39 protein-coding genes and 1 other annotated feature (1 of these 40 running past the window's edge) are annotated in these 45,408 nt (G+C 38.1%); of the genes, 21 read left to right on the forward strand and 18 right to left on the reverse strand.

Translation table 11 applies throughout. From position 1 onward, the window contains the following. A protein-coding gene (lolC, locus tag J3U37_RS08195) for a lipoprotein-releasing ABC transporter permease subunit LolC (RefSeq protein WP_416380000.1) crosses the window boundary here: on the reverse strand, positions 1–938 show its 5' portion. Its footprint begins 265 nt before the window's first position; the window shows 938 of its 1,203 coding nt (coding positions 1–938); its start codon is at positions 936–938; the stop codon falls past the left edge of the window. Positions 939–1,098: 160 nt separating this feature from the next. Between lolC and mfd the strand changes: the two genes are divergently transcribed. From mfd to mmuM, 5 genes are all read left to right on the forward strand, one after another. Next, positions 1,099–4,563, forward strand: coding sequence for a transcription-repair coupling factor (gene mfd, locus J3U37_RS08200; protein ID WP_267374266.1), 3,465 nt, complete (start codon positions 1,099–1,101; stop codon positions 4,561–4,563). 32 nt (positions 4,564–4,595) lie between these two features. Then, a complete protein-coding gene (locus J3U37_RS08205) occupies positions 4,596–6,152 on the forward strand; it encodes a DUF945 family protein (RefSeq protein WP_267374268.1) in 1,557 nt (518 codons plus the stop codon). Between the two features lie 345 nt (positions 6,153–6,497). Next, positions 6,498–7,970, forward strand: coding sequence for a YdgA family protein (locus tag J3U37_RS08210; RefSeq protein ID WP_267374270.1), 1,473 nt, complete (start codon positions 6,498–6,500; stop codon positions 7,968–7,970). A 97-nt stretch (positions 7,971–8,067) separates the two neighbouring features. Beyond that, positions 8,068–9,468: an S-methylmethionine permease gene (gene mmuP, locus J3U37_RS08215; RefSeq protein ID WP_220219521.1), complete on the forward strand. Its 1,401-nt coding sequence runs from the start codon at positions 8,068–8,070 to the stop codon at positions 9,466–9,468. Continuing rightward, positions 9,458–10,402 (forward strand): homocysteine S-methyltransferase, encoded by a 945-nt coding sequence (mmuM, locus tag J3U37_RS08220; RefSeq protein WP_267374272.1) that lies wholly within the window; start codon positions 9,458–9,460, stop codon positions 10,400–10,402. The genes mmuP and mmuM overlap by 11 nt, the downstream gene beginning before the upstream one ends. Before the next feature lie 416 nt (positions 10,403–10,818). On the opposite strand, the gene hxlB is transcribed toward mmuM, so the two are convergent. The 8 genes from hxlB to J3U37_RS08260 form a co-directional block, all read right to left on the reverse strand. Then, a complete protein-coding gene (hxlB, locus tag J3U37_RS08225; RefSeq protein ID WP_267374274.1) occupies positions 10,819–11,355 on the reverse strand; it encodes a 6-phospho-3-hexuloisomerase in 537 nt (178 codons plus the stop codon). A gap of 3 nt (positions 11,356–11,358) precedes the next feature. Beyond that, entirely contained in the window at positions 11,359–12,015 is a 657-nt protein-coding gene (locus tag J3U37_RS08230) for a ribulose-phosphate 3-epimerase (RefSeq protein ID WP_267329379.1), read from the reverse strand. Positions 12,016–12,028: 13 nt separating this feature from the next. Further along, entirely contained in the window at positions 12,029–12,544 is a 516-nt protein-coding gene (locus tag J3U37_RS08235) for a YjbQ family protein (protein ID WP_267374276.1), read from the reverse strand. Between the two features lie 114 nt (positions 12,545–12,658). Then, on the reverse strand, positions 12,659–12,943 hold the full coding sequence (locus J3U37_RS08240; protein ID WP_220219516.1) for a PTS sugar transporter subunit IIB: 285 nt from the start codon (positions 12,941–12,943) through the stop codon (positions 12,659–12,661). A gap of 14 nt (positions 12,944–12,957) precedes the next feature. Beyond that, the gene (locus J3U37_RS08245; protein WP_220219515.1) at positions 12,958–14,295 is read right to left on the reverse strand and encodes a PTS galactitol transporter subunit IIC; all 1,338 of its coding nucleotides are present in this window, start codon (positions 14,293–14,295) and stop codon (positions 12,958–12,960) included. 31 nt (positions 14,296–14,326) lie between these two features. Further along, entirely contained in the window at positions 14,327–14,782 is a 456-nt protein-coding gene (locus J3U37_RS08250) for a PTS sugar transporter subunit IIA (RefSeq protein ID WP_220219514.1), read from the reverse strand. Continuing rightward, entirely contained in the window at positions 14,772–16,748 is a 1,977-nt protein-coding gene (locus J3U37_RS08255; protein ID WP_267374279.1) for a BglG family transcription antiterminator, read from the reverse strand. The genes J3U37_RS08250 and J3U37_RS08255 overlap by 11 nt, the downstream gene beginning before the upstream one ends. Positions 16,749–17,147: 399 nt before the next feature. After that, complete coding sequence (locus tag J3U37_RS08260; RefSeq protein ID WP_267374282.1) at positions 17,148–17,756, reverse strand: riboflavin synthase subunit alpha; 609 nt, start codon at positions 17,754–17,756, stop codon at positions 17,148–17,150. Positions 17,757–18,050: 294 nt separating this feature from the next. On the opposite strand from J3U37_RS08260, the gene crcB reads away from it, so the two are divergent. Both crcB and J3U37_RS08270 read left to right on the forward strand, forming a co-directional pair. Continuing rightward, the gene (gene crcB / locus J3U37_RS08265; RefSeq protein ID WP_267374284.1) at positions 18,051–18,431 is read left to right on the forward strand and encodes a fluoride efflux transporter CrcB; all 381 of its coding nucleotides are present in this window, start codon (positions 18,051–18,053) and stop codon (positions 18,429–18,431) included. Between the two features lie 103 nt (positions 18,432–18,534). Beyond that, entirely contained in the window at positions 18,535–18,933 is a 399-nt protein-coding gene (locus J3U37_RS08270; RefSeq protein WP_220219510.1) for a cell division inhibitor SulA, read from the forward strand. A gap of 432 nt (positions 18,934–19,365) precedes the next feature. On the opposite strand, the gene J3U37_RS08275 is transcribed toward J3U37_RS08270, so the two are convergent. Then, a complete protein-coding gene (locus J3U37_RS08275; RefSeq protein WP_220219509.1) occupies positions 19,366–19,983 on the reverse strand; it encodes a TetR/AcrR family transcriptional regulator in 618 nt (205 codons plus the stop codon). A 199-nt stretch (positions 19,984–20,182) separates the two neighbouring features. On the opposite strand from J3U37_RS08275, the gene J3U37_RS08280 reads away from it, so the two are divergent. From J3U37_RS08280 to hisIE, 11 genes are all read left to right on the forward strand, one after another. Continuing rightward, complete coding sequence (locus tag J3U37_RS08280) at positions 20,183–21,391, forward strand: Tm-1-like ATP-binding domain-containing protein (RefSeq protein WP_220219508.1); 1,209 nt, start codon at positions 20,183–20,185, stop codon at positions 21,389–21,391. Between the two features lie 14 nt (positions 21,392–21,405). Then, positions 21,406–22,233, forward strand: coding sequence for a phosphoenolpyruvate hydrolase family protein (locus J3U37_RS08285; protein ID WP_220219507.1), 828 nt, complete (start codon positions 21,406–21,408; stop codon positions 22,231–22,233). 414 nt (positions 22,234–22,647) lie between these two features. After that, on the forward strand, positions 22,648–23,058 hold the full coding sequence (locus tag J3U37_RS08290) for a DoxX family protein (RefSeq protein WP_220219506.1): 411 nt from the start codon (positions 22,648–22,650) through the stop codon (positions 23,056–23,058). A gap of 550 nt (positions 23,059–23,608) precedes the next feature. Further along, positions 23,609–23,734 (forward strand) — a sequence feature (His leader region). Between the two features lie 38 nt (positions 23,735–23,772). Continuing rightward, positions 23,773–24,672 (forward strand): ATP phosphoribosyltransferase, encoded by a 900-nt coding sequence (hisG, locus tag J3U37_RS08295; protein WP_267329386.1) that lies wholly within the window; start codon positions 23,773–23,775, stop codon positions 24,670–24,672. Between the two features lie 7 nt (positions 24,673–24,679). Beyond that, a complete protein-coding gene (gene hisD / locus J3U37_RS08300; protein WP_267374286.1) occupies positions 24,680–25,981 on the forward strand; it encodes a histidinol dehydrogenase in 1,302 nt (433 codons plus the stop codon). 9 nt (positions 25,982–25,990) lie between these two features. Next, entirely contained in the window at positions 25,991–27,049 is a 1,059-nt protein-coding gene (gene hisC / locus J3U37_RS08305; protein WP_267374288.1) for a histidinol-phosphate transaminase, read from the forward strand. A gap of 8 nt (positions 27,050–27,057) precedes the next feature. Next, positions 27,058–28,125, forward strand: a complete 1,068-nt coding sequence (hisB, locus tag J3U37_RS08310; protein WP_220219502.1) for a bifunctional histidinol-phosphatase/imidazoleglycerol-phosphate dehydratase HisB — start codon at positions 27,058–27,060, stop codon at positions 28,123–28,125. Further along, the gene (gene hisH / locus J3U37_RS08315; RefSeq protein WP_220219501.1) at positions 28,125–28,712 is read left to right on the forward strand and encodes an imidazole glycerol phosphate synthase subunit HisH; all 588 of its coding nucleotides are present in this window, start codon (positions 28,125–28,127) and stop codon (positions 28,710–28,712) included. The genes hisB and hisH overlap by 1 nt, the downstream gene beginning before the upstream one ends. A 17-nt stretch (positions 28,713–28,729) precedes the next feature. Further along, the gene (hisA, locus tag J3U37_RS08320; RefSeq protein ID WP_366518662.1) at positions 28,730–29,467 is read left to right on the forward strand and encodes a 1-(5-phosphoribosyl)-5-[(5-phosphoribosylamino)methylideneamino]imidazole-4-carboxamide isomerase; all 738 of its coding nucleotides are present in this window, start codon (positions 28,730–28,732) and stop codon (positions 29,465–29,467) included. Beyond that, a complete protein-coding gene (gene hisF / locus J3U37_RS08325) occupies positions 29,449–30,225 on the forward strand; it encodes an imidazole glycerol phosphate synthase subunit HisF (RefSeq protein ID WP_220219499.1) in 777 nt (258 codons plus the stop codon). Before hisA ends, hisF begins: the two co-directional genes overlap by 19 nt. Beyond that, a complete protein-coding gene (gene hisIE / locus J3U37_RS08330; RefSeq protein WP_220219498.1) occupies positions 30,219–30,845 on the forward strand; it encodes a bifunctional phosphoribosyl-AMP cyclohydrolase/phosphoribosyl-ATP diphosphatase HisIE in 627 nt (208 codons plus the stop codon). Before hisF ends, hisIE begins: the two co-directional genes overlap by 7 nt. Before the next feature lie 67 nt (positions 30,846–30,912). Here the strand turns inward: hisIE and cysB are convergent, their stop codons facing one another. The 3 genes from cysB to matP all read right to left on the reverse strand — a co-directional run bounded on the left by cysB (position 30,913) and on the right by matP (position 35,150). Then, entirely contained in the window at positions 30,913–31,884 is a 972-nt protein-coding gene (gene cysB, locus J3U37_RS08335; RefSeq protein ID WP_267374291.1) for an HTH-type transcriptional regulator CysB, read from the reverse strand. A gap of 170 nt (positions 31,885–32,054) precedes the next feature. Then, the gene (gene topA / locus J3U37_RS08340) at positions 32,055–34,655 is read right to left on the reverse strand and encodes a type I DNA topoisomerase (RefSeq protein WP_220219496.1); all 2,601 of its coding nucleotides are present in this window, start codon (positions 34,653–34,655) and stop codon (positions 32,055–32,057) included. A 30-nt stretch (positions 34,656–34,685) separates the two neighbouring features. Further along, a complete protein-coding gene (gene matP / locus J3U37_RS08345) occupies positions 34,686–35,150 on the reverse strand; it encodes a macrodomain Ter protein MatP (RefSeq protein ID WP_220219495.1) in 465 nt (154 codons plus the stop codon). Between the two features lie 148 nt (positions 35,151–35,298). Here matP and J3U37_RS08350 point away from each other — a divergent pair, with 148 nt between their 5' ends. Beyond that, positions 35,299–36,981, forward strand: coding sequence for an amidohydrolase (locus J3U37_RS08350; protein ID WP_220219494.1), 1,683 nt, complete (start codon positions 35,299–35,301; stop codon positions 36,979–36,981). A gap of 139 nt (positions 36,982–37,120) precedes the next feature. Here the strand turns inward: J3U37_RS08350 and J3U37_RS08355 are convergent, their stop codons facing one another. Both J3U37_RS08355 and J3U37_RS08360 read right to left on the reverse strand, forming a co-directional pair. Continuing rightward, the gene (locus tag J3U37_RS08355; protein ID WP_267374294.1) at positions 37,121–38,524 is read right to left on the reverse strand and encodes a PTS fructose transporter subunit IIC; all 1,404 of its coding nucleotides are present in this window, start codon (positions 38,522–38,524) and stop codon (positions 37,121–37,123) included. Further along, on the reverse strand, positions 38,517–38,951 hold the full coding sequence (locus J3U37_RS08360; protein ID WP_267374297.1) for a PTS sugar transporter subunit IIA: 435 nt from the start codon (positions 38,949–38,951) through the stop codon (positions 38,517–38,519). Before J3U37_RS08360 ends, J3U37_RS08355 begins: the two co-directional genes overlap by 8 nt. A gap of 553 nt (positions 38,952–39,504) precedes the next feature. Here J3U37_RS08360 and J3U37_RS08365 point away from each other — a divergent pair. Beyond that, the gene (locus tag J3U37_RS08365; protein ID WP_267374299.1) at positions 39,505–40,344 is read left to right on the forward strand and encodes an SDR family NAD(P)-dependent oxidoreductase; all 840 of its coding nucleotides are present in this window, start codon (positions 39,505–39,507) and stop codon (positions 40,342–40,344) included. Then, positions 40,341–41,870, forward strand: a complete 1,530-nt coding sequence (locus tag J3U37_RS08370) for an AMP-binding protein (RefSeq protein ID WP_267374301.1) — start codon at positions 40,341–40,343, stop codon at positions 41,868–41,870. Before J3U37_RS08365 ends, J3U37_RS08370 begins: the two co-directional genes overlap by 4 nt. Positions 41,871–42,049: 179 nt before the next feature. Here the strand turns inward: J3U37_RS08370 and J3U37_RS08375 are convergent, their stop codons facing one another. The 3 genes from J3U37_RS08375 to J3U37_RS08385 all read right to left on the reverse strand — a co-directional run. Continuing rightward, positions 42,050–42,493 carry a hypothetical protein gene (locus J3U37_RS08375; RefSeq protein ID WP_267374303.1) on the reverse strand — a complete coding sequence of 148 codons (444 nt, stop codon included), beginning with the start codon at positions 42,491–42,493 and terminating at the stop codon, positions 42,050–42,052. Positions 42,494–42,710: 217 nt separating this feature from the next. Beyond that, complete coding sequence (locus J3U37_RS08380; RefSeq protein WP_267329394.1) at positions 42,711–42,857, reverse strand: hypothetical protein; 147 nt, start codon at positions 42,855–42,857, stop codon at positions 42,711–42,713. A 416-nt stretch (positions 42,858–43,273) separates the two neighbouring features. Continuing rightward, on the reverse strand, positions 43,274–45,408 hold a 2,135-nt coding region (locus tag J3U37_RS08385), incomplete at its 5' end, for an SEL1-like repeat protein (RefSeq protein WP_267374305.1).

The raw sequence follows: 45,408 nt of genomic DNA on the forward strand, positions 1-45,408 counted from the left end.
AGCATGATTTTTAATCGTGACAGCCCTTGCGTTTTCAAAATGGCAACTTCGCCTTGTTTTTCCATAACTAATAAACTCAGCGAGGTGATAATATTAAATGCCGCCACAATAACAATTAAGCTAATGAGTAACCCCATAACATTTTTTTCCATTTTAACCGCTTGAAATAGCTCGCCTCGCTTAGCTCGCCAATCATTAAAGACTAATCCGTCCGGTAATGGTGCGCTGACTACTGAAGCAATATCTAATGGTTTATCTAAAAACAGCCGCCAACTGGTAATGTCGTTGCCACGATAACGTAATAAATTTTTGGCATCGGTTTGATTAACATAAATTAATGCTTGATTGATATCATGATTGACGGCAAACAGCCCAACAACATTAAATAACCGCTGTGAAGGAATACGACCGATTGGCGTAATTTGGCTGGCGTCAGTCACCATTAAGCGAATTTTATCACCCAATCCCACGCCTAGTTGATTAGCTAAGCTCTGTCCTAAAATCACATTATATTGTCCGGCTTTAAGTGCGGAAATCTCGCCCATGTAGATATAGTGCGTAATCGGATCGTTATCTTCAGCATTAATCCCCATTAAGGTACTAACCGTGATGCTATGCTCACTTTGTAAAATCACATCACCGGTGACTAAGGGCGTAATGCGGTTAACGCCGGGAATTTTTCCAAATTGTGATGAAGGAAAGGCAACCGGATCGAGTCGACCTTGTTGTGTGGTAATTTGCGCTTGCGGAAAAAACTTTAAAATACTGTTTTGCATCTGTTCTTCAAGTCCATTCATAACCGATAACACAACAATCAGACCGATAGAACCTAGCATAATGCCGATCATCGACAGCCATGATACAAACCTGCCAAAGCCGTCGGTCTTTTGACCGTAGACATAGCGCAAGCCAATAAAAAACACTAATGGGCGAAATATTTTTGACATAAACGTATACAATACCTGAAACTTTGTGATAAAGCTTAACGAGTTGAATGTAAAGTGCTTATCATACAGGATTAAACAGATATAGAAAACAACCACGTAATTACGTTATAATCCTGCGATAACTATCGCAACGATATCAATTAACCTTATCATGCCTAATATAATGAATATTTCGACAATCATTCCTAAAAAATCCGGTGATATCAAGCAAGTGGGTGAACTTGTTGGCTCATCATTATCTCAACTGTGTGCGCAAGTGATTGAAGCGCATAATGGCTTAGTTGTGATTATTACCGATGATATGCAACAAACTACCCGAATTAATGAGGAGCTAAAACAATTTTCTCGCTTTCCGTCGATATTCTTTCCCGATTGGGAAACCTTACCTTATGACAGTTTTTCACCACATCAAGATATTGTATCGGAACGTTTATCGTGTCTTTATCATTTAGGACATTTGACTAAAGGTGCACTCATCTTACCGATTAATACCTTAATGCAAAAAGTCTGCCCACAAAGCTATTTAGGCGGGCATGTCTTTATGATGAAAAAAGGCTTAAGTATTAGCCGTGAAAATCTACGTTTACAGCTGGAAAATGCCGGTTATCGATCTGTCAGCCAGGTTATGGAACACGGCGAATATGCAACCCGTGGCGCCCTGTTTGATATTTTCCCTATGGGGAGTGATAATCCGTATCGGATTGACTTTTTTGATGATGAAATTGATAGCATTCGAACCTTTGATGTCGAAACACAGCGCACGCAAGATGAAATAACCGAAATACAATTACTTCCGGCTCACGAGTTTCCTTTTGATAAATCGGCTATTGAGCTATTTCGCAGCCAGTGGCGTGAACAATTTGAAGTCAGACTTGAGCCAGAAAGCATCTACCAGCAAGTGAGTAAAAATATTTTGCCCACCGGCATTGAGTATTGGCAAGCACTGTTTTTTAGTGAGCCGTTAACGCCACTATTTTCCTATTTTTTAGATAATACGTTGATTATCAATACGGCAAACATTGAACAATTCGCCAATAAGTATTGGCAAGATATTTTGCAACGATATGAAAGCCGCCGTGTCGATCCTATGCGACCATTATTAGCGCCAACGACGATTTGGTCTAAAACCGACGAAATATTTGCTTATTTAAAAAATTATCCCCGCATTGTGGTTTCTAATACCGCCTTTAAACAATCGGCGAAAAGTATCAATCTGCCTTATCGCACTTTGCCCGATATTGCCATTGCGATGCAACAGAAAGATCCTTATTTACACTTTCAACAATTTATTGACGATTTTAACGGTAAAATTGTCTTTTCGGTCGAGTCGCAAGGCCGCAAAGAGGCGTTGCAAGAAGTGCTTGGTCGTATTCGGATTCACCCAACAACAATCGATCAACTCACTGAATTAAACCAGACTGAAAACCGATTCTGTTTGATGATTGGCGCCAGCGAGCAAGGCTTTATTGATGAACAACAAAACTATGCCTTTATTACCGAAAACGAGTTATTAGGTCGGCGGATTATCCGTCGTAAAAAAGAGCATAAACAAGCGATTAATACTGATAGCTTGATTCGAAGTTTAGCCGAATTAACGCCCGGTAAACCGGTTGTGCATATTGAGCATGGGGTTGGACGATATGCCGGACTCACCACGTTAGAAACCGGTGGCATTAGTGCCGAATACCTTATCTTGCTTTATGCAAATGACACTAAGCTTTATGTTCCGGTATCTTCATTAAATTTAATTAGCCGCTACTCAGGCGGTGATGAAGAAAATGCCCCACTAAACAAACTGGGCACCGATGCATGGAGTAAAGCCAGACAAAAAGCCGCCGAAAAAGTTCGGGATGTTGCCGCCGAATTGCTGGATATTTATGCTGAGCGGGAGAGCAAACCCGGATTTGAATTTAAACAAGACCGTGAACAGTATGAACTATTTTGCAGTGCATTTCCCTATCAAGAAACGGAAGATCAGCAAAATGCCATTGGTGCCGTTATTGGCGATATGTGTTCACCATATGCCATGGATCGCTTAGTGTGTGGCGATGTTGGCTTTGGTAAAACCGAAGTGGCTATTCGAGCCGCATTTTTAGCGGTGATAAACCAAAAACAAGCAGCAGTATTAGTCCCAACTACCCTGCTTGCTGAGCAACATTATGAGAGTTTTTGTGACCGTTTTGCTAATTGGCCAATTCGAATTGAAAGCTTATCTCGCTTCAAAACCGCCAAACAACAACAAGCAATTATTAAAGCGTTGGGCGAAGGTAAAGTCGATATTGTTATTGGCACCCATAAATTACTGCAAGAAGATGTGAAATGGAAAGATCTTGGATTACTTATTGTCGATGAAGAGCACCGTTTTGGTGTTCGGCAAAAAGAACGAATTAAAGCCATGCGTGCCAATATCGATATTTTAACGCTAACGGCCACCCCTATTCCACGTACACTTAATATGGCAATGAGTGGTATGCGTGATTTGTCAATCATCGCAACGCCACCAGCACGTCGACTCGCTGTGAAAACATTTGTTCGGGAATACGATGATTTAGTGATTCGTGAAGCGATATTACGTGAAATTTTACGTGGTGGTCAGATCTACTATTTACATAATGATATATCAGACATTGAAAGCGTAAGTGAAAAACTGGCGCAACTGGTACCGGAAGCTCGAATTACCATTGGTCATGGTCAAATGCATGAACGGGATTTAGAGCGGGTGATGAATGATTTTCATCATCAACGTTTTAACATACTGGTTTGTACAACCATTGTCGAAACCGGTATTGATATTCCCAATGCCAATACAATAATTATTGACCGTGCCGATAAATTTGGTTTAGCACAATTGCATCAATTACGAGGTCGTGTTGGGCGCTCTTATCATCAAGCTTACGCTTATTTATTAACGCCTCACCCTAAATTACTGAGTAAAGATGCGAAAAAACGCCTTGATGCCATTGCCACTTTAGAAGATTTAGGCGCCGGTTTTGCACTTGCCACCCATGATCTTGAAATTCGTGGCGCTGGTGAACTACTGGGTAGCGATCAAAGCGGGCAAATCGAAACGATTGGTTTTAACCTTTACATTGAATTGCTTGAAGATGCGGTCAAATCCCTAAAAGAAGGCAAAGAGCCGACGCTTGAATCCTTGCTTAATAGCCAACAGACTGAAGTAGAGTTAAGATTGCCAACCTTAATTCCCGATGATTTCATCCCCGATGTCAATACCCGTTTGTCACTCTACAAGCGAATTGCGAGTATTGAAAATCTTGATGAGTTAACCGACATTCAAGTTGAAATGCGTGATCGCTTTGGTCAATTACCCGATGCAACAGTGTTTTTATTAGCCACAACCAAAATCCGTTATTATGCTAACCAATTAGGTATCACAAAAATTGAATTTAGCGATAAAGGTGGTTATATAGAATTTGGTAATAATAACCAAGTTTCGGTCGATTATTTAATTGAACTAATTCAAAAAGAGCCTAAAAACTATCGTCTCGAAGGAACAAACCGTTTAAAATTACAACAAAAAGAGTTACAACAAAATCAACGTATTGATTATATTAATAATTTACTAAGTGATTTTGCAAAGCACCGTGAAAATCCATAATGAAATTTAACAACAAATAAGGAATTATGATAATGAAGAAGGCATCAGTCGCGATTGGGATAGTTGCTGTATTAGGCATAGCTTATGTTGGCTCAACTTGGTACTCGGGAAACCTTATTGAAGATAATATCGATGAGCAGATAACCGCTATTACAAAGCATCTTAACAGCAATAAACGTTCGGTTAGATTTAACCTGATTAAGAGTGATTACGAAAAAAATCTGTTTTCGAGCAAATTTCACTTAAAAGTGACGCTATCTCAAAAACCTAAATACCAATCGGAGGCTAGCGATGATGATCAACTTACCCTATTTGAAGATGATATAACTATTCACCACGGACCTTTTCCACTTGCCGCCTTAGCTAAAGGTAATTTTACCCCTCAACTCGCTTTGATTGAATATCAAATGTCCGAAAAAAAGAACCCTGATCTTTGGAAGAAAGCGGGTAATCAGCCTCCACTTACTGGTTATATAACTATCGACTATAACAGCAATAACCAAATTAATTTAATCACCAAAGGGGGAGAACTAACACATAATGAAATCCCGTCACTTAGCCCTGATGTAACAATAGAATATGGTGAAAGTAGCATCAATTTATTTAGCAAAAATCATGGTCATGATATGGGTGGTAACATAAAAAGTGATAATTTCAGCATTAATGCCAACAATGAAAACAAACTATCAATTTCTCAGTTTGAAGCTTCTCTCTCCTCGCCTAATGGTCTGGGTTTACAGGATTTTGAGATAAATATTGGCAAGCTATTTCAACGTGATCTTACTGAATTTCCTCTAGATGCATTATCCGTAGATGTTGAGCTTTATGATATTTTGAAATTAGAAAATTTTAAAGCCAAAGGCCGTGTTAATGGCATAACTAAGGATATAGAGATACATAACACTTTGGATAAATTAGTCTCGTTATCTGAGGAGGAGCCGGATTTAGTGTTATCTAATATCGACCTGAAGCAAATTTACCGCGCAGCTAACGATAATCAACTGCCAAATGGTTCCCTGCAAATGAAAATTGAGTCAATCAATTATGGACAACAACACCTCGGTAAATTGATATTCGATATCGATTTTTCAGATTCGAATGATTTGTTTGTCAGGAAACTTGTTTCATTAGGACTTGGAGCGATTGAATCTAATCATGCTAGTGTCCCTAACAATCCGAACATTGCATTGAATATATTCAATTTTCATTCCGATGCAGGGGATTTAAATTTTTCTTTCAAAATTAAACAATTAAGTCTGGGGAGCATCAAGACGTTTTTAAACGATACTGTTCTAACAAAAATCAAACTTGAAGCACCATTTGCCGTTTTAGATCGCTTTGTTGCTCAAGTGTCAAATCCTGATTCGAGTGATGTCACTGATGAACAATTATTTGAGACAAACAAAATAATAGACTCACTGTTACATGAGCTTGAAGATAGTCCGATTGTCGATATCAAACAAGGAAGTAACCCGGGCATTTATAGCGATATTGAAATTCATGGCAATAAAGATAAAATAAGGCTAAATAATCATTTCATATCAAAAGAAGAGTTTTTACAATTTTTCGAATCAAATGTGTATGATTAAAAAAACAGTCATCCTTAACCTATTGCGCCAATATTATTGGCGTAATATCGCTGAAAATCAGCAAAAATGGTAAAAAATACCCCTATACAGCCAATAATCTCCCCCCTACTCAATTATTTTCCGATCGCACTATTCACCTCTCTATAACGATAAAAATGTAAAAGTAATAGGGCTTACCCATTGTCAAAGGTTTAAAAAGTTATCGCTTCATAGGCTTAAATCGTTTAGAATTGCCAACGATCAGCTTTAACAAATTGAATGCGTTATAAATTTGTTCGTTGATTTTGGATTTTGCTAAGAAACAAGAACAATAATTTACAATTTTATAAATGAAAGAGATTTGACATGAAAAAAAGTACACTAGCTATTGGTATTATTGCAGTATTAGGCATTGGATATGTCGGCACATCATGGTATACAGGAAATGTAATTGAAAATAATTTCGACAACAAAATTGCTGAAATTACGAAAAATTTCAACAACTCTCAAGAAATGTTCAATGTCGTTATCACCCATAATCAACCGGAAAAAGGCCTCTTTTCAACTAAGATGCATATGAATGTAATGCTAACGTCATTAGATGATGGCAGTAGCGTTAAATTATATGATGATAATATCACGATTCATCATGGACCTTTCCCTGTTGCTGCGTTAAGCAAAGGTACTTTTTTGCCACAAATGGCTTGGGTAGAATTTGAACCTACTGAACAAACATCGCCAGAAGTTTGGAAGATTGCTGGTAATAAGCCTTTTTACAAAGGTCATTTGGGTATTACTTATGGCGAATTTTTAACATTACAATTGGTCTCTAGCGCAATCAATCTATCTTCAGATGTCATTCCAGCAATCCCTAGTGGAAACTCACTGGCATTTAGTAGCGGTGAAATAACGGTTAAAGGCAATTCTGATTTATCTGATTTGCAAGTCAATACAAAGTTAGATGACCTGGATGTCACCATTAGTGACAGTAATGGTAAAAATAACATTAAAGTCGACGGTTGGAGTTTATCTATTCAGCCAGAAAACCATCAAAATTTTCTATTTGAATTTAAAGTTGATGAGGTAAAAGTCACTGCATTTAATAGCATCCCTTTACTGAAAATACATAATTTTACTCAAAAAGGTACGTTTAACTTACTTGAAAAGCACCAAGATGTAACAGCAAGTATTGATAAAATTGAAGTCGATCCGCGTCCATTAACGATGGGACAAATCGCAAACTTTTCTATCAGTGATTTACAATTAAAGCAAAAAACACAAATTGATGATAAGGAAAGAGTCAATGGCTCATTGTTATTGAAAGTAGGTTCTTCAACATATGGAAAACAAAACTTAGGTGATCTTACTTTTGACTTCAGTGTTAAAAATCTATCTAAAGAATTTGATAGAAATCGTTATTCTACTGCCATTGGTTCAGAAATTACTGTCAATGAGATTAGTTTGCACAATGAAGCAGGTGTTGCAAAAATAAGTGGCTTATTTAAAGCAGCTGATGAAGTGGATGAAGAAGATCTAGATATTAATAACATACTAAATTGGGATACAGTTAAAGGACAACTTGAAATCCCTTTCAGTGTAATAGCATTAGTGAAAACACAAATAGAATCGCCTAATGATGAGAAAATATCACAAAATAAAGTTGATATGAACCGAATGCAGGTAGCAACTATGGCTAAAATGGCTTTCGCTGATAATCCTATGTTTAAAGTTGATGACAATGGTATTTCAAGTAATATATCAATTATAAAAGATCAAGAGTATAAGTTGAATGGTAAAACATTTACTAAAGAAGAATTAGAAGCATTAACGAGTCAATGACTCCATTAAACGCCGTACCTCAATTTATTCACTCGTCAATTCCACTAGCTTAGCTAGTGGAATATTATTTTTAATTTATCAACATTGAAACATCCCTATGAATACTCAACCTTCGTCGTTAGATCAAAATCAATTTAAACGGACCATGAAGACAAGGCATCTGATAATGCTGTCACTAGGTGGGGTCATTGGTACAGGACTCTTTTTTAATACGGGTTATATCATTGCCACTGCCGGCGCAATAGGGGCAATTATTGCTTATTTAATTGGCGCTTTAGTGGTCTATTTAGTCATGTTATGTTTAGGTGAACTTGCCGTTGCCATGCCTGAAACGGGTGCTTTTCATACTTACGCTTCACGCTTTATCAGTCCCGCTACGGGATATACGGTTGCTTGGCTTTATTGGCTCACTTGGACAGTTGCGCTAGGCTCGAGTCTGACTGCTGCCGGCTTATGTATGCAATATTGGTTCCCGCAGGTTTCGGTATGGATCTGGTGCTTAATTTTTTGTATCGTTATATTTACGTTAAATATTATTAGCTCACAATTTTTTGCCGAAAGTGAATTTTGGTTTTCAATCATTAAAGTTATCACCATTATTGTTTTTATTATCGCAGGTAGCGCTGCAATCTTTGGTTTTATTCCAATGAAGAACAACATGCCAGCCCCATTTTTACATCATATTACTGAAAATGGTTGGTTCCCTAACGGTATCACCCCAATTATTATGACAATGGTCACCGTTAACTTTGCTTTTTCTGGAACAGAACTTATTGGCATTGCCGCCGGTGAGACACATCATCCGGAAAAAACGATTCCATTAGCGATAAAAACAACGATTTTACGACTGATAATTTTCTTTGTTGGCACCATTTTTGTGCTGGCCGCTTTACTCCCGATGAATCAAGCAGGAGTAATAAAAAGCCCTTTTGTTGAGGTATTTGAAAATATTGGTTTACCTTATGCCGCAGATATCTATAACTTTGTTATTATCACCGCTATTTTATCCGCCGCTAATTCGGGACTTTATGCCTCTGGTCGAATGTTATGGTCTCTGTCAAATCAAGGGACTTTACCTAAGTGTTTTAGCCGGCTCACTGGCAACGGTATTCCAACTATGGCAATTATAGTCAGTATGTTAGGGGGATTATTAGCACTCTTTTCCAGTGTGATTGCGCCCGACACGGTATTTGTTGCGCTAACGGCGATCTCTGGATTTGCGGTCGTTGCTGTTTGGCTGAGTATCTGCGCTTCTCATTACTTTTTTAGGAAGCAACTCACTGATGCTCAAGTTAAATCGTTAAAATATAAAGCACCATTTTATCCATTCGTTCCCATTTTGGGCTTTATACTTTGTTTAGTTGCTTGTGTCGGATTAGCGTTCGATCCGAATCAGCGCATCGCGTTATATTGTGGTATTCCTTTTGTCATTTTCTGCTTTATTGCGCACCATTTTACTCAAGTCTATCAAAAACGAGCAGTTAAAAATGAAATGTAATAACCTAATTGACCAACTATTAAAACAGAAAAAATATATTATCATCGACGGCGCTTTAGCAAGTGAGCTACAACGCCGAGGATGCGATCTTAATGATAGCCTTTGGTCAGCCAAAGTGCTCATTGAACAACCGGAACTTATCAGCCAAGTCCATTATGATTACTTTAAAGCCGGCGCCGATTGTGCCATTACAGCCAGCTATCAAGCTTCACCGCAAGGCTTTGCACAAAAAGGTATTGATTTAACAACATCCACTGCCTTAATTAAAAAAAGCGTTGAGCTTGCTAAACAAGCAAAACAACGCTATTTAAATGAAACGGGGCTCAATAAACCACTCATTATCGCCGGCTCTGTCGGCCCTTATGGTGCCTATTTGGCAAATGGTTCCGAATATACTGGCGATTATCAACTTAGCGAAGCGGCTTTTATTGATTTTCATATTGAGCGAATAACCGCCTTAATTGAAGCGCAGGTTGATATGTTGGCATGTGAAACACTGCCTTCATTTGCTGAAATTAAAGCTTTAGCCAAACTTATCACTAATTTTCCGGCGATTAGCTGTTGGTTTTCTCTAACGTTAAAAGATGAACATCATCTCAGTGACGGCACCCCATTAACTGAGGTTATCGAATTTTTAAATGGTTGTGATCAAATTGTCAGTATTGGTATTAACTGTATTGCGCTGGAAAAAGTCACCCCTGCCCTTGAAGTATTAAGCACACTGACTCAAAAACCATTAATTATCTACCCTAATTCGGGTGAACAGTATGATCCAACAACTAAACAATGGCATGCAAACCATAGCCATAATTGCACTTTTAGCAATCAATTACCCCGCTGGATAGAATTGGGTGCCAAATTGATCGGTGGCTGCTGTCAAACAACGCCGGATGATATTGCCCAAATAGCCCGATTATTAAAAGATAAAATGTAACCGCTTTTTGACAAGAAGTTTCAGAAAATGTATATGTTTAAGTATAAAGCTTTTTTATATAATAGACCTATTAAGAATCTATCCCAGTACCATACATAAACATTAATACCTTCTTGTCAAAAAGTTTCAGAAAATGTATATGTTTGAGTATAAAGCTTTTTTATATAGTAAACTGATTAAGAATCTATTCTAGTACCAGACATAAACACTCATAGCTTCTTGTCAAAAACTTTCAGAAAATGTATATGTTTAAGTATAAAGCTTTTTATATAGTAGACCTATTAAGAATCTATCCCCTTACCTTGCATAAACACCAATATTTCTCGTCAAGAACTTTCAGAAAATGTATATGTTTAAGTATAAAACATATCAAATACTGACTAATACACTATTTGATATGTTTTTATTATGTGACGTTATTCAATATTGGCATGCCTTGACTTCATCAGTTCAGGCGATTGATGTAACAGCCCCATTAATCGATAAATCACGCTATCATAAATCAGTAATGCTAGTTGTTCAAAAGTACTGCCCATGGGTTGGGTAAAATGGGATAATTCAATCTTGACAGTCACACAGCTATCGGCCAGCTTCGCCAATGTTGAGTTGGCATTACCGGTTAGAATAATGACTTTCACTCCCAGCTTTTGCGCCTGTTTGGCATAAGCAATTAAACTTGCGGTTTCACCGGAATGGGAACCCAGTATCAGCACATCATCCCCATTGGCTTTGGGCTTACTGATTTCGTTAATCACACTTACTGACAATCCTAAATGCATTAAGCGATTGGCAAAAGCACTAATCATTAGACCCGATCGCCCCGTTCCGGCTAAAAAAATGTGATTGGCAGCAATAATAGCATCACAAAATTGATTTAACTGATTTTGCTCAATATGATCAATCTGTGCAGTAATTTCATCTAATATATTGTTAAGTATGGTTTTAATTTGCATATTTTATCCTTGTGCCATGATTGCGGTTAACTTAGCAATATTGTTTTGGATATCATTGTTTTTGAAAATAAAGCCACCGGATACAATGTTTGTCGCACCGGCTTGTAAACAGTCTGATAAATTTGCATCGGTAATATTACCGTCGACTTGAATATCGTAATGGTAATTATGCTTAATCTTTTCCGATTGCAATTGAGCCATTTTCGCCAGCGTGAAGGGTAAAAAACGCTCTCCCTTTTGTCCCGGATTAACGCTCATCACTAATACACGATCAACAATCGGCAATAACAGTTTTAGTGCGGCGACCGGTGTTGACGGATTGATCGCAATGCCAACTTTAATCCCATAACTGATAATTTTGTCGATTACAAAAGCGTGGTGAACAGTTGATTCAAAATGAAAGGTCAAAATATCAGGTTTAACGGCAATAAAATCCATAATCGATAGTTCCGGTTTTTCAATCATCAAATGACAATCGACCTTAAAGTGAGTATGTTTTTTTAAACTTGCTATAAATTCGCTATTAAAACCTAAGTTTGGCACATAGTGATTATCCATAATATCTATATGCACATCACTTATCCCACAGCTTTGTAAGGTGGATAAGGTGTCTTTAATCAGATAGAGATCGGAATTAAATAATGAGGGTGACAACAACATAATGACTCCTTATTTAAAGCCCCATAAGCATCAAATTTACTGTACGTTGCCTTGCTCGCAACGTATCCCAATCGACAAAGTAAATTCGTCCAAGTGAGCCAAGTAACGGCTTGCCATTTTTGACGATAATAACCAATGAACAGCTACCAAATAATGAGGATTTAATATGGGCATCGGTATTTAGCATTACCCATTTTTCGGCAGGATAATGGGGGTTATTTAAACTTAAACCAAAGGCAATATGTTTTGGTCCCGGGCTGTTATACTGGTTTTCACTGGTCATTTTGGGCACTATTTTTTCTAAAATATTATTAATGTCCACATGTAAAAGCTCGTCCCCATAAAAGTTGGTGTCATGCATTGACTCTTCAAAAAATAAAGAACAAGTGGTGTGCGTTGTGGCAATGGTTAATTGCCCGTTTTGGATATTAGCGTGTTGCATAAACTGATCGAGTGCATTACTAATATCATGATAAGAGTGCCGACCAGCTACTGTACTGATCGTTAAAGTATGATGATAGATTTTCATTTTTGACGCTCTGCTCTCTCCTCCCCCGTTTTTAATCACTCTGCGTTATATGCCGCAAGTTGAGTTAACCAAAACAGAGTAATATTAACGAGGGAATTAATCTGATAAATAGTGCTAAACCGCTAAACGTTTGCTTAACTCTGCAAAAAACTCATCTAGCCCGACACCAGTTAATAGAGGTAACCCATTTAGCACTTTATCTTTTATCGACTCAGGAACAATGGTTGTGCTGACAACGACATCATAAGCGTCAATTTTGTTAAGTTCATCGGCAATTTTGGATTGATAAATAGTGACATCATTTAAGCGGTTTTCATCCGCCAACCACTTGTTTACCTTACTGACTGCTATCGTTGATGTGGCATGCCCTGCTCCGCACATTATTAATAGTTTTTTCATCGTTTGTTTTCCTTTTAATACATTTCAATTTTTTTGATTTTGTTGATATAGATAAGTAGACATAAGATCACAAGCGCTAAGCCTATTAATCCTAAATAACCCAAATAATTTAGTAACAGTACAAATAAGGTAACTGGCCATAATCCACATAAGATAACGCTAACGGTGCCAGCCATACCCACATCGTAATTAGCTAAATGAAAAACGTCGGTAATAATCGGCGCTAACCAAGTTGACATATACAGGCATATCACTAAATAGATTGTTCCGCCCAAAATTGAACGGACAATATTGCCTTTGAAAAAAGGGACCATTAGGCAGATGCCAAAAGCGTAAAAAGCTAAATCACCAAAGGGTAATACTTTGTTGCCTGGTAAAATTAACGCCAGCAGTAATGAGACCGGCACCATAATTAAAGCGGTTGCCATAACGGCAGGATGACCGACTGTTAATGCGGCGTCCATACCGATGTTAACCTGTTTTCCATTGAGTTTTTTTCGGGTAAATTCACGAGCGGCATCGGCAACCGGTAGTAAGCCTTCCATAAACATGGCAACCATTTTGGGCATGATTTTCATAATGGCTGCCGTTGAGATCCCTAATTGACCAATTTTAGGGACATCATAGCCTGCCAATATACCGACGACTAAGCCGATGATTAATCCAATTACAACCGTATCACCAAAAATACCAAATTTTTTGGTTAATGTTTCTGAATCGGCATTGAGCTGATTTAATCCAGGGATGCGGTCAAATAACCAATTGAGTGGAATGGCGACAATTGCGCCGGATAATGCCATTAAATGGGTGATTGCAATGCCGGGATAACCAAAAAACGAGCTAATCGGTTTTTGCAGTAAATCAGCTAACAACCATTGCAACATCACCGCAGTAACAGCGCCGATTATCCCGATCCAATATTCACCTGTGACCGCATAAGCAACCAACCCTAAGAAAATAGCAAACCAGAAGTTCCAGATATCAACATTTAATGTCCGTGTCCAGCCTAAGGATATAAATAAGAAATTGATCACAAGTGAGGCCGGTATAAGTAATAATCCCAGTGTCGTTGAAAACGCCAATGGTCCGCCAACACCACAGCCAATATCCATTATGCTTAATGATGTGCCATATTGTTCACCCATTTTTTGAATGGCGATCCCTAAGGTATCTGACAATAATGAAATCACTAAACCTAATCCAACAATACCAATACCGACCGTGATGCCCGACATTAACGCTTTGGAAAAACTGACCCGAAAAAAAAGACCAATGACAAAAATAATGATAGGTAAAAAAACTACCCCACCAAGATTAATTAACCATTGAAAAATGCTAGTTACACTCTCCATTTGTACCTCCTTGAATAAAAGAAAAGGCGCATTAGTTCACGCCTGCTTGATCTAAAATAGCGATAAATTCGTTAACGCAATGACATGTTGTTAAGCGGGCTATTTGTTGTTCATTTTGGAATAAAGCGATTAAGTTCTGTAAGTTTTCAACTTGTTCATGGGGTTGTTTCATTGCCAGCATAAAAATAAATTTGACGGCAACTTTCTCCTGCTCATTTGTCATGGCTGAAAACATAATCGGGTGTTTTAATGATGCAAAACAGATTTGCGATTGATTAACTTTTGATGAATCGGTATGCGGCAGAGCAAAACCAGTTGAGTTAACCAATAATCCGGTAGGGTATTGTTGTTCTCTTTGTAAAATTCCGGCTAAAAAATCCTGTTTTACCATGCCGTGCACGTATAACATTTGTGCCATGGTAGTTAAGATCTCTTGCTGATTTGTTGCCTCAATATCAAATAGGCATAACTGTTTATCAAAGTACATCTTTCATTCCTCTTTGATTATCCAAAAATTGTTTTAGTTGTTTAAAATTCGTGATATTTTTTAGCCTCGATATCGCCGCTTTATTTGACACAATCTGATAAATCTCAGTAAAAACATCATTGATATTACTAATATTTTGCTCGCAAAGGCTGACCATAATAATGACGCTTATATCGATCATTCCCCACTTAATTGGTTTACTTAAGGTCATAATTGCGATGCTCGAACGGCAAACAAACATCGGGGAGCCATGGGGTAAAGCAATATCCTTTTCAATAGAGGTATCGCCAATCTGTTCACGCTGGAGTACTGATTGCCGATAACGATCTGTGACATAGCCGTTATCTTCAAGCAGGGTGATTAATTGATTAAGGCAATCGCTTTTGTGATGAATATCAACTTGAAGTTGTATTAAATCCGGCATGATAAATTTTGCTATTGCGGGATAGTGACCTATCTGATCGGCAAAATTGTTGGGGCGATTAAGCACATAATCCGCATAAGCTTGCATTATCTTTTGATAATCATGAGTATTTAATAGTGATGATATTTTCACTATCGGTTTATTAACATTATGAATATCGAGCGTAGTAATAATTAAATCGACATTGGTTAAATCGGTCGAGGCTAATTTTGACACGGAAAAAACTTCGATATTATCCTTTGACGGTAATAATTTACGCACTTTGCTCAGCACTAAATTAGACGAAGCGCAACCATATTGGCAGATAATCACAATATTGTTAGCGTCAGCGGCTTTGTCTAAGGCAATTTGAAAATGGATCAATAAAAAAGATATTTCATGATCATTAAGGCGAATATCAAATTTGCGCTCTAAGTCCGATAACGCATACCAAAGCACACTAAATAGCGTTGAGTACTCTTGTTTTATCTCATTTAGCAATGGATTATTTACTCTGATCTGTCTTTGCATACGAGTGATCATGGGTGGAAAGTGAGATAACAATGAGTGAAATAATTTGCTATCCTTGCTCAGATCAACCCCCTCAATATCGCTAATTTTTTTGATAATTTGCCTAACGGTTTGTTCATAAAAGCTGTTATCAACTTTGAGTGATTCATCAAAAATACGGTGCGCAAAAAAGAGTTTACTTAGATATTTGATATCATTGGTTGCAAAGTTAACGACAAAAGTCGTTTCGAACTGTTTAGTCAGATCAACTGCAATCAAATAAGATTGCATATAGCGGATGTGGTTAAATAAGAAATCTTCTTGCTCATCAATGGTAAAACCTAATTTGAGCCTTTTTAATAAAATGGTTATCGCAATAAGCAAAGAGGATAGATAGTATTCTGATGTTTGTTGAACTAACGATTCATCGTGGTTAAGTAGTATCTGGCTAATTTGCTCAAAGGACTTATCGCCAAATAGTGACATCATCAACTGATTGATATAAACACTGTCTTGTTTATTAACATAGCCGGAGAGAAAATATTTGATAGCTCGCTGTATTTGGCTCTCTTTACCTTGAACAATAATGCGCTTGTGGGTCACTTTAATGGTTACCCCTTCTTGTTCTAGTAAGCGATTAATAGACTCGATATCTTTATGTAACGAAGTTTTACTGACGATATAATCATTCGATAACTGCTCAAGCGAGAGGGTTTCATGATTTAAACAGCAACGTTTTACAATATCCAACCGTCGATACTCAGGCGTTAACCGGCGAGCTTTTTTATTAAAATACCCATGGGTATTGTGTTGCTCAAGGTAACAAATTATTGGTTCAATTGGCTGTTTTTTACCGACTAAAATAAGCCCTTTGCGTGGTGATTTTTCAATAAAAATTTCAGTATTAAAGGCTTTTGCTAACTGCTGATTTAGCTTTTCAACATCTGCATAAATGGTTTTGGTTGAAATTGATAATTTTGCGCTAAAATAGATTGCGGGTTTAAATGCCGATTCATTAAAAAGTAGCTTAAGTAAATCGATTTGCCTGTCCATTCCCCCACTCCCTTTTATCTCTGTTGTTGCAATATTTTTTCTGACTGATTAGTAAAAAGTATAATGAGTTGAATAAATAAGGCGATGACATTTTTTTCCGCATTAATATGGAAGCAAATGTCATAATTAGAAGGCGGGAGCAGCTTTATGATGAGATGCGTCATCATAGATTGGCTATAATGAAATGGGTTTAAAATGGGCAGGAAATGTGTGCAAGCTTGCTTTGTTTGATCGAATAAAAAACCGCCGTAAAGCGGTTAATCATAGTATTACAGCGCAGTCGATGTTTGTTATCATCAAACAAAATAGATAAAAACCGTTAAGCTTCGCGCTAGTATTGGCTGATCATAATAGTGTATTACCCGCAAAGCGCCATTAGCTTTAAGTTTTTAAATTTGTCTATTTTTTGGTTGCCAGCACTCTTTCAACAGTATCGACTATGGCTTGTGTTTGCGAATCAATTTCGATATTGACCTTATCATCAACTTGTTTATTGCCTAGCGTTGTTATTGCTAAAGTTTCTGGAATAAGATGAATATCAAACCCATTTTGCGTCACTTCGCCAATGGTTAAACTGGCTCCGTCGATGCCGATAAAGCCTTTGTATAACACATATTTCATAAACTGTTCTGGCAAGGTTAAATGCATGGTGCAGTTGGTCGGTGTTTTTTCAATCCGTTCAATTGTTGCAGTGCAAGAGATATGCCCGGACATTATATGCCCCCCCACTTCATCACCAAATTTGGCACTACGTTCAATATTAACGTAATCATTAATCTGTTTCCTGCCTAACGTAGTTAAGGCGAGCGTTTCTTGCATGATATCAAACCAAACCGTATCATTTTCAAATTTGGTTACCGTTAAACAACAACCGTCATTAGCAATTGAAGCGCCAATTTCAATCTTAGCGGTTAACGATTTAGGTAACTTGACTTTATAAGTTCTTAATTTATCACGATCAACAATATCAATAATTTGTCCAACGCCTTGTACAATACCGGTAAACATATCTTTTATATCCTGTTTATATTGACTCTTGGCGGTTATTCTAGCCTAATGTCATGTCGATTTCCTGTTAATTCATCGGATATTTGCGATAACCAATTTAACTTGTTAATTCTTAATCAAAAATAATTCAATCGATTGAAAAGCGTGGCGACCTTGGATTAAAAGATATTCATTTTATGATGCAACTGTTATGATCATCATCCTACAATTATCTATTGAAATCAGGCTGGTTAATGATTGCCATTTAGATGCTATTGCCAATATCATTACGCCTTAAATGATTAGGAATTAATTATGCTAAAACTTATTTTAGCCATTTCAGTCGGGTCGGTCGCTGGTGGTTTGTTGCGTTGGTTTTTATCACTTAAATTTAATCTTATTGCCTTTGCGATACCTTTAGGCACGCTACTGTCAAACCTGATCGCCGGTTATATTATTGGCTTTGCCATTGCCTTTTTTAATCACGCCAATCTTTCCGCCGAATGGCGATTATTGGTCATAACCGGTTTTTGTGGCGGTTTATCCACCTTTTCTACTTTTTCTGCCGAAATTGTTAACTTTTTGCAAGAAGGCCGTTATACCTTAGGGCTGACAATGATTGCCGTTCATGTGATTGGGTCAGTTTTGATGACGTTTTTAGGAATATTGTCCTATCAAATTTTACGAACATGCTAATGACTTAATCAAAAATATTTCAAAAAATCGACATCAAGAGAGTTTACAACCTTAAAATACTGTATTAATATACACTGTATACAAATACAGTATCGAGGTTATTATGCTTATTGAACATTCAACGCCCCAATTAACGGCGATAGATTTTGAATCTCCTTTTCAACAAATTTTACAACAACAACGCCCGTTATTACGATCGTTCAATAAAGCCAAAAAATGGCAATTATGGTTATCTGATCGCCCAATGTTAAAACGGTCATGGATTAATACTGCCGGCCTTGATAAGCAAAAAGTGGTGCATTTAAGCAATTTAAAAGACGAAAGTTTAGTTGCCACTATCGAAAAAGCACTGCAAAGCAAAACTTGCAGTTATGTGGTTGCTTGCATCAACCAACTCAACGATCAAGATAAACAGCGTCTTGAGCAAGCGGTACTGTCGAGCGATACATGCTTACTTTTAGTTCACGATCAGTTGAGTGAACAACCTGTCGCCTACCATTAATTTGATCATGATAAGACAATACGCCTACTTTCATGCAGGCGTATTTGAGTCCACGGCTGAATTAATCATGCTAAGACAGTACGTCAGTAGAATAATAAATAACGTTATTACTCTACTGATCGCTTAACCTTAATTCGACCAATCAAGCCTAAAATAGATAATGCCTCTACAGCATTATCATTATTTCAAATATAACATTAGCCACCGCACGCTTTTTTTGTTTGACGTTCAATCTGTAAACACGATGAAACGATCACACTTATCGAAAAAGTGCAGTTAACAACAGCAAAACTTCGCTTGCAATTGTATGGCTAATGAACGATCGACTATCAATTGTTTTGTATTTTAAACTTTACTAATGATTGACTAAAATAACGGTTATCGTTTTGTTAAGTCATTTAAAGTAGATAAAAAATGTATGCAATAAGGTGTTTATTGCTTATTTAATGCATCTTGTCGGGCTTGATTTATGATTGCTTTAGACATCCATTGGGCAATAGATATCAGTTGTTGATTATTTAAGTTCCAAATATCTTTTAATACCATAAAGATTTCTGAACCGTAGACTACCGAAATAGCATAAACGACCTTTTGGTATAACTCTTCAGGTAATTCAAACTTTAACGGTTGCAATATAGACGGTAGTATCTCTTTACGATTACCCCGTACAAACTTTTTCTTTTGAGGTTCAACATTGCGCCGTTGATTTGCCCACTGTTGTAAAGATATTCTCAAAGCAGCACGCAAAGCGCCTTCATGTTTTAACATCTGCGGAAAGGCAAAAGCCAGAAAATCATTGACTCTTTCCTGACAATCGGATTTATCCGACTTCCAATAAAAGATAGGACCTAATGAGCATTCAACCACCGCCGCAATCAAATCACTTTGCGTCGGAAAATAACGGTAAGCTGTCGCTCTTGATATACCTGATTTATCGGCAAGTTCGGTAATGGTTAATTCACCGCCCTCCTCTAGTGCTTCCAATGCTGTGTTAATTAAACGATGAAAAGTTCGCTTTTTTGCTCCAGTATATTGTTGAAACAAAGCCATAAGATATATTCGCCTAAGAATTTTTTTTGAAGGTTTAATGTAGGTGGCGCCTATAATACTGCATTTTTTTTAAATTTTTAAAGCATATTTTTTGAAAAAAAATGAGACTTTAGTCTCATTTTATATATAATGTACCACTAACCTGGATTCGTTTGGTTAATGTTTTGAGTTCGACTTTATATCCAACAAGGAGAAATAAATGGCATTACAGGACACGATTTATTTGGTAACAACCCTTGACACCAAAGGTGAAGAGGCCGTTTTTATAAAGAATTTACTTGTACAAAAGAATCTCGTTTGTAAGTTAGTCGATATTTCAACTCTTTCACATCAATACAATCACTTCGCAGATATTTCATCCGAAACCGTCGCAAATTTTCATCCCAATGGAAAAGAAGCAATCTTTAATGCCGATAGAGGCAATGCCATTGTAGCTATGGCAAGTGCATTTAAATCATTTTTAATGGCGCAAAAGGATGTTGCTGCAATTTTAGGTCTGGGTGGTTCAGGTGGAACAGCATTAATTACCCCAGCAATGCAATCACTACCGGTCGGTGTACCAAAATTAATGGTATCAACCATGGCATCGGGTGATATTTCCGGTTACATTGGCGCCAGTGATATTGCCATGATGTACTCCGTCACCGATATTGCCGGCATAAATGTTATTTCACGTAAAGTTTTAACAAACGCCGCTAATTTTATTGCCGGCGCAGTATTATTTAAATCTCAAGAAGCCGTTGAGGATAAACCGGCTATTGGTTTGACCATGTTTGGGGTTACCACCACTTGCGTACAGTCTGTCACAGCAAAACTTCATGACAACTATGACTGTCTGGTTTTTCATGCAACCGGCAGTGGCGGTAAAGCAATGGAAAAATTGGCTGATAGCCATTTACTGCAAGGTGTGCTTGATATCACCACAACTGAAGTATGCGACCATTTATTCGACGGCGTACTCGCTTGTGATGAAGATCGCTTTGGTGCGATTGAAAGAAGCCAAGTTCCTTATATCGGATCGACCGGTGCGCTTGATATGGTCAATTTTTCAAGCCCGGATACGATACCGCAAAAATATCAAGATCGCTTATTTTATCCGCATAACCCACAAGTAACCTTGATGAGAACAACGCCGGAAGAAAACCGAAAAATGGCGAATTGGATAGCAACCAAACTCAACAAATGTCAAGGCAAAGTAACATTTATTATTCCTGAAGGTGGATTTTCAGCTTTAGATATTCAAGGTGGTGCTTTTTGGTCACCGGAAGCAAATAAGGCATTTATTGATGAATTTGAGAAGGTTTTTAATCAAACCGAAAATAGAAAATTAATTAAAGTGCCTTATCACATCAACTCACCAGAGTTTTGTGATCTTGTTATCAATGAATTTACCAATATTATGAAATAACATTTGGAGAATATATGAGTAGTAAACGTGCACAATTGCTTAAAAAATTCCATGACATGATTTCAAAAGGTCAACCTATTATTGGTGGTGGAGCAGGTACAGGATTATCAGCTAAATGTGAAGAAGCAGGTGGCATAGATCTCATCGTTATTTATAACTCCGGTCGTTATCGTATGGCTGGACGTGGTTCGTTAGCAGGGCTTTTAGCTTATGGTAATGCTAACGAAATTGTCATGGATATGGCAAAAGAAGTTTTACCCGTAGTAAAAAACACACCAGTGCTTGCTGGTGTTAATGGTACTGATCCATTTTGTATGTTTGATCAGTTTTTAGATAAATTAAAAGAAACAGGTTTTGCCGGTGTGCAAAATTTCCCAACCGTTGGACTTATCGACGGTAATTTTAGAGCTAACTTAGAAGAAACCGGCATGGGTTACGCGTTAGAAGTTGAAATGATTCGTAAAGCCCACGAAAAAGATCTTCTCACAACACCTTATGTCTTTAGTGAGCAAAATGCCATTGATATGGCAAAAGCCGGCGCTGATATTTTAGTACCTCATATGGGATTAACCACCGGTGGTAGTATTGGTGCTGAAACAGCACTTAAGCTTGCTGATTGTGTACCATTAATTAATCAATGGGCAAAAGCAGCTAAAGCGATTCGCCCGGATATTATTATCCTTTGTCATGGTGGTCCAATTGCTACCCCTGAAGATGCTCAGTATATTTTACAAAACTGTCCGGACTGTAACGGCTTTTATGGTGCTAGTTCCATGGAACGATTACCTACAGAAGTTGCTTTAAAGCAAACTACAGAACAATTTAAACTTATTCGTCGCTAACAATAATGAAGAAAGCAATAACGGCTACAGCAATGTAGCCCGTTATTTATTCCAACCCTCCCCTACTAATCTAACGCTTATCACCTTCAATTATCCTCGGTTTGCCAAAACGATTAATCTTCATTTTATTGATCGAATAAATTTAATGATTACTGACGAGAGAGTGTTTAAATAATGCGTGCTGAATTTTTTTGCTTGGTTGCCGTTTTAAGTTTATCTAGCATCGGTATGATTTTCTATGACTTATCACAATGATTATGGCGATTAAATTCACGTATAACTTTACAAGTTGTCATAATTTATGAAACAATCACTTCGTATTATCCTATTTTGACCGAGTAATAGCCATTAGTATCATTTTATACCATTATCAATTGATGTTATTTTGCTAACTTAAATATAGGAAAAATAAAGATGAAACAATATCAAACTGATCTAGCAGCACTTTTTTTACGAATTGCTTTAGGTGTTATGTTTTTGGTTCATGGTTTCACAAAATTACTGGTTTTTACCCCGTCCGGTACTTCACAATATTTTGAATCTCTTGGCTTCCCTGGCTTTACAGCCTACATTGCAATCGTGTTTGAAATTGGTGGCGGTGCGTTGTTACTGCTAGGTATTTTTACCCGTGTTATCGCTATTATCGCTGTGATTGAAATGTTGGTTATTACCTTTATCCATTATGGCAATGGTTGGCAATTTTCCAATACTGGCGGCGGCTGGGAATATCCGGCATTTATGACTATTACCGCCCTCAGTCTTGCGCTATTAGGCAATGGGCGTTATAGCGTATTAAGACATAAATATCCGCAATTGGCAGAGTAAAATCTGGTAACCAATTTTATTGATACCCTCAAATTCAATCGATAATGCTACTTAGAAGGTATATGTTTTAGGTCAAAACATATACCTTCCGCATTTTATAAATCCTGTTGTTATAATCTAAATAATTTTCAGTCAGTTTTGTTATATTTATTTCAATAATCTATCTCAATGAGTTTGCTCAGTTTTCGCAATCTCATTCAAGTATCGACCATAAGCTAGTCATACCTCAAATAAGATTACCGTGCTTTGAATAATCATGAATCTTATCAGCATCAAACTCACCCAATATCACCTCATTAACAATCGCTTTAGGCTGACTATACGACTATTACGGCAATTTGTGCAGGTATTAATAAATCCGCTGTTTAGCTATCCAACGCCATGCTCTCTTACTGAACAAGGTAGTATGGTAGGTAACTATTTTTTATTAAATTAAAAAAAATAGTTGCGAGTAAATAATTTCTGTTATATTTTGTTCACTAATTGACACAGTAAATCAAATTAATGGTTTTAATTTTATGAATTGTTTTTGCGTTTTAGTTATTAAACATCATCATCACCATCATTCCTGAATAGTCTTCGGGCGATTGGTGCTGGAAGACATTTGGTCTTCCGGTGATATCGCGAAAGCAAATAGAAAACCCTCGGAAGATCAAACTTCCGAGGGTTTTTTGTTTGTGGTTTAAAATTTTTTTGGATAAGTTGGAGAATAATATGTTGGATAATTCACGTTTACGTATAGCAATGCAAAAATCTGGGCGCTTAAGTGACGAATCGAAAAAGTTACTGGCACAATGTGGCATTAAGATTAATCTACAAGAGCAACGCTTGATTGCCTTTGCCGAAAATATGCCAATTGATATCTTGCGTGTTCGCGATGATGATATCCCCGGTTTAGTCATTGACGGCGTGGTTGATATCGGTATTGTCGGAGAAAATGTGCTTGAAGAAGAAGTACTTGATAGACAAGCTGAAGGCGAAGATCCTAAATATAAAAAATTACGTCGGTTAGATTTTGGTGGATGCCGACTATCGATTGCAGCGCCAAGAGATTTTAACTATACCGGTCCTGAATGTTTAAATAACCTACGAATCGCCACCACTTATCCTCACCTACTCCGTCGTTACCTCGCTCAATATAATGTTACCTTCAAAACCTGTTTGCTTAATGGATCGGTTGAAGTCGCACCTCGTGCCGGACTGGCGGATGTGATTTGTGATTTAGTCTCAAGTGGTGCAACGCTTGAAGCAAATGGTCTACAAGAGATCGAAATAATCTATAAATCCAAAGCATGCTTAATTCAACGTGACGGCGAGATGTCAGCGACTAAACAGGCATTAATCGACAAAGTAATGACCCGTATGCAAGGGGTGATACAAGCTCGTGAATCTAAATATATTATGCTACATGCCCCAACCGAAGTATTAGATGAGGTGGTTGCATTATTGCCGGGTGCTGAAAATCCAACAATATTGCCATTAACCGGTGAACAAAATCGAGTTGCCCTCCATATGGTAAGCTCCGAATCGCTTTTCTGGGAAACCATGGAAAAGTTAAAAGCATTAGGCGCAAGCTCAATCCTTGTGTTACCAATTGAAAAAATGATGGAGTAAAACAACTATGAAACTCTCTTACTGGCAACAATGTACTGAGCAACAACAAGCGCAGCTATTAACTCGCCCCGCTATGGCGGCTTCTGATAGCATTAGTCAAGCGGTTAGCTCCATTTTAGATCAGGTAAAACAAACTGGCGATGTCGCTTTAAAAGCGTTAAGTCAGCAGTTTGATAAAGTTGAAATCAATCAGCTAAAGCTATCTCAAGATGAGATTAAAACCGCAACCGCTCAAGTTGATCCGGCACTAAAACAGGCGATGCAATTAGCGGTGAGCAATATTAAAAAATTTCACCAAGCACAAGTTAAACCGTCGATAACGGTTGAAACGATGCCCGGCATCACCTGTCAATTAGTCACAAGACCTATCGACTCGGTGGGGCTTTACATTCCCGGTGGCTCAGCCCCACTACTCTCTACAGTATTAATGCTGGCAACCCCGGCAAGCATAGCTGGTTGCCGCAAAGTGATACTCTGCTCACCGCCACCAATTGCTAACGAAATTCTTTATGCGGCTGAGCTGTGTGGTGTGACAGAAATCTATCAATTAGGTGGCGCGCAAGCGATTGCAGCAATGGCATTTGGTACTGAAACCGTTCCGAAAGTGGACAAAATATTTGGGCCAGGCAATGCCTACGTTACCGAAGCAAAACGCCAAATTAGCCAGCGGCTTGACGGTGCGGCAATCGACATGCCGGCAGGTCCTTCAGAAGTTCTGGTTATCGCTGATAGCTCAGCTAACCCAGCATTTATTGCCGCTGACTTATTATCTCAAGCAGAACATGGCCCCGATTCGCAAGTGGTACTGCTGACGCCGGATGAAAAAATCGCACAAGCGGTATCAATCGAAGTCGACAAACAGCTAGCACAATTATCACGCCAGGCGATTGCCGAAAAAGCGTTACAAGAAAGCCGACTTATTGTCACTAAAGATTTACAGCAATGTGTTGCAATCAGTAACCGTTATGGACCTGAACATTTAATCATTCAAACCCAAAATGCCGACGAGCTTGTCGAGCAGATAACCAGTGCCGGATCGATTTTTCTAGGTGACTGGTCGCCTGAATCAGCCGGCGATTATGCATCGGGCACCAACCATGTATTACCGACTTATGGTTACACTGCTACCTACTCAAGTTTAGGATTAGCTGACTTCCAAAAACGCATGACCGTTCAAAAATTAACGCCGGAAGGCTTGCAAGCAATTGGTAATGCGGTTGAACTTATGGCGCAAGCTGAACAACTCACCGCGCATAAACAAGCGGTCACCCTTCGTTTAGCGGCATTAAATGCAACCAATCAAAAGTAGGTAAATAACATGGATATTAATCAATTAGTCAGAAAAAATGTACAAAAATTGACGCCGTATCAATCTGCTCGCCGCATTGGTGGTCAAGGCGATGTATGGCTTAATGCCAACGAATACCCTGTTGCACCTCACTTTGAATTAACCGAGCAAACATTAAACCGCTACCCGGAACCGCAACCGGAGCAAGTGATAAAGCGTTATGCGCAATATGCCGGCGTACAGTGTGAACAATTAATTGTTAGCCGTGGTGCCGATGAGGCAATAGAGTTACTGATGCGAGCGTTTTGCGAACCGGAGCAAGACAGTATTTTATACTGCCCGCCAACTTACGGTATGTATCAAGTCAGTGCTGAAACGCTAGGCATTAAAATTAAAACGGTACCGACAACATCAGACTGGCAGCTTGATTTACAAGCCATTGCGCAAAATCTTGATACCGTTAAATTAATTTACGTTTGTTCGCCAAATAATCCAACCGGTAACTTGATAAAACCGGAAGATATTAAAAGCTTGCTCAAGCTGGCAAATGATCGTGCTTTAGTGGTGATTGATGAAGCCTATATTGAGTTTACTCCTCAATCATCTGTGGTGAGTTGGCTCAACGAGTACCCAAACCTCGTGATTTTACGAACATTATCCAAAGCCTTTGCTTTAGCGGGATTGCGCTGTGGCTTTGCCATTGCTAACAAACCGGTGATCGACGCCTTACAAAAGGTGATTGCGCCTTATCCATTAGCCACGCCGGTCGCTGATATTGCCAGTCAAGCACTGAGTAAAGAAGGGATTGAGACGATGAGACAAAATGTCGAAAAGCTTAATAACCAAAAACAGACATTTATCGTGGCACTCAATAAATTATCAATAGTTGAAAAAGTTTACCCTAGCTGGTCTAACTATTTATGTGTTAAATTTCAAGAAGGTAAAGACGTATTTAAAACCTTATGGGATCAAGGCATTATTCTGCGTGATCAAAGTAAATCCACCGGACAAAATAATATGATTCGCATCTCTATTGGTACTCAAAGCGAATGTGAAGCGGTGATCACTGCACTTAAAGCGATAAACTAGGAGCAATCATGTTACAAAAATATTTATTTATCGATCGTGACGGAACCTTAATTACTGAACCGCCAATTGATTTTCAAGTTGATAGTTTCGAAAAACTAGCATTTGAACCGAATGTCATTCCGGCACTACTTAAATTACAAGCAGCGGGTTATAAGTTGGTCATGGTGACCAACCAAGACGGTCTGGGTACTGACAGTTACCCGCAAGCGAGTTTTGACGGTCCACACAATTTGATGATGCAAATTTTTGCATCTCAAGGGGTGAATTTTGAAGAAGTGTTAATCTGCCCACACTTTCCGCAAGATAATTGTCAATGTCGAAAACCTAAGATTGAATTAGTCTTACCTTACTTAACCAGTGGAAAGCTCGACAAAGCAAAAAGTTATGTAATTGGTGACAGGGTCACGGATATTCAACTTGCTGAAAATATGCAGATCAACGGATTACGTTATGACCCAATTACCCTTAACTGGAATGAAATAGCCCAACGATTAACCACCGCTGATCGCTATGCAAAAGTGCAACGTAATACTAAAGAGACCAAAATACTTGTTGAAGTTTGGCTAGACCGGCAAGGTGGTAGCCAAATCAATACCGGTATCGGCTTTTTTGACCATATGCTTGACCAAATTGCGACACACGGTGGTATTAAACTCAATATTCAAGTTGAAGGTGATTTACATGTTGATGATCATCACACGATTGAAGATACCGGTTTAGCTTTAGGTGAAGCCTTAAAATTGGCGCTAGGTGATAAACGAGGCATTACACGTTATGCTTCTGTCATCCCTATGGATGAGTGTTTAGCTACATGTGCAATGGATATATCTGGTCGTCCTTATCTGGTCTTTAAAGCGCAGTTTACCCATCAAAAAGTGGGCGATATGAGTACCCAAATGGTGGAACACTTTTTTTACTCAATCAGTTATGCAATGGGTATTACGCTCCATATTGAAACGCAAGGCGATAATGATCATCACAAAATTGAAAGCTTATTTAAAGCCTTTGCCAGAACGCTTAAGCAAGCAATTAAAATCGAAGGTGATAGACTACCTAGTTCAAAAGGAGTTTTGTAATGAATATCGTCATTTTAGATACGGGTTGTGCCAATCTGGCCTCAGTAAAATATGCGATTGAAAGGCTTGGCTATCAACCCATTATTAGCCTTGACCCCGATGTCGTTATCAACGCTGATAAGCTGTTTTTACCGGGCGTTGGCTCAGCTTCGGCGGCAATGGAAAAATTAAAACAACGCAATTTAATCGACCTTATTAAAGTCTGTACTCAGCCAGTGCTTGGTATCTGTCTTGGCATGCAACTGTTAGCTGAGTATAGTAGTGAAGGACATGTTCACACGTTAGGTATTATTGATGAAAAAGTAGCGAAAATTCCGGATACCGGATTACCGTTACCTCATATGGGGTGGAATCAAGTATACCCTAAAGCCGGTCATCATCTATTTAGAGATATTCCTGATGGTGCTTATTTTTACTTCGTACATGGATACGCCTTACCATTATGCTCATCAACTATCGCAGAAACCAATTACGGCGAAAGCTTTACAGCTGCCGTACAAAAAGACAACTTTTACGGTGTTCAGTTTCATCCCGAGCGTTCTGGCTCGGCCGGTGCAAAATTGCTGAAAAACTTTTTGGAGATGTAACAATGACGGCTAACCCAATTATCATTCCTGCGCTCGATTTAATTGACGGCTCAGTTGTTCGCTTGCATCAAGGCGACTATGAAAAAAAACGCGATTATGGTAACGATCCATTAACTCGCTTGCAAGCCTATGCCAATGAAGGCGCAAAGCTATTGCATCTGGTTGATTTAACCGGTGCCAAAGATCCTAAAGCCCGCCAAATATCACTAATAAAAACGCTGATTAATGGTGTACAAGTACCGGTACAAATTGGTGGCGGCATTCGTCATGAAGACGATGTTAAAGCCCTACTTGCCGCCGGTGCTAGTCGGGTTGTCATTGGCTCAACGGCAATTAAAGAGCCTTCATTGGTTAAGCAGTGGTTTAAAACTTATGGCGCCGATGCGTTAGTTTTGGCATTAGATGTCCGCATTGACCAACAAGGCAATAAATATGTTGCTATTCACGGCTGGCAAGAGGATTCTAAAAAGACGCTTGAGCAAGTGATTGAAGATTATCTCCCTTTTGGTCTTAAACATGTACTATGTACCGATATCTCTAAAGACGGTACACTCAGCGGGAGCAATATTGAATTATATCAACAAATCAGCCAACAATACCCTCAAATTGCTTTTCAAGCTTCCGGAGGCATCGGTCAATTAGCCGATGTGCAAGCTTTAAAAGACAGTGGCGTGGCCGGGGTCATTGTGGGACGAGCATTGCTCGAAGGTAAATTTACAGTTCAGGAGGCAATTTCATGCTGGCAAAAAGGATAATCCCTTGTTTAGATGTGCGTAACGGGCAAGTGGTTAAAGGCGTACAGTTTCGCAATCATGAGATTATAGGTGATATCGTACCACTGGCAAAAAGATATGCTCAAGAAGGTGCTGACGAACTGGTTTTTTATGATATTACTGCGTCATCAGACGGCCGGGTAGTAGATAAAAGCTGGGTTGCCAAAGTTGCCGAAGTGATTGATATCCCCTTTTGTGTCGCCGGCGGCATAAAAACAGTTGAAGATGCCGGGCAGATTTTGGCTTATGGCGCAGATAAAATTTCAATCAACTCGCCGGCATTAGCAAACCCAAAATTGATCACACAGTTGGCAGATTGTTATGGTGTGCAATGTATTGTTGTCGGCATCGATACTTGGTATGACAAACAGACAAATAACTATCACGTTTATCAATTTACCGGCGATGAAAAACGCACTGTGGCAACTAAGTGGAATACTATTGACTGGCTGCAAGAGGTACAACAGCGCGGCGCCGGTGAAATTGTTCTTAATATGATGAATCAAGACGGCGTTCGTCATGGTTATGATCTTGAGCAATTAAAAACCATGCGTGAAGTGTGCCACGTGCCGCTGATTGCCTCTGGCGGTGCAGGTGAGATGAAACATTTTTTAGAAGCATTTAAAGACGCTCATGTCGACGGTGCATTAGCCGCTTCAGTCTTTCATAAACAAATTATTAATATTGGCGAACTTAAACAATATTTAGCTAACCACGGAGTAGAGATACGATTATGCTAGTTTCAAATTCTAATGACCCATTTGATCCAAATCAGCTTGATTGGCAAAAAGTTGACAATTTAATGCCGGTTATTATTCAACACTATGTTTCAGGCGATGTATTGATGCTTGGTTACATGAATCAATCAGCACTTAGCCAAACGCTCGCTAGTGGTAAAGTCACCTTTTATTCACGCACTAAAGCCCGTTTATGGACAAAAGGCGAAACATCAGGGAATTTTTTAAATGTGGTCAGCATTTCAACCGATTGTGATAACGACACTTTGCTTATTTTAGTCGATCCGGTTGGCGCAACTTGCCATACCGGCTCAAATAGTTGCTTTGCCAACGCACAAACACAGTGGGGATTTTTATATCAGCTCGAACAGCTGATTGCTTCGCGCAAAAATGCCGATCCTAAGTCATCTTACACCGCTAAACTCTATCATGACGGTACGAAGCGTATTGCGCAGAAAGTGGGCGAAGAAGGAGTTGAAACAGCTCTTGCCGCCACGGTACGTGATACTTTTGAACTTAAAAATGAATCTGCCGATCTGATTTATCATCTGTTGGTGTTACTGCAAGATCAGAATCTATCTTTACAAGATGTGATTGAGATATTAAAAGCAAGACACAAATAGTTTTACTTAATCAAAGTGTGATCCGTTTCGCACTTTGATTTTTTACAAACCTCACTGGGCAAATCATTTAACGGATCGGCAGTTTTACCCCATTAAACATTGCCTGAACTTGAACATTATTTTCACACAAAATCAACTTATCAACCATCTGTTTATTTAAATGCGGCGAAAATTGACTGATAAACTCATACATATAATTACGTAAAAATAGTGAACGTGCAAAAGCGATATAAGTTGTGCTATAAGGAAAGATATGCCCGGCATTGAGCACAACAAAATCACTATCGGCTGATTCATTAACAGCCATTTTCGCCACTATCCCTACCCCAACCCCTAACTTAACATAGGTTTTAATCAAGTCAGCATCGGTAGTACTAAAGACAATATTGGGCAACTGATTGGCTTTGATAAAGGCTTGATTTAAGTCTGAACCGTCGTTAGAAAAATCGTAACTGACTAGCGGGTATTTCGATAACTCTTCAATGCTGATCAAACTGCTTTTTGCCAGCGGATGATCTTTCATCACAATTACCGCTTGATTCCAATGATAGCAAGGTAAGGCTATCATATCATCGTTAAGCTGTGCCAGATCGGTAATAATGGCAAAATCGGCTTGTCCACTTTGCGCCTGCAATAAGCATTGTGAAGATGAGCCCTGCTCCATGTGTAAAGTAATGCTTGGGTATTGTTTCATAAACTGTTGAATGACAACGGGCAAGGTATAACGGGCTTGAGTATAGGTGGTTGTGATTGTTAGCGTCCCTTGGTTTGGTTGGCTAAACTCTTTAGCGATAATTTTTATATCGTGTGATTTGTTTAAGATTTCCCGGGCTAAACTAACAATTTTTTCGCCGACCGGAGTGACTTCTGAAAGGTGTTTTCCCACTCGGGTAAAGATTTGAACACCTAATTCATCTTCAAGTAATTTAATCTGCTTGCTAATGCCAGGCTGTGAGGTATAAAGCTTTTCCGATGTTAACGATACATTGAGATCATTATTGACGACTTCAACAATATATCGTAGTTGTTGCAATTTCATGATAAAGGCTCCTTTAACTTTACCGGCTTTACTCTTTTTCGAAACAAGCAAAAAAGAGAACAACCATAAAGTTATTCCTTTTACACTTTAGCACAAACCTAAACTGCATTTTTATACTAAAACGTAGACAAAACCCGAAACAGTGTAATGACTGTTTCGGGCACTCTTAGCTATTTTTTACCGCTAATCCATTTGCCATCAACATATTGCATTACCCAGCCCGTCGATTTTCCGTTAACTTCAGAAGTCACATATTGTTGTTTGCTTTTTCGGCTAAAACGAACGATAGCAGGGTTACCGTCAGGATCTTTACTTGGTGCTTTAGTAAGATAGAGAAACTTTTCCGGTAAACGATCTTTAAATCGTTGCAATTCCTCGATCAATGGCGCACGTGTTTCTCTGGATTTAGGGAAATTATGGGCAGCTAAAAAGATCCCCGATGCACCGTCACGTAACACAAAATGCGCATCTGACTTAACGCATTTTAATTCAGGCAAATCAACAGGATCTTCTTTCGGTGGTGCCACATCACCATTTTTTAATATTTTACGGGTATTTTTACAATCCGGGTTAGTACATCCCATATATAACCCAAAACGACCCGATTTTAAGTGCATTTCAGAACCACATTTTTCACACTCAATAATCGGACCTTCGTAGCTTTTTACTTTAAAGTTACCTTTTTCAACAATAGAGCCATCACAAATTGGGTTGTTACCACAAATATGTAATTTACGCTCATTATCCAATAAGTAGCTATCCATTGCAGTGTGACATTTTGGGCATCGTTTACGTGCACGTAAAGCATCGGTTTCAGCCGTGTCGGCCTCTTCTAAGATGTTTAGCGTTTCGTGTTCAGGTATCAGGTTTATCGTTTGTTTGCAGCGCTCTTTAGGCGGTAAAGCATAACCCGAACAGGCTAAAAATACGCCCGTTCCCGCAGTTTTAATTCCCATTTCACGCCCACAATTTGGACATTTAATTTCAGGTGTTAAAACTAAAGGATTAAGTTGCATACCACCTTTATCTGGCGCTTGCTCTGCAACTTCTAAATGCTGACTAAAATCACTAAAGAACTGATCGAGCACTTCCCGCCACTCTTGTTTTTTGTGAGCAATCTCATCGAGCGCATGCTCCATACGGGCAGTAAAATCATAGCTCATTAAATCATTGAAGTTTTCATTCAATCGGTCAGTAACAATCTCACCAATCTTTTCAGCATAAAAACGGCGATTATCTAAACGAACATAACCCCTATCTTGAATAGTTGAAATGATCGTTGCATAAGTCGACGGCCGGCCAATCTCACGTTTTTCAAGCTCTTTAACCAATGACGCCTCGTTATAGCGTGCTGGCGGTTTAGTAAAGTGCTGATTTGGGTTTAGGCTGATTAAATCCAACTTATCATTAACCGCAACGGTCGGTAAGATTTTATCTTCACTGTTTTTGGTCAACTGTGGTTGTACTTTTGTCCAACCGTCAAACCGTAAAGTACGCCCTTTGGCTTTTAAAATAAAATCGCCAGATTTGACCGTAATAGTTGTCGAATTATATTCGGCTGATGTCATTTGACACGCCACAAATTGGCGCCAAATTAATTGATATAACTTACACGCATCTGCTTCAACATCACTGATATTGTCGGCCAAAATGGTGACATCAGAAGGACGAATAGCTTCATGGGCTTCTTGCGAGTTCTTTTTACTGGTGTAAACATTAGCCGTTTTAGGTAAGTACTTATCACCAAAATGCTGTCCAATATAATCTCGCACCATGGTTAACGCATCTTGACTTAGATTGGTCGAATCGGTACGCATATAGGTAATATAACCGGCTTCGTAAAGGCGCTGTGCCAACATCATCGTCTTTTTAACGCCAAAACCTAAACGGGTGCTAGCAGCTTGCTGCAATGTCGAGGTTATAAAAGGGGCTGTTGGATTACTTTTGGTCGGCTTTTGCTCAATATTTGTTACATGATACTGACTATTATTAAGCTCAGCTAATGCCATATCAATGGCAACTTTATCTTTAGGCTCAAATGCTTCATCTTTGTAATGCGTCACTTGTAGCGTTAATGGCTCTTGTTTGGCAGTACTTAAGTCGGCATAGAGATCCCAATACTCTTCAGGAATAAATGCATGAATTTCACGCTCACGCTCAACCACAAGGCGAACAGCAACAGACTGAACACGACCAGCCGATAGCCCCCTTGCGACTTTTTTCCAAAGTAGTGGTGATAACATAAAGCCCACCACACGGTCCATAAATCGGCGTGCTTGTTGAGCATTGACCCGATCCATATCAATCATCGCTGGATGATTAAAGGCATTTTTTATAGCGGTTTTGGTGATCTCATTAAATACCACCCGACGATATTTGCTATCATCGCCACCTATCACATCTTTAAGATGCCAAGCAATGGCTTCCCCTTCTCTATCCAAGTCGGTTGCCAGATAGATCATATCGGCATCTTTGGCTAATTTTTTAAGTTCGGCAACCACACGTTCTTTGCCGGGTAAGATCTCATAGTGTGCTTTCCAACCGTTATAAGGATCAACACTCATGCGATCTACTAGCGCCTGTTTTTCAGAACGCTTAACTTTTTTCTCTGTTTTATCTTTGGCGGTTTTTTCTGTGCGCTGGCTACTGCCACTTACCGGAAGATCTCGAATGTGCCCCACGCTTGATTTAACCACGAAATCTTTGCCAAGATATTTATTTATCGTTTTTGCTTTGGCTGGTGATTCCACAATAACAAGGGATTTTCCCATAATTAAACCTATATTATCCTGTTGTTTACGTTATTTACTCTCAACTTCGTTAAGAAGAAGCGAAAGTAAATCATCTTTAATTGTCGATACTTTATTGACGTATTGCTCTTTTTGCTCAGCATCTTCAATCAGTTGTGTAATTGTTTGTGACAACGTGCAACCTCGGCGCTTAGCTAAACTTGCCAATCGTTGCCAGACTAGAAACTCTAAATCAATTGATTTTTTTCGGGTGTTTTGTTGTTCAGCATTAAAATGTCGTTTACGTCTTGCCCGAATGGTTTGCTTCATGCGATTGTCTAAATCGGGATTTAAATGCGCTTTTATCCAATCAACGACACGTGTTGGATTATGCTCTAATAACAGTAATTCATTGACGGCATGATTTGCAGCGCTTTTTTCTAAATAACGCGTAATAGCTTCGCCTTCTAAATGCCTTTTTACTAGATAGTGCCACTTCCAACCACATTCAAGGTTTTCTAATTGCTGATATTTCATAGGTTCACCTTGTGACGCTGTAACTATTTCGCCTATTTGTAGCATAAACTTAAAACACAATAAAGAAAATTATTGCATTTGACAAATTTTTTATAAATCTGCTATCGTTCACCTTTCACTTTGTTCTTCATTTAAGGAATCGCAAATAATGGCTAAAGCCGATGTTATTTATATTAATGGTTACATTTATACCGCAGATAGACAAGATACTGTCTGTGAAGCTATAGCAATTAAAAATGGTTATATCATTGCCACTGGTAGCACGCAAGAGATAAATAACAGTCATTATGTAGATAATCATACTACAGTTTACGATCTGCACGGCAAAACAATGATGCCAGGCATTATTGATTCACATTTGCACACCTTCTGGGGTGGTATGCAACTGTCATCTTGCAATCTCAACTATCAAAGTTTAACGGTCGAACAAACGCTAGCCATTATTCAAGATTATTTAGATAAAGATAAAACTAATCATGATTCACACTGGCTACAAGTTCGTGGTTGGTTAAGACAAGAAGTCCTGCCGATTGGTACTGACATCACTCGTTTTGACCTTGATAAGCTAAATACCAAGCGCCCGGTTATTTTGTTTTCTAATGACTGTCATACTTTGGTTGCTAACACAACGGCTTTGGAGAAATTCGGCATCGATAAAAATACCCCGGAACCGACTGACGGTAAAATCGGTCGCACCGATGACGGTGAACCGAATGGCATTTTAGAAGATGCGCCGGCCATGCGTGCTTTTGATAGTATTTCGAAACTGACCGAAGAACAAGCCGCACATATTGCTAAATTAGCACAAGCGGAATTAAACAAACAAGGGGTAACAGCGGTTATGGATGCTCGGATAACCGAAACCCAAGCCGATGCCTTTTTAAAGCTACAACAGCAAGATCAACTTACTATACGCTTATTTGGCGCACGTGAGTTACCGCCGGATGATGTCACCTCAATCGAAGCTATACCGGCTTTACTGGAAAAAGTTAAACAGTTTGCCAGCCGTTACGACGATAAAAACTGGCAACCTAAGCCCGGTATTAAAATTTCACATACTAAACTGTTTGTTGACGGGGTAATGCAAGCGCCATTAATGACAGCAAGACTGTTGCAACCTTATCAACTTGAGCATGAAAAAGATCGTTATGGTGATTTATACTACTCAACTGAGATGCTAAATGCTTTAATTTTAGAGTCATCTCGTGCCGGTTTTCATCCACATATGCATACAGTTGGCGAAGGTGCCATTGAAGTGGTGCTTGATGCCATCGAAAAAATGCGCCAAGCATTACCCGATGCCGATATCCGCCCTAGCACGGCACATAATGAACTCAGTGCAGCACATCAATATGCTAGATATAAGCAATTAAATGCTTGTGTCGTGTTTTCATTCCAATGGGCTGGCTGTAGCGATGCCATGGTTGAACAATATCAAACACTATTTGGCGAAAAGCGCTATAACGGTTTAGAATCCCACGGGCAATATATTGATGCAGGCGTCAACTGCGCCTTTGGTAGCGATTGGCCAATCGATCCATTAAATGAGTGGTATGATTTTCAAGTAGCCATGACCCGACAAATTGATGCACAGCATCCACGATTAAACAGTGACCGTAATTTAACCGCTACCGAAGTTTTACGCTGTGCAACCATTGGTGCCGCTTATGTGCTCAAACAAGACGAGTATATTGGCTCAATTGAAAAAGGTAAATTTGCTGATTTGATTATTTTAGATCGCAATCCATTTACCATTCCGGCAACCGATATGCAAAATGTCAAAGTGTTAACCACAATTATCGGTGGTAAAACAGTTTATCAGCAAGATTAAAGTAAAAAAGCGTTTTTATTACTATAAAAATTTAAGTTGACTATCTCCAATCGTGTGGCGAGATAGTCAATTTGAGCTGATAATGCAGCCTCAACTAGATAGTATTACACCGTCAGCATTGACGGTGTAATATCATTGATTACTGATCTTCAATGACCTCTTCAGTCTGATCGGCATTTTTTCGGGTAAAGTGTAAAATGGCAGCAATAATAAAAGCGCCAATAAACATATCGATCACATACCAAACTGCACCTTTCGTTACGCCTCCTAAAGCAACTAGTCCACCAAATGCTACCAGCGAATCGATACCATTAATCATACCTAACATACCGGCAATGGCTGTACCAACCACAATAGCAATAATCACTCGTTTAGGATCTTTGGCGGCAAAAGGGATTGCACCTTCGGTAATGCCAGCCAGTGACAGAAAGAAAGCTGTGATACCAAACTCTTTTTCTTCTTTGGTATATTTAGCTCGAGACACAATTAACGAAGACAACGCTAACCCTAATGGCGGAATGGCACAGCACATACGAAATACGCCATTAGGACCATATACCCCTTCTGCCATTGCGGCTAACGTAAAGGCCGTGGCGGCTTTACTACAAGGTCCACCCATATCTAATGCCGCTAATATGCCAATACCGATACCTAAAAATGCCGCGTTGACTTCTGACATACCTTTTAGTGTTTCCACCATGGCTTTGACAAACCAATCAAGTGGATAAGATAAGCCATAGATATAGATCGGAGCCATAACCAATAATGTCACCGTTGGAATAATCATAACAGGCATTACTGAGGCAATAACCGGATGAACTTTAACCGTTTTAAACCACTTAACAAAATAGCCGATTAAAATACCAAAAATCATTGCACCAATAAAACCAGTGCTGACTTGATTAACACCAATAGGATTATTAACCACATACCCCATAATAAACGCCGGTGCGAGCGCAGCATTACCGCCAATAGAATAAGCCATATAAGCGGCCAAAACCGGCACCATCATCGCAAAGCCATAAAAAGCGACTTGCTGAAGATCGGCAAAGAATTGATTACGAGGCAATATGGTATCGTTAGTCACCTCACCTGTCATTAACACTATGGAAAAGAGTATGCCTGAGGCAATAATAACCGGCAGAAATTTACTGATACCGGTATTAAGTGCTCTTAAAATCTCTTTGCCAATGCTGTCTTTAACCACGTGAGTTGCAATCTTATCGGCATTATCAAAAATGTTAACGGTGTTTTTCACCGCTTCGCCGGTGCTCACTTTAATGATATTGTTAAATGGCTCTAATCTATCTGCATTTTCAATTGAAATATCCGTTGCTAATAAAATCACATCAGCACTTTTTAAATCTTGTTCCGTCAAAGCATTATCAATGCCTGCTGCACCTTGCGTTTCTACTTTACAATCCCAGCCACGTTTTTTGGCTTCATTTTCAATCTTCCCTTTAGCAATATAAGTATGTGCCATACCGGCTGTACAAGCACAAATTGCGACGATCTTTTTGCTTTTCACTGACGCTTTATTCATACAAACCTCGAATCTTATCGGCAAGTAGTTGGGTATTACAATTGAGTAAATCTTGGACAAATTCATCATTTGCCAAATTGGAGGCTAATTTGGCAATAATGGTGAGATGTTCTTGATTAGCGTGTTGCGGAGCACCAATCATAATAACTAATTTGACTTTGTTATCATTATTCCAAACTACCCCTTTAAGATATCGACCAATGACAATAAACGGTGTTTTGACCGCTCCACTTTTAGCATGAGGCAAGGCAATATCTGTCAGTACATCTGTTTCCATTTCTTGCTCATGAGTGATGACATCCTGAAAAAACTGCGTGATATCCGTTAAATACGCTTTACTACTTTCTGCCATTAATTGGATCACTAATGATTTATCTTGAGCAATATCATCAGTTAATTCGACAGGAATAACAGGAATTGAAGCCATAAATAAATCCTCTTAATTATTATTCTGTATAAAATTTCAATAAAATAAACATATACAAAACAAATATATAACGATTCTTTTTTATTGACACTCAATTTTTGGCTTAAATAATTAGACTTTGATCACAAATCTGAAAGATTTAAAATTTATCAATTTGAAAATAAGCATTGCGTTTATTAGCAAATTCTCACACCGAATAAAACTCGTCGCTAAGCATTATCAGCTGAGGAGCAACCCAATCCGCTTGCTTCAATTTGTTATCAGCATAATAACGATTCTTAAACGTTTAACAGAAAAAACTTCAGGTATATTAAGCTTTGTATCTTAACGCTGATGAAGCAAAAATTTTAATAGGTGAGAAGCAAGCTAGTAAGAAACAAGCTTGAAATACTGACAGTTAGAGATCAATACAATAATTTCAAGTTTCTTAAGGAAGGTCTGTTTTTTATTTAGATATAAACTTTAAAATCAACTTATTTTAAAAAACATTAACTTGTTGACTGATTGAATGTTTACCTTATACTAGGCGCAATTGTTTACCGGCAGTACAAAAATGTTCAACTCCTCAAATCTTCTCAATTGTGTACTCTTTCCAATCGTTAAGCCTAATTATTCAAAATTAAATCGCCAATTAGAAAATAAAGTGATTGTCATTACCGGCGCTAGCTATGGAATTGGTGAAAGTCTGGTTAATCTTTTAGCTACTATTCAATGTCATCTTATTTTAGTTGCTAGAACACATGATAAATTGATAAATATACAGCAGTCATTAGCTCACAAAAAAGCTAAGATTGATATATTTTCGGTTGATTTGCGCGAATCGGAACAATTGGATAATTTAATGACTAATTTACAGCGATACTCTGTTGATATCTTAATCAATAATGCTGGCAAATCAATTTGTCGGCCAATACTGCAATCATTATCACGTATGCATGATTTTGATAGAACGATGAAGTTAAATTATTATGCACCGGTCAAACTCTGCTTGACGTTAATTCCCCATTTACAGCGTAATCAAGGGCAAATTATTAATGTTTCCGCCATAAACGTACTTTTAGCCCCAACGGCTAATTGGGCTGCTTATCAAGCCTCAAAAACGGCCTTTGACCAATGGTTAAACTGTGCAAGGCCAGAATTGGAAAATCAGAAAATCAAGGTTTCAACAGCTTATTTACCTCTTGTTAAAACACGAATGCTTGAACCTACTAAGATTTATAAGAGATTTCCTGCCTTACAAGCTGATGAAGCTGCAACCATAATTTGCCGTTTATTACAAACAAAAAAACATCAATATAAACCATGGTGGGCCATTATTGTTCAACTTGCCTCATTATTTTTTAATAATATTTGGGTTAAATTGAACCGTTATTTTTTGAAGAAAAAGCTATGATAAAACTTATTAAAGCGCTATATAAAAAGAAATTATTAACTTTATTAGGCATTTGGCACTTATTAAATAGCATTCATATTGTTGGTATCAATTTAATGGCGTTGCTTTATGTTCGTCAAAAACTTTCTCCTAACCAAATTGCTATCGATGAGAACGGCACTGGCACCGATTATCGTACCCTTTTTAACCAATCTCAGCACCTTGCCAAACAATTAGCAATTAATTTTAAAATAAAGCGTCATCAAAAAGTCGCTATTATAGCGCACAACCACCTACTCTTAGTTCACACTTTATATGCTATGACAAGATTAGGCGTTGATGTTTATCTTATCAATACTGAACTGTCGACAAATCAACTTAAGTCCATTCACGAAAATGTCGGTTTTGACTGGATAATTCACGACCCAGAAATAGCGTGTTTATCAAATGTAAAAAGCTTACCCATTTATCATGAAAGCCTTATGTCAATTCACTCTCTATTAGTTTCAACCTCGACAATTGATGTAAAAATTAAAACGACCCACTTCTCAAAAATTACTGTTTTAACGAGTGGCACAACAGGCCGTTTTAAATTAGCAGCACGCGATAGTAAGGCACAAAATTTTATTAGTCCATTTTGTCAACTACTGGTGAAACTAAATCTTTTCCGTTATCAAAAAATCTATATTGCAACGCCTATTTATCATGGGTTTGGCATGGCAAGTTTATGTATCGCTGTGTTATTAGGTGCAACAATGTTTTTAACAAAAAAATTTGATAGTCAAAAAGCATGTGGGTTAATTGCGAGTAACCAAATAGAGGTGGTCACACTTGTTCCTTTAATGTTAAATAGGATGTTGAAATGCTCTAAACATCAACTCACTAGTTTAAAATGTATTATTACCGGAGGAGCGCCAATTACAGCAATATTAGTTGATCAAGTCATTACTACGCTTGGAAAGATATTATTCAATTTGTATGGCACATCAGAAGCAGGTATTTGCATGATTGCCTCGCCCGATGATCTCTCTATTAAGCCAGAAACCATTGGTAAACCGCTGAGAGGATTATCAACTAAATTACTGAAGCAAAACAATGAATCACAAAAACACCATGAGCTGTTTATTAAATGTGCTTGGTCAACTGTAGGCAACCATTGGGTTTCAACAGGAGATTTAGTCTATCAAGATGCTGACGGTTATTACTTTTTATCAGGTCGAGTTGATGATATGATTGTTTCAGGTGGTGAAAATGTTTATCCATATGAACTTGAACACTGCTTATCAACTCATCCGGAAATTAATGATGTAACAGTGATAAGTGTGCCGGATGAAGAATTCGGGCAAAGATTGGTCGCCTTTATTGTTTTAAATCCTAATACCGAACAATCCGAAACTAAAATACAGGATTGGCTTAAATCAAAAATAGCCCGTTATCAGATGCCAAAAAAAATCATTTTTATCGACGAACTACCGATGACAAGCATTGGAAAAATAGACCGTAAAAAATTACAACAGCTGTTTTTCACTCATTTAAGTAATGTATAACATTTAGTTAGCAATAAATGAACTGTTGTCCATTATTATATTCTAATAAAAAATTTTCTTAGAAAGGTATTATGAATTTGTAGGCGGCGCTATTTAGCCTCTACTTTAGGTTACTCTTCTTGAAAAATAAGCCTGAAAAGTTGACTGGTTTATTTCTAGTTTTCAGTATTTATTTATGGTTAACGTCCTAAAAAAATATCTATACTGGATCTAGAACTCTCATCTTTAATTTGTTTCTTCTTTTCTATTAAATAGTTATTTGCTTTGATATATATATCTTTATCGCATTCAATGTTTAAGATTAATTTATTATTACTCTTATTTATGATGAGAAAATGATTATCCTTATAATCAAAAATAATATTTTCTACCGATGTAGCGCCTTTATTAAAATTAGATAAATTATAATAATATCTGAAAGTTACATATTGTTTTGAGATATGAATATAACCATACTCTTTTTCATCAACTTTAGCAAAAATTTTTAATCTTAAAGAATCCTCATCTTCAATTTTATCATATTGATAGGATTTTATATAAAACTTAGGGCTAGTAAATGAGCACGTAAATAACAAAGATATTATTAAAAAAGTGATTACTGAAATTACCTTAAAGATTTTCATTTCATTATACCTGCTGCTTGAGATGCACTATACATAGAACTTGCACATTGTCTTTTGAGCAAATTATACCCTTTTGTTACATTTACAACATCATAATTATCAACATACTTTTTTAAAATTAGACATTTGCATATCATCTACATCAAAACTTGTTCCTTTGGGACTAGCGAATGAGAAAAACAAAACTTGAATTAAAAGAAAAATTTTTCCATTATGCCTATACATCTATTTTTAAATTGAAATCTTTTTGTGCTATGAAGATAGTTTCTTTGAAACCAACGTCTTTAGATGTTCCAACCATAACTTTCTTTATTATCTTTTTCAACTCACCAATACCCATACCTAATCTAATTAATATATCCATCGCTTTTCTAGATATTAAAAGACCGTCCCCGAAGGGATTTACGAGAGTATTATAATTATGCGTATAAGCATAAACTTTGGGTAGCTTCCTTTTAGTTCTATGGGATCTTGGCTTATATTGGTTCCGGTATTACTGTCGTAATATCGGAACCGATTAGATAAGCTGAAGCGTTGAAACTTTAAACGGATTATGCATTACCATTCTAACACGAGCTGTTTTACTCAGTCCGTCAGTTTAGAAAACAGTGTTGACGAGATATCAACACCATAGATCTCCTTATATAGAAATAATATTTATCTCATTCCTTTAAGAAGGATTACATAACTTTCTTTAAATTTTTGCTCACAAGCTTGATCAAAATATTTTTTAGCGAACTCGCTATTTTCTACACTGTCATCTTTACAATACATAACACCTTAATTATGCGTTGCTTCAGTAACACCCTGATCGGCTGCTTTTTTATACCAATATAGCGCTTTTTCTTTATCGACTTCGATACCATCCCCGTTGTCATACATAAGTGCTAAATCATATTGTGCATCACCATGCCCTTGTTCAGCGGCTTTTGTGTACCAATATAATGCTTTTCTTTTATCAACCTTGACACCACCACCATGAGCATACATCCTTGCCAAATAATATTGCGCTTCAACAAGCTCTTCTTCCACTCCTTGAGCTTGAGAATACCAATATAACGCTTTTTCCTGATTGGCTTCGACACCCTCACCTTGGTCATACCTATATGCTAACTCTAATTGCGCAGAAATATTCCCTTCTTCCGCTGCTTTGGTATACCAATATAGGGCTTTTTCTTTATTGATTACGACATCTACACCTTGCTCATACATACTAGCTAAGTCATATTCTCCAGTATCAAGTCCTTCTTCCATCATTGCTTCAACTTGAGAGTACCAATATGCTGCTTTTTCTTTATTGACTTCGACACCATCTCCTTGGTCATACATATAGGCTAACTCTAATTGCGCATATTCATGCCCCTGTTCCGCTGCTTGAGTGTACAAATCGAGCGCTTTTTCTTTATCGACTTCGACACCATCTCCTACTTCATACATACGTGCTAAATTATATTGCGCCTCACTAAGCCCCTGTTCCATTGCTTTAGTAAACCAATATGCTGCGTTTTCTTTATTTTTTTCGACACCGTCACCTCTGTAATAAACAAGCCCTAAATCATTTTCCGCCTTATCAAACCCCTGTTCTGCTGCTTGATTGAGCCAATATAGCGATTTTTCTTTATTGACTTCGACACCATCTCCTACTTCATACATACGTGCTAAATTATATTGCGCCTCAGGAAATCCTTGTTCTGCTGCTTTTGTGTACCAATACAATGCTTTCCCGATATCAACTTTGACCCCATTACCTACGGCATATCTCCTTGCCAAATCATATTGCCCGTAAACAAACCCATTTTCTTCTTGAGCTTGAGCGTACCAATATGCTGCTTTTTCTTTATTGACTTCGACACCCTCACCTTGGTCATACATATATGCTAACTCTAATTGCGCAGAAATATTCCCTTCTTCCGCTGCTTTTGTATACCAATATAATGCTTTCCTTTTATCAACGTTGACATAATAACCTTCGGCATACATGCGTGCCAAATCTAATTGCTCTTGATCAACCCTATATTCCTCTCTTTCTTCTTGTGCTTGAGCTTGGGAGTACCAATATCGTGCTTTTTCTTTATTGACTTCAACACCCTCACCTTGGTCATACCTATATGCTAACTCTAATTGAGCAGAAATAATCCCTTTTTTCGCTACTTTGGTATACCAATATAGCGCTTTTTCTTTATTGACTTCGACACCCTCACCTTGGTCATACCTATATGCTAACTCTAATTGCGCATAAATATTCCCTTCTTGCGCTGCTTGAGTGTACAAATAGAGCGCTTTTTCTTTATCGACTTCGACACCGTCTCCTACTTCATACATACGTGCTAAATTATATTGCGCCTCACTAAGCCCCTGTTCCATTGCTTTAGTAAACCAATATAGCGCTTTTTCTGAATTTTTTTCGACTCCGTCACCTCTGTAATAAACAAGTCCTAAATCATTTTCCGCCTTATCAAACCCCTGTTCTGCTGCTTGAGTGAGCCAATATAGCGATTTTTCTTTATTGACTTCAATACCTTTATCGTCAACATACATAAGTGCTAACTTATATTGCGCCTTTAGAAATCCTTGTTCCGCTGCTTTTGTGAACCAATAGAGTGCTTTTTCTTTATCTATGCCGATACCGTGCCCCCTGATATACAAATGTGCTAAATCATATTGCGCCTTAACAAGTCCTTGTTTCGCTGCTTTTTTGTACCAAAAGAGTGCTTTTTCTGCATTTCTGTGACCTACACGTCCGTCATATATATGTGCTAAATTATACTGAGCATCTTTATCTCCCTGCACAGCCTCAGTGTTACAAGCAATAAAAGCTTGATCAAAAGCTTTTTGTTCAAAATAGGTCGCGCAATTATTAGCGTAAGCCGTCGTCGATAATAATGCTGTTAATACAACAAATAGTACTTTTTTCA

It is taken from the genome of Gilliamella sp. B3172 (assembly GCF_026536465.1).
In the GTDB taxonomy this organism is placed as follows: domain Bacteria; phylum Pseudomonadota; class Gammaproteobacteria; order Enterobacterales; family Orbaceae; genus Gilliamella.

Coding starts and splice junctions, on each gene's coding strand:
- mfd (WP_267374266.1), top strand. CDS start 1,099: ATGCCTAATATAATGAATATTTCGACAATCATTCCTAAAAAATCCGGT.
- J3U37_RS08205 (WP_267374268.1), top strand. CDS start 4,596: ATGAAGAAGGCATCAGTCGCGATTGGGATAGTTGCTGTATTAGGCATA.
- J3U37_RS08210 (WP_267374270.1), top strand. CDS start 6,498: ATGAAAAAAAGTACACTAGCTATTGGTATTATTGCAGTATTAGGCATT.
- mmuP (WP_220219521.1), top strand. CDS start 8,068: ATGAATACTCAACCTTCGTCGTTAGATCAAAATCAATTTAAACGGACC.
- mmuM (WP_267374272.1), top strand. CDS start 9,458: ATGAAATGTAATAACCTAATTGACCAACTATTAAAACAGAAAAAATAT.
- hxlB (WP_267374274.1), bottom strand. CDS start 11,355: ATGCAAATTAAAACCATACTTAACAATATATTAGATGAAATTACTGCA.
- J3U37_RS08230 (WP_267329379.1), bottom strand. CDS start 12,015: ATGTTGTTGTCACCCTCATTATTTAATTCCGATCTCTATCTGATTAAA.
- J3U37_RS08235 (WP_267374276.1), bottom strand. CDS start 12,544: ATGAAAATCTATCATCATACTTTAACGATCAGTACAGTAGCTGGTCGG.
- J3U37_RS08240 (WP_220219516.1), bottom strand. CDS start 12,943: ATGAAAAAACTATTAATAATGTGCGGAGCAGGGCATGCCACATCAACG.
- J3U37_RS08245 (WP_220219515.1), bottom strand. CDS start 14,295: ATGGAGAGTGTAACTAGCATTTTTCAATGGTTAATTAATCTTGGTGGG.
- J3U37_RS08250 (WP_220219514.1), bottom strand. CDS start 14,782: ATGTACTTTGATAAACAGTTATGCCTATTTGATATTGAGGCAACAAAT.
- J3U37_RS08255 (WP_267374279.1), bottom strand. CDS start 16,748: ATGGACAGGCAAATCGATTTACTTAAGCTACTTTTTAATGAATCGGCA.
- J3U37_RS08260 (WP_267374282.1), bottom strand. CDS start 17,756: ATGTTTACCGGTATTGTACAAGGCGTTGGACAAATTATTGATATTGTT.
- crcB (WP_267374284.1), top strand. CDS start 18,051: ATGCTAAAACTTATTTTAGCCATTTCAGTCGGGTCGGTCGCTGGTGGT.
- J3U37_RS08270 (WP_220219510.1), top strand. CDS start 18,535: ATGCTTATTGAACATTCAACGCCCCAATTAACGGCGATAGATTTTGAA.
- J3U37_RS08275 (WP_220219509.1), bottom strand. CDS start 19,983: ATGGCTTTGTTTCAACAATATACTGGAGCAAAAAAGCGAACTTTTCAT.
- J3U37_RS08280 (WP_220219508.1), top strand. CDS start 20,183: ATGGCATTACAGGACACGATTTATTTGGTAACAACCCTTGACACCAAA.
- J3U37_RS08285 (WP_220219507.1), top strand. CDS start 21,406: ATGAGTAGTAAACGTGCACAATTGCTTAAAAAATTCCATGACATGATT.
- J3U37_RS08290 (WP_220219506.1), top strand. CDS start 22,648: ATGAAACAATATCAAACTGATCTAGCAGCACTTTTTTTACGAATTGCT.
- hisG (WP_267329386.1), top strand. CDS start 23,773: ATGTTGGATAATTCACGTTTACGTATAGCAATGCAAAAATCTGGGCGC.
- hisD (WP_267374286.1), top strand. CDS start 24,680: ATGAAACTCTCTTACTGGCAACAATGTACTGAGCAACAACAAGCGCAG.
- hisC (WP_267374288.1), top strand. CDS start 25,991: ATGGATATTAATCAATTAGTCAGAAAAAATGTACAAAAATTGACGCCG.
- hisB (WP_220219502.1), top strand. CDS start 27,058: ATGTTACAAAAATATTTATTTATCGATCGTGACGGAACCTTAATTACT.
- hisH (WP_220219501.1), top strand. CDS start 28,125: ATGAATATCGTCATTTTAGATACGGGTTGTGCCAATCTGGCCTCAGTA.
- hisF (WP_220219499.1), top strand. CDS start 29,449: ATGCTGGCAAAAAGGATAATCCCTTGTTTAGATGTGCGTAACGGGCAA.
- hisIE (WP_220219498.1), top strand. CDS start 30,219: ATGCTAGTTTCAAATTCTAATGACCCATTTGATCCAAATCAGCTTGAT.
- cysB (WP_267374291.1), bottom strand. CDS start 31,884: ATGAAATTGCAACAACTACGATATATTGTTGAAGTCGTCAATAATGAT.
- topA (WP_220219496.1), bottom strand. CDS start 34,655: ATGGGAAAATCCCTTGTTATTGTGGAATCACCAGCCAAAGCAAAAACG.
- matP (WP_220219495.1), bottom strand. CDS start 35,150: ATGAAATATCAGCAATTAGAAAACCTTGAATGTGGTTGGAAGTGGCAC.
- J3U37_RS08350 (WP_220219494.1), top strand. CDS start 35,299: ATGGCTAAAGCCGATGTTATTTATATTAATGGTTACATTTATACCGCA.
- J3U37_RS08355 (WP_267374294.1), bottom strand. CDS start 38,524: ATGAATAAAGCGTCAGTGAAAAGCAAAAAGATCGTCGCAATTTGTGCT.
- J3U37_RS08360 (WP_267374297.1), bottom strand. CDS start 38,951: ATGGCTTCAATTCCTGTTATTCCTGTCGAATTAACTGATGATATTGCT.
- J3U37_RS08365 (WP_267374299.1), top strand. CDS start 39,505: ATGTTCAACTCCTCAAATCTTCTCAATTGTGTACTCTTTCCAATCGTT.
- J3U37_RS08370 (WP_267374301.1), top strand. CDS start 40,341: ATGATAAAACTTATTAAAGCGCTATATAAAAAGAAATTATTAACTTTA.
- J3U37_RS08375 (WP_267374303.1), bottom strand. CDS start 42,493: ATGAAAATCTTTAAGGTAATTTCAGTAATCACTTTTTTAATAATATCT.
- J3U37_RS08380 (WP_267329394.1), bottom strand. CDS start 42,857: ATGGATATATTAATTAGATTAGGTATGGGTATTGGTGAGTTGAAAAAG.